The 56,825-nt window shown below is 73.4% G+C and carries 47 protein-coding genes, 1 tRNA gene, 1 rRNA gene and 1 pseudogene (1 of these 50 running past the window's edge); 26 read left to right on the top strand and 24 right to left on the bottom strand.

The features are described from left to right. A 5S ribosomal RNA gene (gene rrf / locus AB0E19_RS32995) occupies positions 1-93 on the top strand; the annotation flags it as partial. A 5-nt stretch (positions 94-98) separates the two neighbouring features. Further along, positions 99-171, top strand: a tRNA-Thr gene (locus AB0E19_RS33000). A gap of 88 nt (positions 172-259) precedes the next feature. Here AB0E19_RS33000 and AB0E19_RS33005 read toward each other — a convergent pair. Further along, complete coding sequence (locus AB0E19_RS33005) at positions 260-2,902, bottom strand: SpoIIE family protein phosphatase (RefSeq protein ID WP_362186844.1); 2,643 nt, start codon at positions 2,900-2,902, stop codon at positions 260-262. Positions 2,903-3,169: 267 nt separating this feature from the next. Between AB0E19_RS33005 and AB0E19_RS33010 the strand changes: the two genes are divergently transcribed. From AB0E19_RS33010 to AB0E19_RS33055, 10 genes are all read left to right on the top strand, one after another. Further along, entirely contained in the window at positions 3,170-8,677 is a 5,508-nt protein-coding gene (locus tag AB0E19_RS33010; RefSeq protein WP_362186847.1) for a HAMP domain-containing protein, read from the top strand. A 321-nt stretch (positions 8,678-8,998) separates the two neighbouring features. Then, positions 8,999-9,673 carry a response regulator gene (locus tag AB0E19_RS33015; protein ID WP_169094221.1) on the top strand — a complete coding sequence of 225 codons (675 nt, stop codon included), beginning with the start codon at positions 8,999-9,001 and terminating at the stop codon, positions 9,671-9,673. 115 nt (positions 9,674-9,788) lie between these two features. Next, on the top strand, positions 9,789-12,638 hold the full coding sequence (locus tag AB0E19_RS33020; RefSeq protein WP_362186851.1) for a DNA translocase FtsK: 2,850 nt from the start codon (positions 9,789-9,791) through the stop codon (positions 12,636-12,638). Positions 12,639-12,905: 267 nt separating this feature from the next. Next, positions 12,906-13,727, top strand: a complete 822-nt coding sequence (locus AB0E19_RS33025; protein ID WP_362186854.1) for a RodZ domain-containing protein — start codon at positions 12,906-12,908, stop codon at positions 13,725-13,727. Positions 13,728-13,811: 84 nt separating this feature from the next. Next, entirely contained in the window at positions 13,812-15,299 is a 1,488-nt protein-coding gene (gene rimO / locus AB0E19_RS33030; protein WP_362186857.1) for a 30S ribosomal protein S12 methylthiotransferase RimO, read from the top strand. Beyond that, a complete protein-coding gene (gene pgsA, locus AB0E19_RS33035) occupies positions 15,296-15,979 on the top strand; it encodes a CDP-diacylglycerol--glycerol-3-phosphate 3-phosphatidyltransferase (RefSeq protein ID WP_362186860.1) in 684 nt (227 codons plus the stop codon). The genes rimO and pgsA overlap by 4 nt, the downstream gene beginning before the upstream one ends. Continuing rightward, on the top strand, positions 15,976-16,500 hold the full coding sequence (locus tag AB0E19_RS33040) for a CinA family protein (protein WP_360611542.1): 525 nt from the start codon (positions 15,976-15,978) through the stop codon (positions 16,498-16,500). The genes pgsA and AB0E19_RS33040 overlap by 4 nt, the downstream gene beginning before the upstream one ends. 109 nt (positions 16,501-16,609) lie before the next feature. After that, positions 16,610-16,993 (top strand): helix-turn-helix transcriptional regulator, encoded by a 384-nt coding sequence (locus AB0E19_RS33045; protein WP_169094215.1) that lies wholly within the window; start codon positions 16,610-16,612, stop codon positions 16,991-16,993. A 180-nt stretch (positions 16,994-17,173) separates the two neighbouring features. Then, on the top strand, positions 17,174-17,644 hold the full coding sequence (locus tag AB0E19_RS33050) for a DNA starvation/stationary phase protection protein (protein ID WP_362186865.1): 471 nt from the start codon (positions 17,174-17,176) through the stop codon (positions 17,642-17,644). Between the two features lie 213 nt (positions 17,645-17,857). Beyond that, positions 17,858-18,112, top strand: coding sequence for a hypothetical protein (locus AB0E19_RS33055; protein WP_362186868.1), 255 nt, complete (start codon positions 17,858-17,860; stop codon positions 18,110-18,112). Here AB0E19_RS33055 and AB0E19_RS33060 read toward each other — a convergent pair. The 3 genes from AB0E19_RS33060 to AB0E19_RS33070 form a co-directional block, all read right to left on the bottom strand. Next, complete coding sequence (locus AB0E19_RS33060; protein WP_362186871.1) at positions 18,060-18,824, bottom strand: SDR family NAD(P)-dependent oxidoreductase; 765 nt, start codon at positions 18,822-18,824, stop codon at positions 18,060-18,062. The genes AB0E19_RS33055 and AB0E19_RS33060 overlap by 53 nt on opposite strands. Positions 18,825-18,880: 56 nt before the next feature. Beyond that, positions 18,881-19,675: a DNA-formamidopyrimidine glycosylase family protein gene (locus tag AB0E19_RS33065; protein ID WP_362186874.1), complete on the bottom strand. Its 795-nt coding sequence runs from the start codon at positions 19,673-19,675 to the stop codon at positions 18,881-18,883. Positions 19,676-19,858: 183 nt separating this feature from the next. Further along, on the bottom strand, positions 19,859-24,505 hold the full coding sequence (locus AB0E19_RS33070; protein WP_362186877.1) for a DEAD/DEAH box helicase: 4,647 nt from the start codon (positions 24,503-24,505) through the stop codon (positions 19,859-19,861). A gap of 136 nt (positions 24,506-24,641) precedes the next feature. On the opposite strand from AB0E19_RS33070, the gene AB0E19_RS33075 reads away from it, so the two are divergent. From AB0E19_RS33075 to AB0E19_RS33085, 3 genes are read left to right on the top strand one after another with little or no spacing between them, the layout of a single operon-like run. Then, positions 24,642-25,517 carry an AraC family transcriptional regulator gene (locus tag AB0E19_RS33075; protein WP_362186880.1) on the top strand — a complete coding sequence of 292 codons (876 nt, stop codon included), beginning with the start codon at positions 24,642-24,644 and terminating at the stop codon, positions 25,515-25,517. 46 nt (positions 25,518-25,563) lie between these two features. Beyond that, complete coding sequence (locus AB0E19_RS33080; RefSeq protein WP_362186973.1) at positions 25,564-26,289, top strand: AzlC family ABC transporter permease; 726 nt, start codon at positions 25,564-25,566, stop codon at positions 26,287-26,289. Beyond that, the gene (locus AB0E19_RS33085; protein WP_169094208.1) at positions 26,286-26,603 is read left to right on the top strand and encodes an AzlD domain-containing protein; all 318 of its coding nucleotides are present in this window, start codon (positions 26,286-26,288) and stop codon (positions 26,601-26,603) included. The genes AB0E19_RS33080 and AB0E19_RS33085 overlap by 4 nt, the downstream gene beginning before the upstream one ends. A 53-nt stretch (positions 26,604-26,656) precedes the next feature. Here AB0E19_RS33085 and AB0E19_RS33090 read toward each other — a convergent pair whose 3' ends face one another. After that, complete coding sequence (locus tag AB0E19_RS33090; protein WP_362186884.1) at positions 26,657-27,607, bottom strand: hypothetical protein; 951 nt, start codon at positions 27,605-27,607, stop codon at positions 26,657-26,659. A gap of 79 nt (positions 27,608-27,686) precedes the next feature. Between AB0E19_RS33090 and AB0E19_RS33095 the strand changes: the two genes are divergently transcribed. Both AB0E19_RS33095 and AB0E19_RS33100 read left to right on the top strand, forming a co-directional pair. Then, entirely contained in the window at positions 27,687-27,881 is a 195-nt protein-coding gene (locus AB0E19_RS33095) for a DUF3046 domain-containing protein (RefSeq protein WP_189952904.1), read from the top strand. Positions 27,882-27,948: 67 nt separating this feature from the next. Continuing rightward, positions 27,949-29,280, top strand: coding sequence for an AI-2E family transporter (locus AB0E19_RS33100; RefSeq protein ID WP_362186888.1), 1,332 nt, complete (start codon positions 27,949-27,951; stop codon positions 29,278-29,280). A gap of 19 nt (positions 29,281-29,299) precedes the next feature. Here the strand turns inward: AB0E19_RS33100 and AB0E19_RS33105 are convergent, their stop codons facing one another. The 4 genes from AB0E19_RS33105 to AB0E19_RS33120 form a co-directional block, all read right to left on the bottom strand. Beyond that, positions 29,300-30,079, bottom strand: a complete 780-nt coding sequence (locus AB0E19_RS33105) for a cytochrome d ubiquinol oxidase subunit II (protein WP_362186891.1) — start codon at positions 30,077-30,079, stop codon at positions 29,300-29,302. 91 nt (positions 30,080-30,170) lie between these two features. Continuing rightward, positions 30,171-31,430 (bottom strand): cytochrome ubiquinol oxidase subunit I, encoded by a 1,260-nt coding sequence (locus AB0E19_RS33110; protein WP_362186894.1) that lies wholly within the window; start codon positions 31,428-31,430, stop codon positions 30,171-30,173. 175 nt (positions 31,431-31,605) lie between these two features. Then, positions 31,606-32,280, bottom strand: a complete 675-nt coding sequence (locus tag AB0E19_RS33115; RefSeq protein WP_362186897.1) for a response regulator transcription factor — start codon at positions 32,278-32,280, stop codon at positions 31,606-31,608. Then, positions 32,277-33,521 (bottom strand): histidine kinase, encoded by a 1,245-nt coding sequence (locus AB0E19_RS33120; protein ID WP_362186900.1) that lies wholly within the window; start codon positions 33,519-33,521, stop codon positions 32,277-32,279. Before AB0E19_RS33120 ends, AB0E19_RS33115 begins: the two co-directional genes overlap by 4 nt. A gap of 105 nt (positions 33,522-33,626) precedes the next feature. On the opposite strand from AB0E19_RS33120, the gene AB0E19_RS33125 reads away from it, so the two are divergent. The 4 genes from AB0E19_RS33125 to recX all read left to right on the top strand — a co-directional run bounded on the left by AB0E19_RS33125 (position 33,627) and on the right by recX (position 37,083). Next, positions 33,627-34,412, top strand: coding sequence for an SGNH/GDSL hydrolase family protein (locus tag AB0E19_RS33125; protein WP_362186903.1), 786 nt, complete (start codon positions 33,627-33,629; stop codon positions 34,410-34,412). Between the two features lie 156 nt (positions 34,413-34,568). Beyond that, a complete protein-coding gene (locus tag AB0E19_RS33130) occupies positions 34,569-35,147 on the top strand; it encodes a hypothetical protein (RefSeq protein ID WP_362186906.1) in 579 nt (192 codons plus the stop codon). 228 nt (positions 35,148-35,375) lie between these two features. After that, entirely contained in the window at positions 35,376-36,512 is a 1,137-nt protein-coding gene (gene recA, locus AB0E19_RS33135) for a recombinase RecA (RefSeq protein WP_362186909.1), read from the top strand. A 4-nt stretch (positions 36,513-36,516) separates the two neighbouring features. Further along, positions 36,517-37,083, top strand: coding sequence for a recombination regulator RecX (gene recX / locus AB0E19_RS33140; protein WP_360608315.1), 567 nt, complete (start codon positions 36,517-36,519; stop codon positions 37,081-37,083). A 333-nt stretch (positions 37,084-37,416) separates the two neighbouring features. On the opposite strand, the pseudogene AB0E19_RS33145 reads toward recX, so the two are convergent. The 8 genes and pseudogenes from AB0E19_RS33145 to AB0E19_RS33180 form a co-directional block, all read right to left on the bottom strand. After that, positions 37,417-37,800 (bottom strand): annotated as a pseudogene (locus AB0E19_RS33145) (rhodanese-like domain-containing protein); the annotation flags it as partial. After that, positions 37,797-38,270: a cysteine dioxygenase gene (locus AB0E19_RS33150; protein WP_362186975.1), complete on the bottom strand. Its 474-nt coding sequence runs from the start codon at positions 38,268-38,270 to the stop codon at positions 37,797-37,799. The pseudogene AB0E19_RS33145 and the gene AB0E19_RS33150, both read right to left, overlap by 4 nt. A gap of 239 nt (positions 38,271-38,509) precedes the next feature. After that, complete coding sequence (locus AB0E19_RS33155) at positions 38,510-38,596, bottom strand: putative leader peptide (protein WP_346768519.1); 87 nt, start codon at positions 38,594-38,596, stop codon at positions 38,510-38,512. 32 nt (positions 38,597-38,628) lie between these two features. Continuing rightward, positions 38,629-40,365 carry an FAD-dependent monooxygenase gene (locus AB0E19_RS33160; RefSeq protein ID WP_362186913.1) on the bottom strand — a complete coding sequence of 579 codons (1,737 nt, stop codon included), beginning with the start codon at positions 40,363-40,365 and terminating at the stop codon, positions 38,629-38,631. Positions 40,366-40,700: 335 nt separating this feature from the next. Then, positions 40,701-41,591: an amino acid ABC transporter permease gene (locus AB0E19_RS33165; RefSeq protein WP_362186916.1), complete on the bottom strand. Its 891-nt coding sequence runs from the start codon at positions 41,589-41,591 to the stop codon at positions 40,701-40,703. Next, positions 41,588-42,262 (bottom strand): amino acid ABC transporter permease, encoded by a 675-nt coding sequence (locus tag AB0E19_RS33170; protein ID WP_362186919.1) that lies wholly within the window; start codon positions 42,260-42,262, stop codon positions 41,588-41,590. Before AB0E19_RS33170 ends, AB0E19_RS33165 begins: the two co-directional genes overlap by 4 nt. A gap of 114 nt (positions 42,263-42,376) precedes the next feature. Further along, positions 42,377-43,198, bottom strand: coding sequence for a glutamate ABC transporter substrate-binding protein (locus tag AB0E19_RS33175; protein WP_362186922.1), 822 nt, complete (start codon positions 43,196-43,198; stop codon positions 42,377-42,379). Between the two features lie 54 nt (positions 43,199-43,252). Then, positions 43,253-43,981 (bottom strand): amino acid ABC transporter ATP-binding protein, encoded by a 729-nt coding sequence (locus tag AB0E19_RS33180; RefSeq protein WP_206325684.1) that lies wholly within the window; start codon positions 43,979-43,981, stop codon positions 43,253-43,255. 321 nt (positions 43,982-44,302) lie between these two features. Here AB0E19_RS33180 and AB0E19_RS33185 point away from each other — a divergent pair, with 321 nt between their 5' ends. Together AB0E19_RS33185 and AB0E19_RS33190 are read left to right on the top strand one after the other, a co-directional pair. Then, positions 44,303-45,028, top strand: a complete 726-nt coding sequence (locus AB0E19_RS33185) for a response regulator transcription factor (RefSeq protein WP_362186925.1) — start codon at positions 44,303-44,305, stop codon at positions 45,026-45,028. Between the two features lie 18 nt (positions 45,029-45,046). Then, positions 45,047-46,444: a HAMP domain-containing sensor histidine kinase gene (locus tag AB0E19_RS33190; RefSeq protein WP_362186928.1), complete on the top strand. Its 1,398-nt coding sequence runs from the start codon at positions 45,047-45,049 to the stop codon at positions 46,442-46,444. A gap of 186 nt (positions 46,445-46,630) precedes the next feature. On the opposite strand, the gene AB0E19_RS33195 is transcribed toward AB0E19_RS33190, so the two are convergent. After that, positions 46,631-47,629, bottom strand: coding sequence for a TAXI family TRAP transporter solute-binding subunit (locus AB0E19_RS33195; RefSeq protein WP_362186931.1), 999 nt, complete (start codon positions 47,627-47,629; stop codon positions 46,631-46,633). Between the two features lie 588 nt (positions 47,630-48,217). Here AB0E19_RS33195 and AB0E19_RS33200 point away from each other — a divergent pair. After that, on the top strand, positions 48,218-49,420 hold the full coding sequence (locus AB0E19_RS33200; RefSeq protein WP_362186934.1) for a four-carbon acid sugar kinase family protein: 1,203 nt from the start codon (positions 48,218-48,220) through the stop codon (positions 49,418-49,420). 183 nt (positions 49,421-49,603) lie between these two features. Here AB0E19_RS33200 and AB0E19_RS33205 read toward each other — a convergent pair whose 3' ends face one another. From AB0E19_RS33205 to AB0E19_RS33225, 5 genes are all read right to left on the bottom strand, one after another. Further along, positions 49,604-50,248 (bottom strand): response regulator transcription factor, encoded by a 645-nt coding sequence (locus tag AB0E19_RS33205; protein WP_362186937.1) that lies wholly within the window; start codon positions 50,246-50,248, stop codon positions 49,604-49,606. After that, entirely contained in the window at positions 50,239-51,351 is a 1,113-nt protein-coding gene (locus AB0E19_RS33210; RefSeq protein ID WP_362186980.1) for a histidine kinase, read from the bottom strand. Before AB0E19_RS33210 ends, AB0E19_RS33205 begins: the two co-directional genes overlap by 10 nt. Positions 51,352-51,429: 78 nt before the next feature. Beyond that, complete coding sequence (locus AB0E19_RS33215; RefSeq protein ID WP_362186940.1) at positions 51,430-52,140, bottom strand: DedA family protein; 711 nt, start codon at positions 52,138-52,140, stop codon at positions 51,430-51,432. Between the two features lie 170 nt (positions 52,141-52,310). Beyond that, positions 52,311-52,931 (bottom strand): cysteine hydrolase family protein, encoded by a 621-nt coding sequence (locus tag AB0E19_RS33220; RefSeq protein WP_360608341.1) that lies wholly within the window; start codon positions 52,929-52,931, stop codon positions 52,311-52,313. A gap of 119 nt (positions 52,932-53,050) precedes the next feature. Continuing rightward, positions 53,051-54,151: a GlxA family transcriptional regulator gene (locus tag AB0E19_RS33225; RefSeq protein WP_362186945.1), complete on the bottom strand. Its 1,101-nt coding sequence runs from the start codon at positions 54,149-54,151 to the stop codon at positions 53,051-53,053. Positions 54,152-54,289: 138 nt separating this feature from the next. Here AB0E19_RS33225 and miaB point away from each other — a divergent pair, with 138 nt between their 5' ends. Together miaB and AB0E19_RS33235 are read left to right on the top strand one after the other, a co-directional pair. Next, complete coding sequence (miaB, locus tag AB0E19_RS33230) at positions 54,290-55,819, top strand: tRNA (N6-isopentenyl adenosine(37)-C2)-methylthiotransferase MiaB (RefSeq protein WP_362186948.1); 1,530 nt, start codon at positions 54,290-54,292, stop codon at positions 55,817-55,819. Between the two features lie 39 nt (positions 55,820-55,858). Beyond that, positions 55,859-56,566: a class III extradiol dioxygenase subunit B-like domain-containing protein gene (locus tag AB0E19_RS33235; RefSeq protein ID WP_362186951.1), complete on the top strand. Its 708-nt coding sequence runs from the start codon at positions 55,859-55,861 to the stop codon at positions 56,564-56,566. An 85-nt stretch (positions 56,567-56,651) separates the two neighbouring features. Here the strand turns inward: AB0E19_RS33235 and AB0E19_RS33240 are convergent, their stop codons facing one another. Beyond that, positions 56,652-56,825, bottom strand: partial view of an antitoxin gene (locus AB0E19_RS33240; RefSeq protein WP_362186954.1) — the 3' portion only. The gene runs 120 nt beyond the window's last position; only the last 174 of its 294 coding nucleotides appear in the window; its start codon lies off the right edge, out of view — the gene reads right to left on this strand; the stop codon is at positions 56,652-56,654.

Here is a 56,825-nt window from a genome sequence, read left to right on the forward strand (position 1 = left end):
ACGCCCGGTTACATTCCGAACCCGGAAGCTAAGCCTTTCAGCGCCGATGGTACTGCAGGGGGGACCCTGTGGGAGAGTAGGACGCCGCCGAACAACCCGCCCTTTTAGCTCAGTCGGCAGAGCGTCTCCATGGTAAGGAGAAGGTCAACGGTTCGATTCCGTTAAAGGGCTCAGAGAAAAGGCCCCCGCCTCTTGGCGGGGGCCTTTTTGCGTTGTCCGCGGAAGGGCGGGAGAGGGGCCTCCGAGGAGGCCGCTTCTCCTACTTCTCGGGTTCCTGGAGGCGCAGGGTCAGGATGGCCATGTCGTCCGAGGCGGGGGCCTGGGCGAAGCGTTCGACCGTGCGGAGGATACGGCCGCCGACCGCGCCGGCCGTCAGGCCCGTACACGTCCTCAGGGCGTCGGCGAGGCCGTCGTCGCCGAGCATGCGGGTGCCCTCGCGGCGCTCGGTGACGCCGTCCGTGACGCACAGGAGGACGTCGCCGGGGTCGAGCGTGAACGTCTGCTCGTACAGCTCCAGATCCTCCATCACGCCCAGGAGCGGCTGGGGTTCGGCGGCCGGGATGACCGTGCCGTCGGGGCGGAGGCGGAGCGGGAGCGGGTGGCCGGCGCAGACGACCTTCAGGACCGCCGAACCGTCGGACTGCGGGCGGAGTTCGCCGTACAGGAGGGTCAGGAAGCGGCTGCGGGCGCCCTCGTCGAGGATGGCCGCGTTCAGCCGCTCCAGGACCGCCGGGCCGCCGAAGCCCTCGCGGGCCAGGAGGCGCAGGGCGTGCCGGGCCAGGCCCGTGACGGCCGCGGCCTCGGGGCCCGTACCGCAGACGTCGCCGATGGCGAAGCCGTAGACGTCCTCCCTGATGGGGAAGACGTCGTAGAAGTCGCCGCCGACCTCGTTGCCCTCGCCGGCCGCGCGGTAGATGACGTCCACCTCGACGCCGGGGATCTTGGGGAGCTCCGGAGGGAGGAGGCTGCGCTGGAGGGACTGGCTGATGGCGTTGCGCTCCGAGTAGAGGCGCGCGTTGTCCAGGGCCAGGGCGGCTCGGCGGGAGAGGTCCTCGGCGAGCTCCAGGATCTCCTGGCGGAAGTGGTCCTCGGCCGGGCGGCCCAGGGTCAGCATGCCGATCACGCGGTTGCGGGCGACCAGCGGCAGGACGACCGTCTCGCCGGCGACCGCGCCGGCTGTGGCCAGGGCGGTGTCGATGCCGGAGGAGAGCGGACTGCCGAGGTGTTCGAGCTCGCGGGCCGAGGCGGCGAGCGCGGCCCGGTGGGCGGCGTCGCCGGGGGCCGTCCAGAGCCGGGCGCCGGGGGTCGGCACCGGGTCGGGCGGGGCGATGGAGCCGAGGAGCGCCTTCAGGCCGTCGATGCGGTCCTCGTCCTCGTGGAGCACGTACGAGAGGTAGGGGTCGGAGGCCGGGTCGGCGATCGTGTAGACGGCGCACCAGGTGGCCAGGGTGGGGACCGTCATCTGGGCCATGAGGGCCAGGGTCTGGTCGCGGTCGAGGGTGCCGGCCAGCAGGTCGGAGGCCTCGACGAGGAAGCTGAGGGAGCCGCGGCGGAGCCGTTCGAGCTCGCCCAGACGGGCGGACTCGACGGCGAGGGCGATGCGGTCGGCGGCGAACTGGAGACGGAGGGCCTCCTCGTTCGAATAGCGGTTCGCGGCCTCGGCGGCGACGCCGAGCGAGCCGGTGAGACGGCCCTCGACCTTGAGGGGGACCGTGACGACCGAGCGCATGCCGGTGCCTTCGAGGAGGGGGACGGCGCCGGGGACGGCGGCCAGGTCCTCGTGGACGGCGGGCATGCGGGCGGAGCCGTAGCGGCTGGCGCCGGTCTCCACCGGGACGCGGGCGAAGCGCTGGCGCGCTGCGGGGAGGCCGGTCGTCGCCCGTACCTCCAGCTCCGTCTCGTCGTCGGTGGCCAGGAGGAGGAAGGCGGAGTCGCCGTCGAGCATGTCCCGGGCCCGCTCGACCGTGCGCTGGAGCAGGCCGTCCAGGTCGTCGGGGGCGGGGGAGCCGATGAAGACCTCGAAGGGGTCCGTGGCGCGGCTCTCCGCGGTCGGGTCGGCGGCGGGGCGCTGCGGGGTCTGGAGGACGGCGCGCTCGTCCTCCCGCACCAGCAGGCAGACGGTGGAGGGCTCGCCCTCGGCGTCGCGTACCCGCAGGTGGGAGGCGTAGACGGGGATGACGCGGCCGTCGGCGCGGCGGAGCCCGTAACTGCCCTCCCAGCGGGAGAGGCGGAGGGCCTCGGCGAGGCCGGTGCCGATGCCGGGGGTGTGCGGCCAGGCGGCCAGGTCGCCCAGGGGCTTGCCGGTGACCTGCTCGGGGGCGTACCCGAAGAGGTCCTCGGCGTCCTCGTTCCAGGAGGTGATGGCGCCGCCCTGGTCGATCTGGACGACGGCGACGCGGACGCGGCTGTCGGCGACCGGGAGGAGGGCGTCGGGGAGGACCGGGCCGGCGGAGCGGGTGCCGACGGGGCGCTGCGGGAGGGAGAGGTGGAACCAGACGTGCTTGCGGGTGGGGGAGTAGTCGACGCCCCAGCGGTCGGCGAGGGCGGCGCACAGGAGCAGGCCCCGGCCGTTCTCCCGGTCGGGGCCGGCGAGGGTGCGGCCGCTCTGGACGGGGATCTCGCGCTCCGGGTAGCGGTCGGCGACCTCGACGCGGATGCTGTCCTCGGAGCGCAGGCACAGGACGTCGGCGGCGGTGCCGGCGTGCACCACGGCGTTGGTGACCAGCTCGCTGGTGAGGACGACGGCGTCGTCGACCAGCTCGGGGTGGCCCCAGCCCTGGAGGGTGTCCCGGACGAAGGCCCGGGCGGCGGCGACGGACCGTCCGACGGGCTCGAAGGTGGCAGTCGCCCGCGCGGTGATCACAGCACTCCTCGTACGCGTCTCGACGCCCGGCTCTGCCATGATCGGTCTGCCCCTCCCGCTGCCCGGTGGTCGTACGCGCCACACCGCCCCCGCCGGGCGGACCGGGGCGGCTGGACAGCCGGATGCCAGGTTACTTACCTTCGGCGTCCCCGCGGAGGCCGGTCTCCGCTGTTTCCGCCCTGCGGGGGTGGGGACCTTGTGCGAAGCTGCCGAACTGTTATCGCCTGGTTCGGTCGCGGTGAAACACTGGGAATGCTTCGGCGGGAGCCGGAGCGGAACGGTCGAACCCCTTTCGGGAGGGACACGGTGGAGTCTGGCACGGCGGCGCGGCGTGGCGGCGGCAGTGGTACGCGCGCGAGGGGCGGGCGTTCCCGTGGGGGGACGGTGCAGGTGGACGCGGCCGCGCTGGAGCGGTTGCTGTCCGCGCTGGTGTCGATGCGCGACGGGAATCTGCGGAGGCGGCTGACCGTCTCCGGCGACGGGGTGATGGCGGAGATCGCGGCCGTCTTCAACGAGGTCGCGGACCGGCAGATGCACGTGACCGGGGAGCTTTCGCGGGTGCGGCGGGTCGTCGGGCGCGAGGGCAAGCTGTCCGAGCGCCTGGAGGCGGGGGCGACCGAAGGTGCCTGGGCGGCGGCGATCGAGGCGGCGAACGCCCTGGTCGACGATCTGGCGCGGCCGGTGTCCGAGGTGAGCCGGGTGCTGACGGCGGTCGCCGAGGGCGACCTCGAACAGCGGATGGACTTGCGTTCGGAGGGTTCCGACGGGACGGTGCGGCCGCTGCGCGGCGAGTTCCTGAAGGTCGCGCGGACCGTCAACCACCTCGTGGACCAGCTGTCGGTCTTCGCGTCCGAGGTGACGCGGGTGGCCGTCGAGGTGGGCACCGAGGGCATCCTCGGCGGTCAGGCGCACGTACGGGGTGTGTCCGGGTCCTGGAAGGACCTCACGGACTCCGTCAACACGATGGCGAATCAGCTGACGGCGCAGGTGCGGGACATCGCCCTGGTGACGACGGCGGTCGCGAACGGCGACCTGTCGCAGAAGGTCACGGCGAACGTGGCCGGCGAGATGCTGTCGCTGAAGAACACCGTGAACACGATGGTGGACCAGCTGTCGTCGTTCTCCTCCGAGGTGACCCGGGTCGCCCGCGAGGTGGGTACGGAGGGCGAGCTCGGCGGTCAGGCCGAGGTGGCCGGGGTCGCGGGCGTGTGGAAGGACCTCACCGATTCCGTCAACACGATGGCGGGCAACCTCACCAATCAGGTGAGGGGGATCGCGGAGGTGACGACGGCGGTCGCGAACGGCGACCTGTCGCAGAAGGTCACCGTGAGCGCGCGCGGCGAGATCGCCCAACTCGCCGACACCATCAACCAGATGACGGACACGCTGCGGACCTTCGCGGGCGAGGTGACCCGGGTGTCCGGCGAGGTCGGCGCGGAGGGTCTGCTCGGCGGTCAGGCGCAGGTGCCGGGCGCGGCGGGCACCTGGAAGGACCTCACCGACTCGGTCAACACGATGGCGAACCAGCTGACGGCGCAGGTGCGGGACATCGCCCTGGTGACGACGGCGGTGGCCAACGGCGATCTGTCGCAGAAGGTCACGGTGGACGTGGCGGGCGAGATGCTGTCGCTGAAGAACACCGTGAACACGATGGTGGACCAGCTGTCGTCGTTCTCGTCCGAGGTGACCCGGGTCGCCCGGGAGGTCGGCGTCGAGGGCCGGCTCGGCGGGCAGGCGCAGGTGCAGGGCGCGGCCGGCACGTGGAAGGACCTCACCGACTCGGTGAACACGGCCTTCCACAACCTCACCGGGCAGGTGCGGGACATCGCGCAGGTGACGACGGCGGTCGCGAACGGCGATCTGTCGCAGAAGGTCACGGTGGACGTGGCCGGCGAGATGCTGGAGCTGAAGAACACCGTCAACACGATGGTGTCGCAGCTGTCGTCCTTCGCCGACCAGGTCACGCGGATGGCCCGGGACGTGGGCACCGAGGGCCGGCTTGGCGGTCAGGCGCGGGTGGACGGGGTCTCCGGCCGCTGGCGCGAGCTGACCGACTCGGTGAACTTCATGGCCGGGAACCTCACGTCGCAGGTGCGGCAGATCGCGCAGGTGACGACGGCCGTGGCGCGCGGCGACCTGTCGCAGAAGATCGACGTGGACGCGCGCGGCGAGATCCTGGAGCTGAAGAACACCATCAACACGATGGTCGACCAGCTCTCGGCCTTCGCCGACCAGGTGACCCGGGTGGCCCGCGAGGTGGGTACCGAGGGCCGGCTGGGCGGTCAGGCGCAGGTGCCGGGCGTCGCCGGAGTGTGGCGGGACCTCACCGACTCGGTGAACAGCATGGCCGGGAACCTCACGGCCCAGGTGCGCAACATCGCGCAGGTCGCCACCGCGGTCGCCCGCGGCGACCTGTCGCAGACCATCGACGTGGACGCCCGGGGCGAGATCCTGGAGCTGAAGAACACCCTCAACACGATGGTGGACCAGCTGTCGTCCTTCGCCGACCAGGTGACCCGGGTGGCCCGCGAGGTGGGTACCGAGGGCATCCTCGGCGGCCAGGCCGAGGTGCAGGGGGTCTCCGGCACCTGGAAGGACCTGACCCAGTCGGTGAACTTCATGGCGAACAACCTGACCTTCCAGGTCCGGAACATCGCCGAGGTCACCACCGCCGTCGCCCGCGGCGACCTGTCGAAGAAGATCACTGTCGACGCCAAGGGCGAGATCCTGGAGCTCGTCACCACCGTCAACACCATGGTGGACCAGCTGTCGAACTTCGCCGACGAGGTGACCCGGGTGGCCCGTGAGGTGGGCACGGAGGGCATCCTCGGCGGTCAGGCCCGGGTGCGCGGGGTCACCGGCATCTGGAAGGACCTGAGCGACAACGTCAACCTGATGGCCAACAACCTGACCAGCCAGGTGCGGAACATCGCCCGGGTCTCCTCGGCGGTCGCCAACGGCGACCTCACGAAGAAGGTGACGGTCGAGGCGCGCGGCGAGGTCGCCGAGCTCGCCGAGACCGTCAACACGATGGTGACGACCCTGTCCTCGTTCGCCGACGAGGTGACCCGGGTGGCCCGCGAGGTGGGCACCGACGGCATCCTCGGCGGCCAGGCACGGGTGCCCGGCGGCTCCGGCACCTGGAAGGACCTCACCGACTCGGTGAACAGCATGGCCGACAACCTCACCGGCCAGGTGCGGCAGATCGCCGCGGTCACCACCGCCATCGCCAAGGGCGACCTCACCAAGAAGATCGACATCGAGGCGCGGGGCGAGATCCAGGAGCTGAAGAACACCATCAACACGATGGTCGACCAGCTGTCGAACTTCGCCGAGGAGGTGACCCGGGTGGCCCGCGAGGTGGGCACCGACGGGCAGCTCGGCGGCCAGGCGCGGGTTCGGGACGTCGAGGGCACCTGGAGCGACCTCACGCTCTCCGTGAACGAGATGGCCGGGAACCTCACCCGGCAGGTGCGCGCCATCGCGGCCGTCGCCACCGCGGTCACCCGCGGCGACCTCAACGTCAAGATCGACGGTGTGGACGCGGCCGGCGAGATCCAGGCGCTCCAGGAGAACATCAACACGATGATCGCCAACCTGCGCGACACCACGCTCGCCAACGACGAGCAGGACTGGCTGAAGTCCAACCTCGCCCGCATCTCCGGCCTCATGCAGGGCCGGCGGGACCTCGACGACGTGGCCTCGCTCATCATGAGCGAGCTGACGCCGGTGGTCTCCGCCCAGCACGGCGCCTTCTTCGTGGCCACGCCGACCGGTTCCGCCAACCACGACACCGAACTCGTCGGCGAGGGCAGCGGCTCGTACGAGCTGCGCATGCGCGGGAGTTACGGCTACTCCGCCGGGTCCATGCCGACCTCCTTCCGCCCCGGCGAGACGCTCATCGGGACGGCGGCGGAGGAGAAGCGGACCATCCAGGTCAACGTGCCGCCGGGCTACCTGAAGATCTCGTCCGGGCTCGGCGAGGCCTCGCCCGCGCACGTGATCGTGCTTCCGGTGCTCTTCGAGGGCAAGGTCCTCGGCGTGATCGAGCTGGCGTCCTTCCAGCCCTTCACCCAGATCCAGCGGGACTTCCTCAACCAGATCGCCGAGCTCATCGCGACCACGGTCAACACCATCAGCGTCAACACCAAGACCGAGGTGCTGCTCAAGCAGTCCCAGGAGCTCACCGAGCAGCTCAAGGAGCGGTCGGCCGAGCTGGAGCACCGGCAGAAGGAGCTCCAGAACTCCAACGCCGAACTGGAGGACAAGGCCGAGCTGCTGGCCCGCCAGAACCGCGACATCGAGGTCAAGAACACCGAGATCGAGGAAGCCCGGCAGGTCCTGGAGGAGCGTGCCGAACAGCTCGCCGTCTCCATGCGCTACAAGTCCGAGTTCCTCGCCAACATGTCGCACGAGCTGCGCACCCCGCTCAACTCGCTGCTCATCCTGGCCAAGCTGCTCGCGGACAACGCGGACACCAACCTCACCCCGAAGCAGGTCGAGTTCGCCGAGACCATCCACGGCGCCGGCTCCGACCTGCTCCAGCTCATCAACGACATCCTCGACCTGTCGAAGGTCGAGGCGGGCAAGATGGACGTCTCCCCGACGCGGATCGCGCTCGTGCAGCTCGTCGACTACGTGGAGGCGACCTTCCGGCCGCTCACCGCGGAGAAGGGACTGGACTTCTCGGTCCGGGTCTCGCCCGAGCTTCCCGCCACGCTCCACACCGACGAACAGCGGCTCCTGCAGGTGCTGCGCAACCTGCTGTCGAACGCGGTGAAGTTCACCGACTCCGGCGCGGTGGAGCTGGTGATCCGGCCGGCCGGCGCGGACGTGCCGCAGTCCATCAGGGAGCAGCTCCTGGAGGCCGGTTCGCTGCGCGAAGCCGACGGCGACCTGATCGCGTTCTCGGTGACGGACACCGGCATCGGCATCGCGGCCAGCAAGATGCGGGTCATCTTCGAGGCGTTCAAGCAGGCCGACGGCACCACCAGCCGCAAGTACGGCGGTACGGGCCTCGGGCTGTCGATCAGCCGGGAGATCGCCCGGCTGCTCGGCGGCGAGATCTTCGCGGCGAGCGAGCCGGGCCGCGGCTCCACCTTCACCCTCTACCTGCCGCTCAACCCGACCGAGGTGCCGCCGCACGGGTACGGGCAGGGCGAGGCGGACGAGCCGGGCACGGAGGTCGAGGACGGCCGGTCCGGCCACACCTTCCCGCACTTCCCGCCCGCGCCCGTACGGAGCGAGGCGCGGTCGGGCGCCGGCGCGCTCTTCCGGCACCGGCGGAAGGCCGAGGCCGCGGCGGAGACGCCCGCGGGGGCGGTCCCGGGCGAGGTCCGGGGCGCGGTCCCCGGGCAGCAGGGTCCGGAGGACGCCCTCGGGGAGACCACCGGAGCGCAGCCGGAGCGCGGCGCGGAGCCGCGCCGCACCTTCTCCTTCGCCGGCGAGAAGGTCCTCATCGTCGACGACGACATCCGCAACGTCTTCGCCCTCACCAGCGTGCTCGAACAGCACGGGCTCGCGGTGCTGTACGCGGAGAACGGGCGGGAGGGCATCGAGGTCCTGGAGCAGAACGACGACGTGACGGTCGTTCTGATGGACATCATGATGCCGGAGATGGACGGGTACGCGACGACGACCGCGATCCGGCGGATGCCGCAGTTCGCGGGGCTGCCGATCATCGCGCTCACCGCGAAGGCGATGAAGGGCGACCGGGAGAAGGCGATCGAGTCGGGGGCCTCCGACTACGTCACCAAGCCGGTCGACCCGGACTACCTGCTGTCCGTCATGGAGCAGTGGATGCGGGGCGAGTGAGGCCCCGCCGCCGGGTGCCGGGCCCCCGCGGGACCGGCACCCGGCGGCGTACCCCCGGGGAAGCGCGGCGTACTGTCGCCGTCGGCGTGTGAGGGCGCCGGATCCGGGGAACCTTCTCGACCCGCGCCCCGTTTCCGCACTGTGCACAGTGACATCACGGTGACAGGGTGTGGCGACAGGCGGGGTGCGGCTACGATGACCGGCACAAGGACGGACGGCACCAGGAAGCCGTCCTCCGGGGCGGCGCCCGGTGCTTCTCCCGGTTCCGGCAGTGGTTCCGGAAGCCGGGTCGAGCCGTTGCCGGGACGAGGAGGACGGGGCATGGTGCAGAAGGCCAAGATCCTCCTGGTCGATGACCGGCCGGAGAATCTGCTGGCGCTGGAGGCCATTCTCTCCGCGCTCGATCAGACGCTGGTGCGGGCATCGTCCGGGGAGGAAGCGCTCAAGGCGCTGCTGACGGACGACTTCGCGGTCATCCTGCTCGACGTCCAGATGCCCGGCATGGACGGCTTCGAGACCGCCGCGCACATCAAGCGCCGCGAGCGGACCCGGGACATCCCGATCATCTTCCTCACCGCGATCAACCACGGCCCGCACCACACCTTCCGGGGGTACGCGGCCGGCGCGGTCGACTACATCTCGAAGCCGTTCGACCCGTGGGTGCTGCGCGCCAAGGTCTCCGTCTTCGTCGAGCTGTACATGAAGAACTGCAAGCTGCGCGAGCAGGCGGCGCTGCTGCGGCTGCAGTTGGAGGGCGGCGGCGAGGGCGGCCAGGGCAAGGAGGCCGCCGGGCTGCTCGCCGAGCTCTCCGCCCGGCTCGCCGCCGTCGAGGAGCAGGCCGAGGCGCTCTCCAAGCAGCTCGACGACGAGTCGGCCGACGCGGCGGCGGTCGCCACCGCCGCGCATCTGGAGCGCAAGCTCACCGGTCTGCGGCGGGCGCTTGACGCGCTGGAGCCCGGCACCGGAGGCGTCCCCCCGCTGCCCGCGCAGAGCTGAGCCTCCGTCACCCGGGGCCGGTCCGTGGTGACCGGCCGTCAGCTTCGTGCCGGGGCAGGGACGACACGTTCGGGTGAGGCGGACAGCCCGGCCGCTCACCGGTAACCTCGACATCATGGCTTCACGTACGTCCGGCAAGGGCTCACAGGGCACCGCACCATCGCGCGCCGGACGGACCACGGGCGCCGCGAAGAAGACCGCCGCCAAGGCCGCGAAGTCCACCGCGGCCTCCGCGAAGTCCCCGGGCAAGGCGCCCGCGAAGAAGGCGCCGGCCAGGAAGGCCGCGCCCGCCAAGCGCGCGCCCGCGAAGAAGACCGCGGCGAAGCGGCCGGCGCCCCGGCCCGCGCCGTCCCCGACCGGGGGCGTGTACAAGGTGGCGCGGGGTGCCGCGCACGGTGTCGGCGCCATGTTCCGGGGGATAGGGCGCGGCGCGAAGGGGCTCGACCCGGCCCACCGCAAGGACGGGCTCGCGCTGCTGCTGCTCGGCGGCGCGCTGATCGTCGCCGCCGGCACCTGGTCCCATCTGGACAACCCGGTGGGCGACCTCGTCGAGATGCTGGTCACCGGCGCCTTCGGCCGGCTCGACCTGCTCGTCCCGCTGCTCCTCGGCGCGATCTCCTTCCGGCTCTTCTGCTACCCGGAGCGGCCCGAGGCCAACGGCCGGATCGTCATCGGGCTCTCCGCCCTGGTCATCGGCGTCCTCGGGCAGGTCCACATCGCCTGCGGCTCGCCGGGCCGGGACTCCGGGGCGGAGGCCATGCAGGACGCGGGCGGGCTGATCGGCTGGGCGTCCTCCCAGCCGCTGGTCTTCATGACGGGGGAGGCACTCGCCGTCCCCCTGCTCGTGCTGCTCACCCTCTTCGGACTGCTGGTCGTCACGGCCACCCCGGTCAACGCGATCCCGCAGCGGCTGCGCGCGCTCGGCGTCCGGCTCGGACTGGTCGAGCCCGCGTACGAGGAGACCGCCGAGGAGTACGCGGGGCACGACGACGACGCGTACGAGCCGTACGACGACCCGCGGGAGGCGCCCCGCGCCGCCCGGCCGGTCAGGCGCCGCGGCGGGTCCGCCGATCCGTACGACGTGGACCGTGCCGAGGCGGAGGCCCTGGAGCGCCGCGGCCGCACCACCCGGCCCCGCACGAGCGCCCCCGACCCCGACCTGGGCCTGGACCCGGTCGACGTGGCCGCCGCCGCGGCCGCCGCGCTCGACGGCGCGGTGCTCAACGGGATGCCGCCGTCGCCGCTGGTCGCCGGCCTGACCCGGGACGTGACCGCGGAGCGGGCCGCCGCCCTGGCCGAGGGGGCCGAGGAAGCGACGGACGAGGCCACCGGGCCCGTACCGCCGAGGCCGAAGGCACCGCCGAACGTGCCGACCGCGCGGGGCGGGCAGAAGCGGCCGGCCGGGGGCGGTCCCGTACCGGATCTGACCAAGCCGGCACCGGAGCCGACGGACCTGCCCCCGCGGGCCGAGCAGCTCCAGCTCGCCGGCGACATCACGTACTCGCTGCCCTCGCTCGACCTGCTGGAGCGGGGCGGGCCGGGCAAGACCCGCAGCGCCGCGAACGACGCCGTCGTCGACGCGCTGTCGAACGTCTTCACCGAGTTCAAGGTGGACGCGGCCGTCACCGGCTTCACCCGGGGGCCGACGGTCACCCGGTACGAGGTCGAGCTCGGGCCCGCGGTGAAGGTCGAGAAGATCACCGCCCTGACGAAGAACATCGCCTACGCGGTGGCCTCGCCCGACGTGCGGATCATCTCGCCGATCCCCGGCAAGTCCGCGGTCGGCATCGAGATCCCGAACAGCGACCGCGAGATGGTGAACCTCGGGGACGTGCTGCGGCTCGCGGACGCGGCCGGGGACGAGCACCCGATGCTGGTCGCACTCGGCAAGGACGTCGAGGGCGGCTACGTGATGGCCAACCTCGCGAAGATGCCGCACGTGCTGGTCGCCGGCGCCACCGGCTCCGGCAAGTCCTCGTGCATCAACTGCCTGATCACCTCGGTGATGATAAGGGCGACCCCGGAGGACGTCCGGATGGTGCTCGTCGACCCCAAGCGGGTCGAGCTCACCGCCTACGAGGGCATCCCGCACCTGATCACCCCGATCATCACCAACCCCAAGCGGGCCGCCGAGGCCCTCCAGTGGGTGGTGCGCGAGATGGACCTGCGCTACGACGACCTGGCCGCCTTCGGCTTCCGGCACATCGACGACTTCAACCAGGCGATCCGCGACGGCAAGGTGCAGCTGCCTCCCGGCAGCGAGCGCGAGCTCAAGACCTACCCGTACCTGCTCGTCATCGTCGACGAGCTCGCCGACCTGATGATGGTCGCGCCCCGCGACGTCGAGGACGCCATCGTCCGCATCACCCAGCTGGCCCGCGCGGCCGGCATCCACCTGGTGCTCGCCACCCAGCGGCCCTCGGTGGACGTCGTCACCGGTCTGATCAAGGCGAACGTGCCGTCCCGGCTCGCCTTCGCCACCTCCTCGCTCGCCGACAGCCGGGTCATCCTCGACCAGCCGGGCGCCGAGAAGCTCATCGGCAAGGGCGACGGCCTCTTCCTGCCGATGGGCGCGAACAAGCCGACCCGCATGCAGGGCGCCTTCGTCACCGAGGCCGAGGTCGCGGCCGTCGTGCAGCACTGCAAGGACCAGATGACGCCGGTCTTCCGGGAGGACGTCACCGTCGGCACCAAGCAGAAGAAGGAGATCGACGAGGAGATCGGCGACGACCTCGACCTGCTGTGCCAGGCGGCCGAGCTGGTCGTCTCGACCCAGTTCGGTTCCACGTCGATGCTCCAGCGGAAGCTGCGGGTGGGCTTCGCCAAGGCCGGTCGGCTGATGGACCTGATGGAGTCGCGGAACATCGTGGGCCCCAGCGAGGGCTCCAAGGCACGCGACGTGCTCGTCAAGCCGGACGAGCTGGACGGGGTGCTCGCGGTGATCCGCGGGGAGTCGGAGGAGTGACCGGACGGCGCGTGTGCGCCGACCGGGGCGGGGTACGCGTTCGAGACCTGGCCGAGACTCACTCGTAAGGGAACAGAGGGCAACCGTTTCCCCTCGTCGTACGTCAAGTTGGACGGAGGGGAAGAGGATGTCCCTCCAGGGGATGTCTCCCCGCCGGGAAGTACAACCTCATGGCGTACAAACCGCACCCGCCCGGTTGCCCCACCCTTTCGTACCACCCATAGACTGAACGTCCAGCAGGTGGCTACACGCTCGAAAGGCGCTCTCGTGTCCATCGGCAACTCCCCCGAAGACGACCGGACGTTCCCGTCAGACGACCGGGAACCGATCGGTCGCACCCTCCAGCAGGCCCGCATCGCCGCCGGCCTCAGCGTCGAAGAGGTCAGCGCCTCCACCCGTGTCCGGATCCCGATCGTGCACGGCATCGAGGAGGACGACTTCTCGCGCTGCGGCGGCGACGTCTACGCGCGCGGTCACATCCGCACGCTCGCGCGCGCCGTCGGGCTCGATCCGTCGCCGCTGATCGAGCAGTACGACGCCGAGCACGGTGGCCGTCCCTCGCCCACCCCCGCCGCACCGCTGTTCGAGGCGGAACGCATCCGCCCCGAGCCCCGCCGGCCCAACTGGACCGCGGCCATGGTCGCGGCGATCGTCGCCGTCGTCGGCTTCGTCGGCTTCACGATGTTCAACGGAACCGACGGGCCGAAGGGGACCACGGCCGCCGAGGGCGGCCCCGCCCCGGCCCCGGAGAAGGCGTCCTCCCCGGCCAAGCCGAAGCCCGTCAAGCCCGCCCCCAAGCCGACCGGCAGCGCCATCGCCGCCGTCCCGGCCGACAAGGTCACCGTCAAGCTCACCGCCGACGGCAAGAGCTGGATCTCGGCCAAGGCCTCCGACGGCAAGATGCTCTTCGACGGCTTCCTCCAGGAAGGCGACACCAAGACCTTCCAGGACGACGAGCAGGTCGATCTCGTCCTCGGCAACGCCGGCGCGATCGAGCTCTACGTGAACGGCAAGAAGGTCTCCGGAAAGTTCGAGGACGGCCAGGTGGAGCGCCTCAGCTACACCAAGGGCGACCCCGAGGCCGGCTGACCCGGGCGGGAGCGGTGTGACCTCCGTCGCGCAGGTGAACCCTGGGCGACGGGGTCACGTCCGGGACGAAGTAGTCTTGAGTCCATGCCCGAACGCCGTACCGTCGCCCTTGTCACTCTCGGCTGCGCCCGTAACGAGGTGGACTCGGAGGAGCTCGCAGGCCGCTTGGCAGCGGACGGCTGGGAGCTCGTCGAGAACGCCGAGGACGCAGACGTCGCCGTCGTCAACACCTGTGGCTTCGTCGAAGCCGCCAAGAAGGACTCCGTCGACGCCCTCCTCGAAGCCAATGATCTGAAGGATCACGGCAAGACCCAGGCCGTCGTCGCCGTCGGCTGCATGGCCGAGCGCTACGGCAAGGAGCTGGCCGAAGCCCTCCCCGAGGCCGACGGCGTGCTCGGCTTCGACGACTACGCCGACATCTCCAACCGCCTCCAGACCATCCTCAGCGGTGGCAGTGTCGAGGCCCACACCCCGCGTGACCGGCGCAAGCTCCTCCCGCTCTCCCCGGTCGACCGCCAGCAGGCCGCCGCCGACGTCGCCCTCCCGGGCCACGGAGCCGCCGAGGAGCCCCAGAACGTCCCGGGCGACCTGCCCGAGGGCCTCGCGCCCGCCTCGGGCCCGCGCGCCCCGCTCCGCCGCCGTCTCGACCGCAGCCCCGTCGCCTCCGTGAAGCTCGCCTCCGGCTGCGACCGCCGCTGCTCCTTCTGCGCCATCCCGTCCTTCCGCGGCAGCTTCGTCTCCCGCCGCCCCTCGGACGTGCTGAACGAGACGCGCTGGCTCGCCGAGCAGGGCGTCAAGGAGATCATGCTGGTCTCCGAGAACAACACCTCGTACGGCAAGGACCTCGGCGACATCCGCCTCCTGGAGGGCCTGCTGCCCGAGCTCGCGGCCGTCGACGGCATCGAGCGCGTCCGGGTCAGCTACCTCCAGCCGGCCGAGATGCGCCCCGGCCTCATCGACGTGCTGACCTCCACCGACAAGGTCGTGCCCTACTTCGACCTGTCGTTCCAGCACAGCGCCCCCGACGTGCTGCGCGCCATGCGCCGCTTCGGTGACACCGACCGCTTCCTCGACCTGCTCGCGACGATCCGCGAGAAGGCCCCGACGGCCGGCGCCCGGTCCAACTTCATCGTCGGCTTCCCCGGCGAGACCGAGGCCGACTTCGCCGAGCTGGAGCGCTTCATCACCCACGCCCGGCTCGACGCCATCGGCGTCTTCGGCTACTCCGACGAGGACGGCACCGAGGCCGCCACCTACGAGCACAAGCTCGACCAGGACGTCGTCGACGCCCGCCTCGCCCACCTCTCCCGCCTCGCCGAGGAGCTCACCGCGCAGCGCGCGGAGGAGCGGATCGGGGAGATGCTGGAGGTACTGGTGGAGACCGAGGACGAGGAGGACGGCTGGATCGGCCGCGCCGCCCACCAGGCCCCGGAGACGGACGGGCAGGTGATCCTCACCGACGGTGGTGGCGCGGGCCTCGACCTGGCCCCGGGCCGTATGGTCAGGGCGAAGGTCGTGGCCAGCGAAGGCGTCGACCTCGTGGCGGAGTGTGTCGAGGAGGTGGGCAGATGACCGGAGTCCCGGCATCCGCGACGGGCGGGACCGGCAGGCCGGCGCCCCGCGGCAAGCTGGGCTCGGCGGCCGTGAACCCCGTCAGCGTCTGGAACATCGCCAACATCCTCACCATGATCCGGCTCGTCCTCGTGCCGGCCTTCGTGGTGCTGCTCCTTCAGGACGGCGGGCACGACCCCGTCTGGCGTGCCTGGGCCTGGGCGGCGTTCGCCGTCGCCATGATCACGGACGTCTTCGACGGACATCTCGCCCGCACGTACAACCTGGTCACCGACTTCGGGAAGATCGCCGACCCGATCGCCGACAAGGCGATCATGGCCGCCGGACTGATCTGCCTGTCGGCACTCGGCGATCTGCCGTGGTGGGTGACGGGGGTGATCCTCGCGCGCGAGCTGGGGATCACGCTGATGCGCTTCTGGGTGATCCGGCACGGAGTCATCCCGGCCAGCCGCGGCGGCAAGATGAAGACGCTCGCCCAGGGCACGGCCGTGGGCATGTACGTGCTCATGCTGACCGGCCCGCTGGCGACGCTGCGCTTCTGGGTGATGGCGGTGGCGGTCGTGCTGACCGTCGTCACCGGACTGGATTATGTGCGACAGGCGGTCGTGCTGAGGCGCAAGGGGCTGGCGGCCGAGCGGGCCGCGGCCCGCTCGGAGGCGACGGAGACCTCGGCGCGATGAGCGCGGTGGCCGCCCGCGTCCTCGGTCTGCTCGTGGAGCGCGGCCAGACGCTGGCCGCCGCCGAATCACTCACCGGCGGACTCGTGGCCGCCGAGCTGACCGGGACGCCCGGGGCGTCCCGGGCCTTCCGGGGCTCCGTCACCGCGTACGCGACCCCCCTCAAGCACGAGCTCCTGGGAGTGGACGCCGGCCTGCTGCGGGAGCGCGGGGCGGTGGATCCCGAGGTCGCGGTGCAGATGGCACGGGGTGTGCGCGAGCGGCTCGGCGCCGACTGGGGGATGGCGACGACCGGGGTCGCGGGGCCCGATCCGCAGGACGGACAGCCCGTGGGGACCGTCTACGTGGCGGTCGCCGGACCCGCCACGACAGGCGCGGCGGCCGGGAAAGTGGTGTCGTTGAGATTGAACGGCGATCGCGCGGACATCCGTAGAGAGAGCGTGCGGAGCGTGCTGGAACTGCTCCACGCGGAACTCTCGGGAAATGCGCGGGCACAGGATACGGAACAGAACGGGGGGAATTGATGTTTGCAGCCCTGAGTGAACACGACATCGCTCCCCGCACGGCCGCGGCGCGAGGCGGTACGGTGGGGCGTGAAGGATGCGGCTACGCGGTCCGAGGAGGGAGCCACCGATGATTCTGCTCCGTCGCCTGTTGGGTGACGTGCTGCGTCGGCAGCGCCAGCGCCAGGGCCGTACTCTGCGCGAAGTCTCCTCGTCCGCCCGAGTCTCGCTCGGCTATCTCTCCGAGGTGGAGCGGGGGCAGAAGGAGGCTTCCTCCGAGCTGCTCTCCGCGATCTGCGACGCGCTGGACGTACGGATGTCCGAGCTCATGCGGGAAGTGAGCGACGAGCTGTCACTGGCCGAACTGGCCGCGTCGGCGGCTTCGAGCGAACCGGTGCCTGCGCCGGTCCGTCCGATGCTCAATTCGGTGTCGGTGACGTCGGTGGCCGGTGTGCCCACCGAGCGGGTGACCATCAAGGCGCCCGCGGAGGCCGTGGACGTCGTCGCCGCCTGAACCCCCGAACGGGTCGAAGCCCCGGTCGGTGCCCCTTGACGGGGGCATCGGCCGGGGCTTCGACGTGATGTTCTTTCGCTTCGAAGCTTTTGGTCAAGCTTCTGCGGTTTTGTTTGAGATGTCGGATTCCGGACAGGCGTGCCATGGTGGGGGAGACGTTCGACTGGTTGGAGACTCCGCATGTCTGTCGTGAAGAGCCCGCTGTCCGAGACCGACCTCAAGACGGTCGGCACCGCCCTCCAGGGCGCGCTGGTCGATCTCGTCGATCTGGCGCTGGTCGCCAAGCAGGTGCACTGGAACGTCGTCGGGCCCCGGTTCCGCTCCGTCCACCTCCAGCTGGACGAGGTGGTGGACACCGCACGGCTCCACTCCGACACCGTGGCCGAGCGTGCCGCGGCGCTCGGGGTCAACCCGGACGGGCGGGCGGCGACGGTGGCCACCGGCAGTGCCGTCGGCTCGGTGCCGGAGGGCTGGATCAAGGACGCGGACGCCGTGCGGATCCTGGTGACCTCGCTCGGCGCCGTCATCACCCGGATGCGGGAACGGGTGGAGGTCACAGGTGATCCCGACCCCGTCAGCCAGGACATCCTCATCGGCCTCACGGCGGACCTGGAGAAGCATTCCTGGATGTTCCAGGCCGAGAGCGCGTAGGCGGCCGGCATGGCGATACGTGACGTGGGCGCTGCCGCGTCGGGTGTGCGGTGCGCCGCGCGCGGGAGTGTGCGGTGTGCCGCGGTGGGCGTGAGCTGTGCCGGGCGCGGGGGCGTCCGCCGGATCGCGCGCGGGGTGTGCGCCGGGGCTGACACCGGTGCGCCCTCCCGCAGGGTGATCCTGCCGGTCTAGCGTCGAGCGCAGGAGGCGGCCATGGTACGGCGACGGGTTCCGCTGGTGACGCTCACGCTGATCGCGGTCGGGCTGGTGGTCGGGGGGTTCTGGTGGTGGGCGGTGCTGCGCCTGCTGCTGGTTCCGGGGGACTCCGGACCGGTCGAGGGGGCGGTGGCCGCGGGCGGCTGGGGGCTGAGCCTGCTGCCGGTGCACGTGGCCGCCTCCTCACGGCCTACACGCCTCACCAGGGCATGGCGACGCCGCCGTTCGGGCGCAGGATCTGTCCCGTCGTGAACGAGGAGGCGTCGCAGGCGAGATGGAGGACCGCGTGGGCGATGTCCTCGGGCTCGCCGACCCGCCGCAGGGGCGCGTGACGGACCATCGCGGCCTCGGCCTGCTCCTGGGCGGCCGGTTCGTGACGGTCCGTCATGGGGGTGCGGATCCATCCCGGCGCGACCGCGTTGGCCCTGATGCCGTGCGGGCCGACCTCGACCGCGAGCGTCTTGGTGAGCTGGACGACGGCCGCCTTGGCGACGCTGTAGCAGAGCAGGCCGGGGCTCGCGGTGTCCATCGCGCCCGAGGCCATCGTGACGATCGAGCCCCGGGTGCCGGAGGCGATCATCGAGCGGGCCGCCTCCTGGCAGGCGTGGAGCACGCCCTTGAAGTTCACGGCGAGGACGCGGTCGAGGTCCTCCTCGCGGGTCTCCAGGACCGTGCTCGTGTGCATGATCCCGGCGACCGCCACCATCACGTGCAGCGGTTCCGCCGCGTCGACGGCGGCGGCGAGCGCGGGCCGGTCGGTGACGTCGAGGAGGTGGGTGTGCGCGGTCCCGCCCTCGCGGGCGATCAGGGCGGCCGTCTCCTTCAGGCCCGGCTCGTCGCGGTCCGCGAGGTGGAGGGTCGCGCCCGCGCGGGCGAGGAGGACGGCGCTGGCGCGGCCGATGCCGCTCGCGGCGCCCGTCACGAACGCGGTGCGGCCGGTGAGGTCGTACGCCGAGAGGTCCATGCCGGGACCGTACGACTGGATCTGACGGATCGTCAATTATGTGGCGGGGTGCGGATTCAGGGAGTTCCTTCCGGGCCGTGCTGGCAGTCCGGGCACCAGTAGGTGACGCGGTCGCCCAGCTCCGCCTTGCGGACGGGGGCGCCGCAGCGGAGGCAGGGACGGCCCTCGCGGCCGTAGACGTGGAGCGGGGTGCCGGGGCGGCGGGTCGTCGTGGTGCGCCGGTCGGGACGGTCCTTGTTCGCCTCCAGGAGGCGGTGGGCCGTCGCCACCAGGCGGGGCGGGACGCCGGGGCCGAGCTCGCCGACCGGGAGCCACGGGGTGACGGCGGCCAGGAAGGCCAGCTCCGACTTGTAGACGTTCCCGATGCCGGCGAGATTGCGCTGGTCGAGCAGGGCCTCGCCGAGGGGGCGGGACGGGTCGGCGAGGAGACGGCGCACCGCCTCCTCCGGATCCCAGTCCGGGCCGAGCAGGTCGGGGCCGAGATGGCCGACCACCCGGGCCTCCTCGGCGGTACGGACCAGCTCCAGGACCGGGAGGCGGTAGCCGTACGCGGTGTGCTCCTCGTTCCCGAGCACCGCGCGGATCTGGTGCTCGGGGCCGCCGCGCGGGCGCTCCCCGGTCGGGTACACCTTCCACGCGCCGTCCATCCGCAGGTGCGAGTGGAGGGTGAGCCCGCCGTCGATGCGGGTCAGGAGGTGCTTGCCGCGCGGGGTGACGTCCAGGACCGCGCGGCCGGTGAGGTCGGCGGTCGCGAAGCGGGGCACCCGCAGGTCGGCACGGGTCAGCACCCGCCCGGCGAGCGCGGTGTGCAGCCGGTGGGCGGCCTGCCAGACGGTGTCTCCTTCGGGCAAGGGGGTCGGTCCTCCGGGGGTGTCGTCGTCGGGGAGGGACTGGGGAAGGCGTGGGGCGGGCTTCGGGGCGTAGGGAAGGCGTGGGGAGGGCTTCGGGGCGTGGGGAAAGCGTGGGGAGGGCTTCGGGGCGTCGGGTCTTCGGTCTTCGGGCCTCGTGCTTCGTGCTTCGTGCTTCGGGCTTCGTCAGGGTCTGAGGCGGAGGCCTCGGGGGGTGGCCAGGAAGCCGGCGGCCTCCAGGGGGCGGGCCAGGGGTGAGGTCAGGGCCGTCGCGCCGTTGATCCGCTCGACCGTGACCGTGCCCAGGGCGCCCGCCCGGGCGGCCTCGGCCAGGGCGCCGGCCGCCGCGGCCAGGGTCGGGGCGTCCGGCTCCGTCGGCCAGGACAGCACCGTCTTGCCGCCGCGCTCCACGTACAGGGTCAGCTCGCCGTCCACCAGGACCACCAAGGCTCCCGCCTTCCGGCCGGGTTTGTGGCCCGCGCCGGTCGGGGGCTCCGGCCACGGCAGGGCCGCCCCGTACGCGTTCGCCGGGTCGGCGGCGGCCAGCACCACGGCCCGCGGGCCCGCGGCCGCCTCGGCGCCCCGGTCCCGGGCGGTCGCCGCCGCCCGCAGCCGGTCCACGGCCCCGTCCATCGCGAACTGGGCCGCGCCCAGCCCCTCCACGACATAGCCGCGCCGGGCCTGGCCGCTGTCCTCGAAGGCGGACAGGATCCGGTAGACCGCGGAGAAGCCGCCCTCGACGCCCTCGGCGGCGACGGCGCCGCGGGTCACCACCCCGTGCCGGTCCAGGAGGGTGCGGGCCAGCGCGTGGGCCCGGTGCGTCGGCTCGGGCTCGGCGGGCGGCAGCAGCGCCCAGCGGCCGGAGACCGTCGGCGGGCCCGAGCGGGAGGCCGGACGGGTGGCGCCCAGCGTGCCGTACCGCCCGCGCGGCACCGTGCGCCGGGCCCGGTGGGCGGTCGAACCGGCGGTGCGGCCCGAGCCGAGGAGGGAGCGCAGCGGCGCCAGCGTGTCGTTGGTGAGCCGGCCCGACCAGGCCAGGTCCCACAGGGCGTCGGCGATCTGGGGGTCGGTGGCGTCCGGATGGGTGGTGATCCGGACCTGGTCGGCGATCTGGCGGAAGAAGAGGCCGTAACCGCCGGTCAGGGCCGTGAGGACCGACTCGTGGAGCGCGGTGGGCTCCAGCGGGTGCGGCGGGGGCAGCAGCAGCGGGGCGGCGTCGGCGAGGTAGAGCGAGACCCAGCCGTCCTTGCCGGGCAGGGAGCCCGCCCCGGCCCAGACCACCTCGCCGGTGGTGGTCAGCTCGTCGAGCATCGCCGGAGAGTAGTCCCTGACCCGGGACGGCAGGACCAGCTTCTCCAGGGCCGACGCGGGCACGGGCGCGCCCTGGAGCTGCTCGATCGCCCGGGCCAGGCCGTCGATCCCGCGCAGGCCTCCGCCGCCCAGGTGCTGCCACTGGGGCAGGAAGGTCGCCAGGGCGGCCGGGGGCACCGGCTCCAGCTCGTGCCGCAGCGCCGCGAGGGAGCGACGGCGCAGCCGGCGCAGGACGGTGGCGTCGCACCACTCCTGGCCGATGCCCGAGGGATGGAACTCGCCCTGGACGACCCGTCCGGACGCGGCGAGCCGCTGGAGGGCGCCGTCGGTGACGGCGGCGCCGAGGCCGAAGCGGGCGGCGGCCTGGGAGGAGGTGAAGGGGCCGTGGGTGCGCGCGTACCGGGCGAGGAGGTCGCCGAGCGGGTCCTTGACCGGCTCGGTGAAGGCCTCGGGGACGCCGACCGGCAGCGCGGTGCCGAGGGCGTCCCGCAGCCGGCCTGCGTCCTCGATCGCCGCCCAGTGCTCGGTGCCCGCGATCCGCACCGCGATCGCGCGCCGGGAGTGGGCCAGCTCCCGCGCCCAGCCCTCCTCGGCGCCGCGCGCGGCCAGCTCGGCGTCGGTCAGCGGGCCGAGGACCCGCAGCAGGTCCGCCACGCCCTCGACGTCCTTGATCCGCCGGTCCTCGGTGAGCCACTGGAGCTCCCGCTCCAGCTCGGTGAGCACCTCCGGGTCGAGCAGCTCGCGCAGCTCCGCCTGGCCGAGGAGCTCCGCGAGGAGCCGCGAGTCCAGGGAGAGCGCGGCCGCCCGGCGCTCGGCGAGCGGGGAGTCGCCCTCGTACAGGAACTGCGCCACGTAGCCGAAGAGCAGGGAGCGGGCGAAGGGGGACGGCTCGGGGGTGGTGACCTCGACGAGGCGGACCCGGCGGGCCTCGATGTCGCCCATCAGCTCGGTGAGGCCGGGGACGTCGAAGACGTCCTGGAGGCATTCGCGGACGGCCTCCAGGACGATCGGGAAGGAGCCGAACTCGCTTGCCACCTGGAGCAGTTGGGCGGCCCGCTGGCGCTGCTGCCAGAGCGGGGTGCGCTTCCCCGGATTCCGCTTCGGCAGCAGCAGGGCGCGGGCGGCGCACTCCCGGAAGCGGGAGGCGAAGAGGGCGGAGCCGCCCACCTGGTCGGTGACGATCTGCGCCACTTCGCCCTTGTCGAAGACGGCGTCCGCCGCGCCCACCGGCGCCTGGTCCGCGTCGTACACCGTGTCCAGGTGGCGGCCGGGGTCGACCGGCTCGTGGTCCAGCAGGTCGAGCCCCATGTCGAGGCCCATCAGATCGGCGTCGGGCAGGCGCAGCACGATGCCGTCGTCCGCGTGCATCACCTGCGCGTCCATGCCGTACCGCTCGGCGAGCCGGGCGCCGAGTGCCAGCGCCCACGGCGCGTGCACCTGCGCCCCGAAGGGGGAGTGGACCACGACCCGCCAGTCGCCCAGCTCGTCCCGGAAGCGCTCCACCAGGATCGTGCGGTCGTCCGGGACGTGGCCGCAGGCCTCGCGCTGCTCCTTCAGATACGCCAGGACGTTCTCCGCCGCCCAGGAGTCCAGGCCCGCCGCGATCAGCCGGAGCCGGGCGTCCTCCTCGCCGAGCGCGCCCAGCTCGCGCAGGAACGCGCCGACCGCGCGTCCCAGTTCGAGCGGGCGGCCCAGCTGGTCGCCCTTCCAGAACGGCAGCCGCCCCGGCACGCCCGGCGCGGGCGAGACCAGGACCCGGTCGCGGGTGATGTCCTCGATCCGCCAGGAGGTGGTGCCCAGGGTGAAGACGTCTCCGACCCGCGACTCGTACACCATCTCCTCGTCGAGCTCGCCGACGCGGCCGCCGCCCTTCTTCGGGTCCGACCCGGCGAGGAACACCCCGAACAGGCCCCGGTCCGGGATGGTGCCGCCGGAGGTGACCGCGAGCCGCTGGGCTCCCGGGCGGCCGGTGACGGTCCCCGCCACCCGGTCCCACACCACGCGCGGGCGGAGTTCGGCGAAGGCGTCCGAGGGATAGCGGCCGGCGAGCATGTCCAGCACGCCGGTGAAGGCCGATTCCGGAAGGGAGGCGAAGGGGGCGGCCCGGCGGACCACCGTGAGCAGGTCGTCCACCTGCCAGGTGTCGAGGGCGACCATCGCGACCAGCTGCTGGGCGAGCACGTCCAGAGGGTTGGCCGGGATCCGCAGCGACTCGATGGAGCCCGAGCGCATCCGCTCGGTGACCACGGCCGCCTGCACCAGGTCGCCGCGGTACTTGGGGAACACCACGCCCGTGGAGACCGCGCCGACCTGGTGGCCCGCGCGGCCCACGCGCTGGAGGCCGGAGGCCACCGAGGGCGGCGACTCGACCTGGACGACGAGGTCGACCGCGCCCATGTCGATGCCGAGCTCCAGGCTGGAGGTGGCGACCACGGCGGGCAGCCGGCCCGCCTTCAGGTCCTCCTCGACCTGGGCACGCTGTTCCTTGGAGACCGAGCCGTGGTGGGCGCGGGCGAGCAGCGGCGGCGCGCCCCGCGCGGCGCCCGACTGGGCCATGATCTCGGCGGGCGGGGCGCCCTCGGGGGCGGGCAGGCCGGTGGCCCGCTCGTAGGCGATCTCGTTGAGGCGGTTGCAGAGGCGCTCGGCGAGGCGCCGGGAGTTGGCGAAGACGATCGTGGAGCGGTGGGCCTGGACGAGGTCGGCGATCCGCTCCTCGACGTGCGGCCAGATCGACGGCTTGTCGCCGCCGTCCTTGCCCTCGGAGGCGGGGGAGCCGCCCAGCTCGCCCATGTCCTCCACGGGCACGACGACGGAGAGGTCGAACTCCTTGCCCGACGGGGGCTGCACGATCTCCACCTGGCGGCCGGGGGAGAGGAAGCGCGCGACCTCGTCGACCGGGCGGACCGTGGCCGAGAGGCCGATCCGGCGGGCGGGGCGGGGCAGCAGCTCGTCGAGCCGCTCCAGGGTGAGGGCCAGATGCGCGCCGCGCTTGGTGCCGGCGACCGCGTGGACCTCGTCCAGGATGACCGTCTCCACCCCGGAGAGCGCTTCCCGGGTGGCCGAGGTCAGCATGAGGAAGAGGGACTCGGGGGTGGTGATCAGGATGTCCGGCGGCCTGGTGGCGAGCGCGCGGCGCTCGGCGGCCGGGGTGTCGCCGGACCGGATGCCGACCCGCACGTCCGGCTCGGGCAGCCCGAGGCGCACGGCCTCCTGGCGGATGCCCGTCAGGGGCGAGCGGAGATTGCGCTCCACGTCGACGGCGAGCGCCTTCAGCGGGGACACGTACAGCACCCGGCAGCGCTTCTTCGGTTCGGCCGGGGCGGGCACGGACGCCAGCCGGTCCAGGGAGGCGAGGAAGGCGGCGAGCGTCTTGCCCGAGCCGGTCGGGGCCACGACGAGCACGTCCGAGCCCGCGCCGATGGCCCGCCAGGCCCCCTCCTGGGCGGCCGTGGGCGCGGTGAACGCCCCGGTGAACCACCCGCGGGTGGCCGGGGAGAAGTCTTCGAGCGCGGACGTGACCATGCCCCCCATCGTGCACCCGACCGCCGACAAGCGCCGTGACCTGTGGAAAACCCGGCCCGGCCCGTGCACGCCCTCACCCCGGCGGGTGGCGCGGCCCCGGTCGTCGCCCCGGCCGGCGCGAGCGCAGAATGGAGCCATGGCGAGGGGCGAGCGGGCACGGTACTGGCAGTACGCCGAGCTGCCGGGGGTCGATCTGCTGCACGCCCACTACATCCAGAAGACCTTCTCCCGCCACACCCACGAGACCTTCGTCTACGCCGCGATCACCGAGGGCGTCGAGTCCTTCCACTCCGGGAACGAGCTCGTCCACGCGGGTCCCGGGCAGATCGCCCTGGTGAACCCGGACACCCCGCACACCGGGTACGCGGGCGTCCCCGAGGGCTGGACCTACCGCACGATCTACCCGGACGCGGAGCTCATCGGCTCCATCGCCGCCGACGCCCTGGGCGTCCGCGCCCCGGTCGGCTTCACCCGGCCCGTCGTCGACGACCCCTACGCCGCCCAGCTCGTCATCGGCGTGCACCGGGCCGCGGAGGAGGGCAACGCGCTCGCCGCCGACAGCCTGCTCCGCCTGGTCACCGCCCGGCTGCTGCGCAGCCATGGCGGCCGGCTGAGCCCTCGGACGCCCCGTGGCGCGGGGGCCGGGGACGCGACGCGAGCGCGGGAGGTCCTGGAGGAGCGGATGGCGGAGCCGCCCACCCTGGAGCGTCTCGCCGCCGACCTCGGCACCAGCCCCTTCGCGCTGCTGCGGGCCTTCCGCGCCGAGTACGGCATGCCGCCGCACACCTGGCTCACGGACGCCCGCGTCCGGCGGGCCCGGCGGCTCCTCGACGCCGGGACGCCGCCGGCCGAGGCGGCCGTCGCCGTCGGCTTCACGGACCAGCCCCACCTCAACCGGCACTTCACCCGCAGCGTCGGCGTCCCGCCGGGTGCCTACCAGCGCTCCCGGGGCGTGGACCTCCGCCGTGTCGGGCGCAAGAACGTACAAGACGGGTCGCGGGCGGGCTCGTAACGTCTCCGACGTGGCAGAACAGACAGCACACCCCGCCACGGGGCACATACGTGACACCTCACCCGCCGGTACGGCCGGTGGCGCGGGCAAACCGGACTCCGCCGTCGTCAGGGACGCGCTCGGCGTCGGCGTCGCCGTCGGACTCTCCGGTTTCGCCTTCGGAGTGACCTCGGCGGGCGCCGGGCTCACCCTCCTCCAGACCTGCGCGCTCAGCCTGCTCGTCTTCACGGGCGCCTCGCAGTTCGCCCTCGTCGGCGCCCTCGCCGGCGGCGGGAACCCGTTCACGGCCGCCGCCGGGGCCTTCTTCCTCGGCACCCGCAACGCCTTCTACGGGCTGCGACTCTCCCAGCTCCTCGCCCTGCCGAGGTCCGCGAAGCCGTTCGCCGCGCAGTGGGTCATCGACGAGACCACCGCCGTCGCCCTCGCCCAGCCGGACCGCAGGTCCGCCCGGATCGGCTTCACCGTCACCGGGCTCACCCTCTACGTCCTGTGGAACCTCACCACCCTGCTCGGCGCGCTCGGCGCCGAGGCCATCGGCGACACCGCCGCCTGGGGCCTGGACGCCGCCGGTCCCGCCGTCTTCCTCGCGCTGCTCGCCCCGATGCTGAGGACCGCGACCGAGCGGGCCACCGCCGGGATCGCCGTCGTCCTCGGCCTGGGCCTGCTGCCCGTGCTCCCGGCCGGCGTCCCCGTGCTGGTGTCGGCGCTCGCCGCCCCGGCCGTCCTCTGGCTCCAGGGCCGGCGGACGCGGAACAAGGAGGCCGCCCGATGAACGGCACCCACGTCTGGATCGCGATCGGACTCACCGTCGCCGGCTGCTACCTGGTCAAGCTGGTCGGCCTGCTCGTCCCGGCGCAGACCCTGGAACGCCCGCTCGTCCAGCGGCTCGCCGCCCTGCTGCCCGTCGCCCTGCTCGCGGCGCTCACCGCACAGCAGACCTTCGCCACGGGCACGGAGCCGGTCCTGGACGCCCGTGTCGCCGGCGTCGCCGCCGCGGCGCTCGCGCTCGTCCTGCGCGCTCCCTTCCTGGTCGTCGTGGGCGCCGCCGTCGTCGTGACGGCGGGGGTGCGGGCCCTGGGCGGCTGAGGCCGGAGCCGTACGGAATCCGGTCCGGGCCCCACGCGCGCGTGGTGCCCGGATCAGTCCTCCAGCGGACGCCCGTAGGCACGGAGGGTGCGCAGGGCGTCGATCGTCACGATCGGCCGCCACTCCAGGGCCGAGCCCGGCGCCCAGGCCCGCCACCGGATCGGCCAGCCGCCGTCCTCGCCCTGCTCCGCGGCGAGGAAGTCCAGCGAGCGGGACAGCTCCTCGTCGGTGAACCAGCCACGGGCGAGCGAGTCCGGCACGCGCGCGTAGTCGTGCGGAAAGTGGTGCTCGCCGGGCGCGTACCCGTCGGCCACCGGGAACTCCTCCGGGCGCTCCGGGTCGAGGACGGCGAGCCGCTGGTCGCGCACCAGGCGTCCGAGCCGGTCGGCCGCGGCCTCGGCCCGCGGCCGGTCCGGTGCCGAGTCGAGGAAGGCGACCGCCGCCTGCACCTCGTACGGATGGGACTTCTCCAGCGACTCCACCGCCGTCCAGCAGAACTCGGTGGCCCGGAACAGCCAGGCGTGCCAGACCTGGTTGCGGTGGAGCGCGCCCACCACGGGGCCCGTCGACAGCAGCTCGCCCGGCGGGTCGTCGACGACCGGGACGAACGGCGCCGACGGGTAGTCGCGCTGGGAGGGGTGGATCGCCGGCAGCGCCCCCTCCTGCGTGGAGACCGCCGTCAGATAGCGGCAGATCCGCTCCACCCGCAGTCCGCCGCAGCGCCCGATGGAGTCCAGGACCCGCAGCGCGTGCGCGGTGTGCAGCGGCTGGCTGACCGGGCCGCGCAGGTCCGGTTCGAGCCCGTGGCCGTAACCGCCGTCCTCGTCGAGGTACGCGGTCAGGGCCGCCTCCACCTGGTCCGCGCCGCCGCGCAGGAAGTGGTAGGCGAATCGGCGCTGTTCGAGCACCCGGGCCGTCAGCCAGACGAACCGTTCGGCGCGGGCCAGCGGCGACCCGGGGGCCGCCGTGGGGGAGGGCGGGGAGGAGAGGGGTTTTTCGGCCATGTTCAGACCGTAGGGCGGAACCGCGCGGTGACAAGCCCCAGCGGGCGGGCTGCACTCTTGGGAGCGGGATACTGGGGTCATGCGGTTGACGATTTTCTGGGAACGGATGGCCGATCACTTCGGCGCCGGGTACGCCGACTCCTTCGCGCGCGACCACGTCCTGTCCGAACTGGGCGGCCGGACCGTCCACGAGGCGCTGGACGCCGGCTGGGAGGCGAAGGACGTGTGGCGGGTGGTCTGCGGCGCCATGGACGTCCCCGCCGAGAAGCGCTGAAGGGCGTCTTGCGAGGATCCGCACCGAGCCCGGGCGGATTGTCCGCCGGGTGCGCGAGACTTGCGGGGTGGCCCCGACTGACGAGACCGAGATGACCGCCCGGAAGACACCCACGAAGCCCACGAACCCCCCGGCACCCGTGACACCCGCCGTCGCCGCGGGCGGGCCGCCCGACGCGAGCGCGTCACCGGGCGTGCCCGCGGCCGACTCGGGAGGGCAGCCGCCCGCCGAGGCCCCCGCCACGGCCGCGGGGTCCGGCGCGCGCATGCCCCGCTGGCTGCCCCGCGCGATGGTCCTGGCGCTCGCCCTCTACGCCTGCTTCCTGCTCGGCGACTGGGCCTTCCACCAACTCGTCGGCCTGCTCGTCAACATCCTGCTCGCCTTCTTCCTCGCGCTCGCCATCGAGCCGGCCGTCGGCCGCATGGCGGCCCGCGGGATGCGCAGGGGACTCGCCACCTTCCTCGTCTTCTTCGGCGTCCTCGCCGTGGGCATCGGCTTCGTCGTCCTGCTCGGCTCGATGCTCGCCGGCCAGATCGTCGACATGGTCGAGAACTTCCCCAAGTACCTCGACTCGCTCATCAACTGGATCAACGAGACCTTCCACACCGAGCTCTCCCGGGTCGAGGTCCAGGACAGCGTGCTCAAGTCGGACTGGCTGCAGAAGTACGTGCAGAACAGCGCCACGGGTGTCCTCGACGTCTCCGCCACCGTGCTCGGCGGGCTCTTCCGGCTGCTGACGATCTTCCTCTTCGCCTTCTACTTCGCCGCCGACGGACCCCGCTTCCGCCGCGCGCTCTGCTCCGTCCTGCCGCCCGCCCGGCAGGCCGAGGTGCTGCGCGCCTGGGAGATCGCGGTCGACAAGACCGGCGGCTACCTCTACTCGCGCGGCCTGATGGCCCTCATCTCGGGCGTCGCGCACTTCGTGCTCTTCGAGATCCTGGACGTGCCCTACGCCCCCGCACTCGCGGTCTGGGTCGGCCTGGTCTCGCAGTTCATCCCCACCATCGGCACCTACCTGGCCGGTGCCCTGCCGATGCTCATCGCCTTCACCGTGAACCCCTGGTACGCGCTGTGGGTGCTCGGCTTCGTCGTGGTCTACCAGCAGTTCGAGAACTACGTCCTCCAGCCGAAGCTCACCTCCAAGACGGTCGACATCCACCCGGCCGTGGCCTTCGGCTCGGTGATCGCGGGCACCGCGCTGCTCGGCGCCGTCGGCGCGCTGATCGCCATCCCGGCCGTGGCCACCCTCCAGGCCTTCCTCGGGGCGTACGTGAAGCGGTACGACGTCACGGACGACCCGCGGGTGCACGGCCACCGGCGGTACGGCGAGGCCGTCGTGGCCCGGCTCCAGAAGGCCCTCCAGCACAAGAAGGAGAACCAGGGCGCCGAGGACGCCTGACGGACGCGCGTACCGCGCCTCACAAGTACGAGGGGCCGGTGACGCGGCCCCGGAAGGCGTACCAGACCCAGGCCTGGACCGCGGCGAGCAACGGGGTCACCACGGCCAGCGCCGGGACGAGCAGGGCCAGCGTCCCCGGCGCCGCGGCCCGCTCGGCCAGCGGCAGCGAGGCACCCGCCCAGAGCGGCAGCCCGGCCAGCGGGACGGCGGTGAGGGCGAGCGGATGCCAGGGTCTTCCGGCCCGCCCGACCAGCCGCCGGGCGCGCTGGTACGGGGCGCCGGTGAGCCGCAGCGAGGCGAAGCCGAGGCCGTGCGCGGCGAACAGGGCGGCGACCGCCGGGGCGGCCACGAGGGCGACGGGGCCGTCGGCGGGCTCGTACGGCCTGCCGGTGAGGAGGGCCACGAGCAGCAGACCCCAGGACAGGGCGACCGTCCAGCTGCCGGCCGTCACGGCGGCGTCGCAGGCCGCGCGCCAGCGGGGGCCCGGGCCGCGACCGCGCGACCACAGGGCGGCGTCCCGCACGATCCACCCGGCCAGGAGGGCCACGAGGACCGGCGCCTGGGCGCTCAGCAGCTCGCCCTCCAGCGCGGGGAAGCAGCCGACGAGGACGCCGGCGGTGGCGACCAGCCACACCTCGTTCCCCAGGAAGAAGGGGGCGAAGGAGGCGAGGACGAGTCTGCGTTCGGCGTCCCCGCGGCCCAGCCAGGGCAGCAGCATGCCGCTGCCGATGTCCGTGCCGGCGAGCACGGACCAGCCGACGGCACAGCAGGCGAGCAGGGCGACGGCGAGCGTGTCCACGGTGCTCCTAGGGGCGAGGACGGGGAGGGGGAGGGGAGAGGAGAGGGAGGGGAGGGGGAGGGGAGGGACGGAAGGTTCGGCGGCGGAATGCCTAGTAGTGGGGCGGGGGCGCGGCCGGCAGGGGCTCCCCTCGCGTCCGCTCGTCCCGGCCGAGGCCCGTGTCGGCCGGGCCCCGGCGGGCGTGCCGGGCGAGCAGCCAGGCGTTGAGGACGGCCAGCAGCAGGAAGAGCGTGGCGAACACGGCCAGCGAGAGCCGCATCGTGCCGGGGGAGAGATCGGAGACCGCGTCCTCCGTCCTCAGCAGCCCGTACACCACCCAGGGCTGGCGGCCCGACTCGCGGAAGACCCAGCCGCCGATCATGGCGAGGTACGGCAGGGGGACGGACGCCATCAGGACCAGGTGCCAGAGCCGGAACCGCAGGACGGCCTTCCGGAACGCGGCCAGGATCACACCGGCGAGGCAGAGGTAGGCCATCAGGCCGAAGGCGATCAGCATCACGAGGCCGCCGCCCCGGGTCCAGCCCTCGGAGGGCATGTAGTCGCCGGGGCCGAAGCGGGCCGCCAACTCGGCCTGCACCCGGGCGATCTCGGCCACCTGCCCCTGGAAGACCGCCGCCTTCATCGGCTGGAAGGAGGCGAGGGCGCCGAACTGGAGCCCGCCGCTGACCGCCGCCGCCATCAGGGCCGGCGCCGCGACGAAGACCCCGGTCCGCAGGCTCCGGCGGAAGAAGTCCGCCTCCGCGGTCCGCCGGAACAGGTGGTGGGCGCTGACGCCCGCCATGAAGAACCCCGCCGTGAGCAGCGCTCCCGCCAGGACGTGGGCGAGCGGGAGCAGCGCGGCCGGGTCGGTCAGGACCAGCTCGCCGCCCTCGGTGCCGTACCCCACCGGGTGGTTGAGGAAGCCGTTGGAGACGAGGATCCAGTACGCGGAGAGGTAGGCGGTCAGGACGACGACCCAGATCGTCGCCAGGTGGGCCCAGCGGCCGAGCCGGTGCCAGCCGAAGATCCACAGGCCGAGGAAGGTGGACTCGACGAAGAACGCGACGAGCGTCTCCACGGCCAGGGAGGCGCCGAGTATGTTGCCGGCTTCGTGGGTGAGGCCGCTCCACGCCATGCCGAACTGGAACTCCATGACGAGGCCGGTGACGATGCCGACCGCGTAGTTGATCACGTACAGCTGGCCCCAGAAGCGGACCTGGCGGGCGTCCTCCGGGCGCCGGGAGAGCGTGGCGCGGGTCTGGAGGACGGCCACGATCGTTCCGAGACCCAGCGTGAGGGCGACGAAGAGGAAGTGGCCCGCGGCGGTGAGGCCGAACTGCAGCCGCGCGAGATCGAGTACGTCCTGATGCACTCGTCAAGCGTGCTCCGCCGGCCTCCCGCGGCGCATCTGACCTGGGGCGACAGTCGCGGTCCGGTGGTGTACACCTTCGGATGCACGACACGGTCCCGCGCGTACCACGAAAGTTGATCGGGGTGGGCGCGCGCCCTTAGGGGGCGACCCCGGGACGGGCGGGCGTCACGGGCCGTCAGGCCAGCCAGCCGGGGGTGATCATCCCTGACTCGTAGGCGAGGACGACGAGTTGCGCCCGGTCCCTGACCTCCAGCTTGGTCATGATCCGGCTGACGTGGGTCTTGGCGGTGGCGGGGGAGAGGACGAGCCGGCCCGCGATCTCGTCGTTGGACAGGCCTGCCCCGACCAGGCCGAGGACCTCCCGTTCGCGATCGGTGAGGGCGTCCAGGCGGGGCGCCGGGTCGGGGCGGCCGGACGGGTCGGCGCGGCCGGCGAACTCGGCGATCAGCCGGCGGGTCACCGCGGGGGCGATGAGGGCGTCGCCGCGGGCGACGACCCGTACCGCGTGCAGCAGTTCCATCGGCTCGGTGTCCTTGACGAGGAAGCCGGACGCGCCGCCGCGCAGCGCCCCGTACACGTGCTCGTCCTCGTCGAAGGTGGTCAGGATGACGACCTTCACGCCGTCGAGGCGGGGGTCGGCGGTGATCCGGCGGGTGGCCTCCAGGCCGTCGAGTACGGGCATCCGGATGTCCATGAGGACGACGTCCGGGCGGAGTTCGGCGGCGAGCGCGACGGCCGTCGCGCCGTCCCCCGCCTCGCCGGCGACCTCGATGTCCTCCTCGTCGGAGAGGATCGACCGGAATCCGGCCCGGACGAGGGTCTGGTCGTCGGCGAGCACGACGCGGATCATGAGGGCGTCCCTTCCTGCGGGGTGAGGGTCGTGGGGAGGCGGGCGTCGACGACGAAGCCGCCGCCGGACGGTCCGGCGCCGAGCGTGCCGCCGAGGGCGCGGGCCCGCTCGGCCATGCCGCGGATGCCGGTCCCGCCGCTGCCGGTGTCACCGCTTCCGGTGCCTCCGGGCCCGCCCGGGGCGGCCGTGGCCGTCGTGCCGGGGGGCGTCCCGCCGTCGTCCGCGATCCGGAGCCGTACCGTGCCGGTCACCGGTTCCCAGTCCAGGGAGACGGTGACGGTCGTGGCGGCGGAGTGGCGGGTCACGTTCGTCAGCGACTCCTGCACGATGCGGTACGCGGCGAGGTCCACGGGCGGCGGCAGCGGGACGGGCGTGCCGGTGACGCGGGTGCGCACGTCGAGCCCGGCGGCGCGGGCCCGGGCGGTGAGGTCGCCCAGGAGGGCCAGACCGGAGGCGGGCGGCGCGGTCGGCGCGGCCTCGTCGGCGCCGCGCAGCACCCCGAGGGTGGCGCGGAGCTCCCGCAGGGCGTCCTTGCTGGTGGTGCGGACCGCGGTGAGGGCCTCGGTGGCGGTGGTGAGCGCGGTCTCGGGGTCGGGGCGCTTGGCGAGCCGGTGGAGGGCGGCGCCGGACTGCACGTTGATGAGCGAGACGGTGTGGCCGAGGACGTCGTGGAGGTCGCGGGCGATCCGCAGCCGCTCCTCGGTGGCGCTCTGCCGGGCGCGGGCCTCCTGCTCGCGCTCGGCGGCGAGGGCCCGCTGCTCCACCTCGTGGAGGTACGCGTTCCGGGTGCGCTGGGCCCGGCCGACCGCGACCAGGCTGATCAGCCAGCCGGCGAGCATCGCGAGCGCGGTCCCGTCGATCTGGCGGTGGCCCGGCGCCTGGCGGGCCTCGCCGAGGCCCACCGCGAGGAGCGTGACGGCGGCGAGCGCGACGGCGGCGGCGAAGCGGCCCTCGGCGGCCGTGGTGTACAGCGCGAGGGCGAAGGCGATCATGAGCGGCCCGTCCTGCGCGGAGAGCGGGTAGTAGGCCACGCACGCGAGGAGGGTGACGACGGCGACGGCCACGGGCCGGCGGCGCCGGAGGACGAGGGCGCCGCAGCCGACGAGCACGAGCGCCCAGCCGAGTGCGGCGCGCGGGGCGGACTCGTCCGTGTGCCACCCCGAGATCAGCGTCCAGACCGTCACCAGGAGGAGCACGAGGCCGGCGATCAGGGCGTCGGCGGTCCGGGGCGGGAGGCGCATGGGTCGAAGGATAGGCGGGGTGCGGGCCCGGGGCCGCCCGGCCGCCCTATACTAAAAAAGTTGAATAGGTTCGGTGGGTGCGGCGGAGAAGAGGGTGGCCGACGGATGGGTGCGCACGGGTATCTGCGGTACGTGGCCCTCGGTGACAGCCAGACCGAGGGCGTCGGCGACGGGGACGACCTCACCGGGCTGCGCGGCTGGGCCGACCGGCTCGCCGAGCACCTCGCCCGGACCGGCCCCGGGGTCCGGTACGCCAACCTCGCCGTACGGGGACGCCTGGCCGGGGAGGTGCGGGCCGGACAGCTCCCGGCCGCCCTCGCGCTCCGCCCCGACCTCGCCACCGTCGTCGCCGGGGTGAACGACCTGCTGCGGCCCGGCTTCGACGCCGACGAGACGGCCGGACACCTGGAGGCCGTCTTCGCCGCCCTGACCGCCCAGGGCGCCCGCGTGGCCACCCTCACCTTCCCCGACGTCGGCCGCATCACCCCGCTGGCCCGGCCGCTCGTGCCGCGCGTCCACGCCCTCAACGACCGGATCCGGCAGGCCGCCCGGCGGCACGGCGTGACCGTCGCCGAGACCGCGCACCACGAGGTGGTCACCGACCCCCGGCTGTGGAGCGCCGACCGGCTGCACGCCTCCCCGCTCGGGCACGCGCGCATCGCGGCCGCCGTCGCCGACGCCCTCGCCCTGCCGGACAGCGACGACGGCTGGACCCGGCCGCTGCCGCCGCGCCCCGTCCCCTCGTGCCTGGGCGCCGCCGCCGGCGAACTCGCCTGGGCCGGATCCTTCCTCGGGCCCTGGATCGCGCGCCGGGTGCGCGGCCGGTCCTCCGGGGACGGCCGGGTCGCCAAACGCCCCGGACTCCTGCCCGTGGAACGGCGCGGAGCGTAGTCCGGCGGCCCTGTCGCGGGGGTGCCCGGCCGGTCAACGCGCGGGATCCGGTTCAGTCGTCTGAAGGGCGTTTCCGGCGAACCGCCGGAGGCCGTCCGGTGAGCCTCCTACCGTACGGACTGACCGTGCCGACGCGGTCCTACGAGGAGGAAGCCCGTGCCATCGCCCTGCGACCCCCGCTACGCCCCCGCCGGTGACGTGGACGGGGCACTCATGGTGATCGACTCCCGGCTCAAGGCCGTCCACGACGGCAAGACCGGGCCCGACCCCGAGCAGCAGAAGCTGCTCGACCAGCTCACGGCGTCCCTGGACCTGGAGGGGGTCAACGAACTCCTGGACGGCGCGTGCACGCTCGTCTTCATCTTCATGAAGTGGCTGCGGCAGGTCCACGAGGAGCACGACCGGGACGTCATCGAGTACGTGGTCCCCAGCCTCGTGGCCACGCTGCGCATGATGCCCCGGAGCGTGCGCCCCGAGGCGATCCCCACCATGGCCGGCCTCGCGATCGCGGCCGGCACCGGCCTGAGCCCCAGCCTGTGGCGCCGGCAGTACGGGGAGTGGACCAAGGAGGAGATGACGGCCCTGGAGGCCACCGCCCTCCTGCTGGCCGAGCACATCAACCGGATCGCCGGCGACCGCGACTACGCCACCCGCATGATCGGCGAGACCCTCTCCCGCGCCGACCGCGAGGCGGGGGCGGACTTCGACCGGGAGTGGGGCGAGAGGGGCGAGTAGGCGCGGGAGCGGGGGTGCGGCAGGCGGGTCGGGCGTTGTCCACAGGGCGGGCGTGGCGCGCTTGACACGAAAATCGAACATCTATTCTCATGAAGGTTCCGGCCCTTGGAATCGCGGACATCTCGGCGAGTTGTCCACAGGTCGGAGAGACGCGGGAGCCCATTGTCAGTGGCAGGGGTTAGCGTCTTTCACATGAAGCGATCGACTCAAGCACCCCGGGTGGAACCCATGGCAGGAACCGACCGCGAGAAGGCGCTCGACGCCGCGCTCGCACAGATTGAACGCCAATTCGGCAAGGGCGCCGTGATGCGCATGGGCGACCGTACCCAGGAGCCGATCGAGGTGATCCCCACCGGTTCGACCGCCCTCGACGTCGCCCTCGGCGTCGGCGGTCTGCCGCGTGGCCGTGTCGTGGAGATCTACGGCCCGGAGTCCTCCGGTAAGACGACCCTCACCCTGCACGCCGTGGCCAACGCGCAGAAGGCCGGCGGACAGGTCGCCTTCGTCGACGCCGAGCACGCCCTCGACCCCGAGTACGCCCGCAAGCTGGGCGTCGACATCGACAACCTCATCCTGTCCCAGCCGGACAACGGCGAGCAGGCCCTCGAGATCGTCGACATGCTGGTTCGCTCCGGCGCCCTCGACCTCATCGTCATCGACTCCGTCGCGGCGCTCGTCCCGCGCGCGGAGATCGAGGGCGAGATGGGCGACTCCCACGTGGGTCTCCAGGCCCGACTGATGAGCCAGGCCCTCCGGAAGATCACCAGCGCCCTCAACCAGTCCAAGACCACCGCGATCTTCATCAACCAGCTCCGCGAGAAGATCGGTGTGATGTTCGGCTCGCCGGAGACCACGACCGGTGGCCGCGCGCTCAAGTTCTACGCCTCGGTGCGCATCGACATCCGCCGCATCGAGACCCTCAAGGACGGCACGGAGGCGGTCGGCAACCGCACCCGCTGCAAGGTCGTGAAGAACAAGGTCGCGCCCCCGTTCAAGCAGGCCGAGTTCGACATCCTCTACGGCCAGGGCATCAGCCGCGAGGGCGGCCTGATCGACATGGGCGTGGAGCACGGCTTCGTCCGCAAGGCCGGTGCCTGGTACACGTACGAGGGCGACCAGCTCGGCCAGGGCAAGGAGAACGCCCGCAACTTCCTGAAGGACAACCCCGACCTCGCCAACGAGATCGAGCGGAAGATCAAGGAGAAGCTGGGCGTCGGCGTCCGTCCCGACGCCGCGAAGGCCGAGCCGGCCACCACCGACGCGGCGGACGCGGCGGACCCGGCGGCCGCGGACGACGCCAAGGCGGCCCCGGCCACCGCGGCCAAGACCGTCAAGGCGACCAAGGCCACCGCGGCCAAGAGCTGAACCGGTGACCGGTCGCACCGAATGGCCGGGTGACAGCCCCGACTCGTCGAGGGCCGAGAAGGAGCTGTCACCCCAGGATCCGGCTGAGCGGGCGCGGGCGATCTGTCTGCGCCTGCTCACCGGAACCCCCCGCACGCGCAGACAGCTGGCCGATGCCCTGCGCAAGCGGGAGATCCCCGACGACATCGCCGAGGAGGTCCTCGCCCGCTTCGAGGACGTCGGCCTCATCGACGACGCCGCCTTCGCGGACGCCTGGGTGGAGTCCCGCCACCACGGGCGGGGCCTCGCCCGCAGGGCCCTCGCACGCGAGCTGCGCACCAAGGGCATCGACCCCGGCCTCGTGCAGGAGGCCGTCGGGCAGCTGGACTCCGAGCAGGAGGAGGCCACCGCGCGCGAGCTGGTGGCGCGCAAGCTCCGCGCCACCCGCGGTCTCGACCGCGACCGCCGGCTCAGACGCCTCGCCGGCATGCTCGCCCGCAAGGGCTACCCCGAGGGCATGGCCCTGAGGGTGGTCCGCCAGGCCCTGGAAGCGGAGGGCGAGTCCACCGACGGCCTGGAGGAGGGCTACTAGAGCCCTCCGGGGGGACCAGGCCGCCCGTGGTGCGGCGCTCGCAGCCGCCGGACCCGATGCCGAGCCCGGTAGGTGACGAGCCGGGTGACGAGCAGGACGCCGAGTCGGGTGCGAGCGGGGTGCCGAACCGGACACCGAGCTGGGCGCCGCGTGTGGTGCTGGCTGGGCGCGGGCCGGGAGTCGCCGGGGCCATGGCGCGGCCGTCGGACGTGGGCCCGGGCCCAGGGGCGGGGACGGGGGCTACGAGGGGGGCGTCGGGTGCGGGCTGGGGAGGTGGGACTCCGAGGCGGGCGTCGGGTCCCCGGCAGGGGGCTGTTCTCCTGGCGGGAGGAGGACCGGGAGGCCGGCCGCCTTCCAGGCCTGGAAGCCGCCGATCAGGTCGGTCGCCCGGTGGAGGCCCAGGCGGCGGAGGGATTCCGCCGCCAGCGAGGAGGCGTAGCCCTCGTTGCAGAAGACCACCACCCGCAGGTCGTGACCGGTGGCCTGCGGCGAGCGGTGGCTGCCCAGGGGGTCGAGCCGCCACTCCAGCTCGTTGCGCTCCACGACCAGCGCGCCCGGGACCAGGCCGTCCCGTTCGCGCAGGGCCGCGTAGCGGGTGTCGACCAGGAGCGCGGCGCCCGACGCGTACTCCTCGTACGCGGTGCGGGCGTCGATCCGGTCGAGACCGGACCGGACTCGTTCCAGAAGCTCGTCGATGCCGATGCGGTCGTCGCTCACTGCCAGTCCTCCGGGCGCTCGACCTGCTCCAGGCGGAGCACGGGGCCCGTCCTGCTGAAGCGCCGGATCAGCGGGAGGGGCGGGTAGTAGGCGTGGACCGAGATCGCGTGGGCGTCGGGGGAGGCGTTCAGCACCTCGTGCAGGTGGTCGCGGCCGAAGGCGCGGCCGTCGCCCGCGTCGAGCCGGCGGGAGCGGTCGAGGTCCTCGGCCAGCTCCAGGGTCTTCCAGCCGCCCGCCGGGAGCCGGACCGCGAGCGCGTGCTCGGTCAGGCTGCCACGGGCGGTGGCGAAGGCGCCGACGGACTCGGCGTGGTCGTGCCAGCCGGTGCCGGTGCCGGGCGGCCAGCCGATGAGCCAGGCCTCGCTGCCACCGGGGCCGTCCAGGCGCACCCAGGTGCGGCCTTCCGGGTCGAGCGGCAGGGAGTCGACGAGGGCCTGGTCGGCGGCGGTGCGGAGGACGAAGTCGAGCAGTTCGGCCGCGGTCGGGCGACCGGCGGCCGCCGGAGCGGGGGAGGCGGGGGAGGGGGAAGAGGTGACAGAAGACGCGGGCACGGGTGACCGTCCTGGAGTCGCTGGGGTGCGCGCCACGAAGGGAGAACGGCGGGTTCGCCGAGGCAGCCGAACCGAGGACGCCCACGGGACGGAGATCCGGGAGACGGAGGTCCGGGGCGGGGCGGGTCGGGCGGACGCGCGGGGAAAGGGAAGCGAGTTCAGAAGGACGGGCGACACACGCAGCCCGCATAGCGGATCAGGTCCATGTGGACCCTCCGCCACAGGCGTACATCGGTGTCGGTCACGCTCCGGAGTACACCACGCGCGCCCGCGCGAATCAATGGACTTCCACCGTCCGGTCGTGTGCGGGCGACGCTTCGGCCGGGGCCGGGACCTCGATCGAGAGCGCCTCCTCGGCCGTCGCGGGAAGGGCCCGAGGCTCCTCCTCCGCGGGGTCGGCGGGTTCCTCGGGGGCGCTGCCGCGGGCGGCCTCGGCCGCCGCGTGGAGTTCCTCGGGGTGCACGCCCGCGAAGGCGGCGACCAGATGGCCGTCGGGGCGGACGAGCAGGACGGCGTGGGCGGGCGCGCCCGGGTAGGCGTCGGTCACCAGGACCTCCGCCGCCACCGGGAGGGCCTCGGCGGCCTCCTCCAGGCGGGGCATCAGGCCGGCCGTCCGCCAGTGCCTGCGCTCCCACACCCCGGAGCCGGGGGCGACGAGCAGGACCAGGAAGCGCGCCTGCCCCAGCCGGTCCCGGAGCCGTACCGTCGTGTCGTCGGGGGCGGTCACCCGGACGTCCTCGACGGGCGCGCCGAGCGGAGTGCCCACCGGGACCATGCTCTCGCTGAAGGGCGCGGCGAGCGGCGAGTGCGGATAGGCGGGGGAGGCGCCCAGCGGGCCCCGGCCCAGGTGCCCGTCGGTCAGCAGGGCCTCGTGGCCCCGCATCGCGCCCGGCAGGTAGCTGCGCAGCCCGCCGCCGCCGCGCAGCGCCGGCAGGGCCTGGTCGGCGGCGCGCAGCCGGGCCGCGATCGCCGCGCGGCGCTCGCTCTGGTAGCTGTCGAGCAAGGCGTCGGGGGCCGTCCGGTGCCAGGTGAGGGCGAGTTTCCAGGCGAGGTTGTCGACGTCCCGGAGGCCCTCGTCGAGGCTCTGGGTGCCGATCGCGCCCAGCAGATGGGCCGCGTCCCCGGCGAGCAGCACCCGGTCGACGCGCCAGCGGCGGGCAAGGCGGTGGTGCAGGGTGTGGACGCCGGTGTCGAGGAGCTCGTACGGGGGAGTGCCGCCCTCGCACCAGCCGGCCAGGGTCTCGCGGATCCGGGCCACCAGGGCGTCCGGGGTGACGAGTTCGCCGCGCGGGGGCAGCAGCCAGTCGATCCGCCACACCCCGTCGGGCAGCGGGCGCGCGGTGATCTCCTCGCCGGACCCGCGCCACGGGGGCTGACGGTGCAGCAGGGACTCGCCGGGCCAGGGGAGTTCGGTGCGCAGCGCGGCGACCGCGTGCCGCTCGACCGCGGTGCGGCCGGGGAAGCGGACGCCGAGCAGCTTGCGGACCGTCGAGCGGGCGCCGTCGCAGCCGACGAGGTGGCTGCCGCGCCACCAGGTGCCGTCCGGGCCGCGGGTGTGCGCGGTGACCCCGGTGGGGTCCTGCTCGAGGGTGTCCAGACGGGCGTCGGTGACGAGGCGGACGAGCGGTTCGCGGGAGATGGCCTCGCGCAGCCCGCGGGCGAGCGCGTACTGCGGGATGTGCAGGGGGGCGGCGGGCGCGGCGGGGGAGTCGGGGTCCTCGGACCACTCCTCGGTGCCGCCGAGTCCCAGGTCGAAGGCGACCTCACGGGTCGGCCGGCGGCGCTGCATCCCGCGCCAGCCGACCCAGCGCAGCCCTTCGTCGCGGACGGTGGCGCAGCCCAGCCGCTCGACCAGCGCGGCCATGTCGGCGCGCAGCACGACGGTCCGCGCCGGGCGCGGCTCCTCCTTGCCGGAGGTCTCGTCGAGGACGACGCTGGGCACGCCCTGCGCGGCGAGCGCGAGGGAGAGCGCGAGGCCGACGGGCCCCGCGCCCACGATGATCACCGGGTCCACGGCGCGGCTCCAAAAGGCCGGAAAGTCATGGGGGCAGCACAGCAGAGTGTGGCACGAGCCCGGTGCTTGATCACAGACCGTATGCAACCCAGTCAGGGTGTTTTGCGTCAAGTGACGCGGTGGGCGTGGTGCGGCTGTTGTCAGGTCGGGGCCGATTCCGGCGGCCGGGGGTGCCCCTCGTACCGCTTCCGGTCCCACCAGAACCTCCGGCCCCGCCGGTTCCACCGGAAGCGGATGCTCCGGGGGAGCCGGACGGGGCCGGAAGCGGACGGGCGCGGAGTTGGGGGGAAACCGGGCCGGTCGGGGTGGTGGTCGTGCGGGTCCGTCGCCGGGGGTCAGATGCCGCCGGTGCCCGCCGCGCCCGCCTCGACGTTCACGACCGGGGCCACGTCCTTCACCGCGGCAGCCTTGCTGCCCTGGCGGAGTCGCCTCTCCAGGCGGGCGGCGAGGTAGGTGAGGAGGGCGTTGACCGCGATGTAGATCAGCGCGATGACGGTGAAGGCGGCGATCGTGTTGGCGCCGTAGTTGGCGGTGATCTGGCGGTTCTGGCTGAGCAGTTCGTTGAAGCCGAGCAGCGCGCCGCCGAGCGCGGTGTCCTTCACGATGACGACGAGCTGGCTCACCAGGGCCGGGAGCATGACCGTCACGGCCTGCGGCAGCAGCACGTACAGCATGGTCTGGCCCTTGCGCATGCCGAGCGCGACGGCCGCGTCGCCCTGGCCCCGGGGGAGCGAGAGGACGCCGGCGCGGACGACCTCGGCGATGACGGAGGCGTTGTAGAGCACCAGGCCGGTGACGACCGCGTACAGGGGGCGGAAGTCGGAGCTGACGGGCGTGTAGGCGGTGTACACGGCGCTGGCGAACATCATCAGCAGCAGCACCGGGATGGCGCGGAAGAACTCCACGACCGCGCCGACCGGGACGCGCACCCAGCGGTGGTCGGAGAGCCGGCCGATGCCCAGGGCCGCGCCGAGCGGCAGCGCGATGAGGATGGAGAGCGCGGCGGCCTTCAGCGTCTCGGTCAGGCCGGGGATCAGGTACGTCGTCCACACCTGGGCGTCGGTGACGAACGGGCTCCACTTCTCCGCCGCCAGCTGGTTCTTGTCCGCCATCGCGGAGAGCACCCAGAAGGCCACCAGGCCCAGGACGGCGAGGAAGACGATCGTGTAGAGGGCGTTGCGCCGCTTGGCCCGGGGGCCGGGGACGTCGTAGAGGACGGAGTTCATCGCTTCACCGCCAGTCGCTTGGCCGCCCAGCCGAGGACCAGGCCGGTGGGGAGGGTCAGGACGATGAAGCCGAAGGCGAAGATCCCGAAGACCGCGAAGAGGGCGTCGGCCTCGTTCTCGATCATCTCCTTCATCAGGAACGCGGCCTCGGCGGCGCTGATCGCCGCCGCCACCGTGGTGTTCTTGGTGAGGGCGATGAGCACGTTGGCGAGCGGGGTGATCGCCGCGCGGAACGCCTGGGGGAGGATCACCAGGGTCAGGACCTGGGTGAAGTTCATCCCCAGCGCGCGGGCGGCCTCCGCCTGGCCCGCCGGGACCGTGTTGATGCCGGAGCGCAGCGCCTCGCAGACGAAGGTGCCCGTGTACGCGGTGAGTCCGAGGATCGCGAGGCGGAAGCCGATCTGCTCGAAGTCGTCGCCGCCGAGCGTGACCTGGAGGGTCTGGTTGAGGCCGAAGGAGCAGGCCACGATGACCACGGTCAGCGGCGTGTTGCGGACGAGGTTCACGTACGTGGTGCCGAAGGCGCGCATCAGCGGGACCGGGCTGACTCGCATGGCGACCAGGGCCGTGCCCCAGATCAGCGAGCCGATCGCCGAAAAGAGGGCGAGCTGCGCCGTCACCCAGAAGGCGCCGAGCAGGTCGTACTGCCCGGAATCAAGAAAGTCGAACACGATGCTCCGCGCTCTCCCCTGGTGGTCGGTCGGTGGGACGGCCGGTGCGTCGGCAGCGGCCGGTGGCGCCGTGACGGCCGCCCGGGCGGGCGGCCGTCACGGCAGTGCGCGAGGTCAGCCCGCGATCTTCGGGGCGGGCTCGTTCTTGTAGCCGGACGGGCCGAAGTGCTCCTTCACGAGCTTGTCCCAGGTGCCGTCGGACACCATCTTCTCCAGGGCCTTGTTGATCTTGCCCTTGAGCTCGGAGTCGCCCTTCTTGATGCCGATGCCGTAGTTCTCGTCGCTCATGGAGAGGCCCGCGAGCTTGAACTTGCCCTGGTGCTCCTTCTGCGAGGCGTAGCCCGCGAGGATGGAGGCGTCCGTGGTGAGGGCGTCGACGGCCTTGTTCTCCAGGCCGGTCAGGCACTCGGAGTAGCCGCCGAGCTGCTGGAGGTCGGCCTTCGGGGCCAGCTTCTCCTTGACGTTCTGCGCGGAGGTCGAGCCGGTGACCGAGCAGAGCTTCTTGGAGTTGAGGTCCTCGACCTTGGTGATCGAGGAGTCGTCGGCGCGGACCAGCAGGTCCTGGTGGGTCAGGAAGTACGGGCCGGCGAAGTCGACCTCCTTCAGACGCTTCTCGTTGATCGAGTAGCTCGCGACGACGAACTTCACGTCGCCGTTCTTGATGAGGTTCTCGCGCTCGGCGGAGGGCGCCTGCTTCCAGTTGATCTTGCCCTCGTCGTAGCCGAGCTCCTTGGCGACGTAACGGGCGACGTCGACGTCGAAGCCGGCGTACGAGCCGTCCGGGGTCTTCAGGCCGAGACCCGGCTGGTCGAACTTGATGCCGATGGTGATCTTGTCGCCGTTGCTGCCCGAGTCCGAGCCGGTGCCGCAGGCGGTGGCGGTCAGGGCGAGGACGACGGCGGCCGCGGCGGACGCGGAGACGGTGCGAAGCTTCATGGGTGAACGTCCCTTGGGTAGCGGTGAGTTGCGAAGACTAGGTCGTCGACTCGCTCAGTGGTGCAGGATTTTGGAAAGGAAGTCCTTCGCCCGGTCGCTGCGCGGGTTGCTGAAGAACTCCTCGGGGGTGGCCTGTTCGACGATCCTGCCGTCGGCCATGAAGACGACCCGGTCGGCCGCGGAGCGGGCGAAGCCCATCTCGTGCGTCACGACCACCATCGTCATGCCCTCCCGGGCCAGCTGCTGCATGACCTCCAGGACCTCGTTGATCATCTCCGGGTCCAGGGCCGAGGTGGGCTCGTCGAAGAGCATCACCTTCGGTCCCATGGCGAGCGCGCGGGCGATCGCCACGCGCTGCTGCTGGCCGCCGGAGAGCTGCGCAGGGTACTTCTCGGCCTGCGCGGCCACTCCCACCCGCTCCAGCAGGGCGCGGGCCTTGGTCTCCGCCTCGGCCTTCGCGGTGCCGCGGACCTTGATCTGGCCCAGCATCACGTTCTCCAGCACCGTCTTGTGCGCGAAGAGATTGAAGGACTGGAAGACCATGCCGACGTCCGACCGCAGCCGGGCCAGCTCCCTGCCCTCCGCGGGCAGCGGCTTGCCGTCGATCGTGATCGTGCCCGCGTCGATGGTCTCCAGGCGGTTGATCGTCCGGCACAGCGTCGACTTGCCCGAACCCGACGGCCCGATGACGACGACGACTTCACCGCGGCCGATCGTGAGGTCGATGTCCTGCAGCACGTGCAGCGCGCCGAAGTGCTTGTTCACTCCGGACAGGACGACCAGGTCCTCCGGGGCCCCGGGGGCTTCCTTGTGGTCCTTGGACACTGCCACTCCGCTCATCGGCCTCTTGCTCCGTCCTCCTCGGTTGGGAGGACACTAGAGACCCGTCCGGAGGACCGTCATCACATCTGAGCGGAAATTGAGGATAACGATAGGGCGACAGCCGGACACTCTGGGTGAAGACGGTCCAGGAGGCCGTACCGGGTGGATAACGGAAGCGCGGGCTCCGCCGGGGGACACTTGACTGTGACGTCGGTGATCGGCGTTCATGGGGCGTTCACGTCCCGAAACGTGGCACACCCCGGCGAACGAGAGGAGAAGACCATGCGACTGCTGCTCGTCGAGGACGACGACCACGTCGCCGCGGCCCTCTCCGCGATCCTCGCCAAGCACGGCTTCGCCGTCACCCACGCCCGCAACGGCGAGGAGGCCCTCCAGGCCGTCCTCCCCACCGCACAGGGCGAGCGCCCCTCGTACGGCGTGATCCTGCTCGACCTCGGCCTCCCGGACCAGGACGGCTACCAGGTCTGCGCGCGCATCCGGAAGCTCACCACCACCCCGGTGATCATGGTGACCGCCCGTGCCGACGTGCGCTCCCGGATCCACGGTCTGAATCTCGGCGCCGACGACTACGTCGTCAAGCCCTACGACACCGGCGAACTGCTCGCCCGCATCCACGCCGTCTCCCGGCGCACCACCGGGCCAGGCGCCTCCGACGACACCGGCGGCGGTACGGGCTCCGCCGGCGAGGCGACCGTGCTGCGCCTCGGGTCCGTCGCCGTCGAGCTGCCCACCCGGCGCGTCAGCGTCGACGGCGAGCCCGTCGCCCTCACCCGCAAGGAATTCGACCTGCTCGCCCTCCTCGCCCAGCGGCCCGGCGTCGTCTTCCGCCGCGAACAGATCATCTCCGAGGTCTGGCAGACCAGTTGGGAGGGGACCGGCCGCACCCTGGAGGTGCACGTCGCCTCGCTCCGCTCCAAGCTGCGGATGCCGGCCCTGATCGAGACCGTGCGGGGCGTCGGCTACCGCCTGGTCGCCCCGGCCGCGTAACCCCCGGCCGCCCCGCCCGTGCGCACCCGACTCCTCCCCCTGCTCATCGTCCTGATGGCGGGGGTCCTGCTCGCCCTCGGCTTCCCGCTCGCCGCCAGCCTCGCCGCCGCCCAGCAGCAGCGGGTCGTCGTCGACCGCCTCGACGACGCCGCCCGCTTCGCCGCCCTCGGGCAGTTCGTCCGCGACCCCAGCACCGTCAGTGACGAGCGCCGCACGACCCTCAGCGGCGAGCTCGCCAGCTACCACGACGTGTACGGCATCCGGGCCGGCATCTTCTACCGCGACAACCGTGCCATGGCCGCCGCCCCCGAGGACTGGGTCGTACCGTACGAGGGCGAGGGCCGCCGCGCCTTCAACGAGGCCCTGCTCGGCCGCCGCAGCCACGACCCGCCGCAGGTCTGGCCCTGGCAGCCGCACGCCCGCCTCACCATCGCCTCGCCCGTCGTCCGCGACGGGGACGTCGTCGCCGTCGTCGTCACCGACTCGCCCACCGGCGAGCTCCGCGCCCGCATCCTGCGCGGCTGGCTGGTGATCTTCGCCGGCGAGGCCGCCGCGATGCTGCTCGCCGTCGGCGCCGCCGTACGCCTCACCGGCTGGGTGCTGCGCCCGGTGCGGGTGCTCGACGGCGTCACCCACGACATCGCCACCGGCCGGATGAACTCCCGGGTCGCCGAGGCCGGCGGCCCGCCCGAACTGCGCCGCCTGGCCCGCTCGTTCAACGAGATGGCCGACCACGTCGAGGAATCCCTCGAACAGCAGCGGGCGTTCGTCGCCGACGCCTCCCACCAGCTGCGCAACCCGCTCGCCGCGCTGCTGCTCCGCATCGAGCTGCTCGCCCTCGAACTCCCCGAGGGAAACGAGGAGATCGCCTCCGTGCGCACCGAGGGCAAGCGGCTCGCACAGGTCCTCGACGACCTCCTCGACCTGGCCCTCGCCGAGCACGCCGCCGCCGACCTGCGGCTCACCGACGTCGGCGCGCTCACCGCCGAGCGGATCGCCTCCTGGCGGCCGGTCGCCGACGACAAGGGCGTCGTCCTGGTGGGGGAGTGCGGGGCGGCGACCGGCTGGGCGGACCCGGTGGCCCTGTCCAGCGCGCTCGACGCGGTCGTCGACAACGCGCTGAAGTTCACGCCCGAGGGCGAGCGGGTCACGGTGCGGGTGCTGCCCGGCAAGGACGAGGTGGAGGTCGTCGTCACCGACCTGGGACCCGGCCTCACCGAGGAGGAGCTGACCCGCGTCGGCGACCGCTTCTGGCGCTCCGGACGCCATCAGAACGTCAAGGGCTCGGGCCTCGGCCTGTCCATCGCCCGCGTCCTGCTGACCGCCACCGGCGGCGGCATCGCCTTCGCCCCGAACGAGCCGCACGGCCTGAGGGTGACGGTCACGGTGCCGCGGCACGAGCCGACGGAGCGGTGAGGCGCCCGCCTGTCGGGTGAGGCGCCCGCCTGTCGGGTGAGGTGCGGCCCGGGGGTGAGGTGCGGCCCGGGGGTGAGGTGCGGTTTGGGGGTGATGCCCCGCCCGCGGGTGATGCGCCGCCCGCCGCCGAGGGCGGTGGGGCGGGGGCGGTCGGATGCCGATCGGCCGGGGCGGGGCCCGTACGGCTCAGGGCTTGACCGAGCGGTAGTAGCGGCGGGCGCCGTCGTGGAGGGGGAGGGGCTCGGTGTAGACGGCCGTCCGCAGGTCCACCAGCTGGGCCGGGTGCACCTGGCCGCCGATGGCGTCCCGGCTGTCGATCACCGACCGGGTGACCCCCTCCACCAGGTCCGGATCGGCCTCCACCGTCGTCACCATCAGGTTCGCCACGGCCAGCGTCTCCACCGGCTGCCCGTTCTGCGCGGCCGCGTACGCGTCGGCCGGGATGACCGCCGAGCGGTAGTGCCGGGTCGAATCCCCGACGTCCCGCAGCGCCTCGACCAGCGGCGCGTCCATCGGGATCAGCCGGATCGAGGTCCGCTCCGACAGCGACTGCACGGCGTGGGTCGGCAGCCCGCCGGACCAGAAGAAGGCGTCGAGCCTGCCCTTCTCCAGCATCTCAGGCATCGAGTTGATCCCGACCGGCACCGCGGTCACGTCCCGTGACGTGGTGAGCCCGGCAGCCGCGAGGACCCGGTCCGCTATCAGCCGCACGCCGGAGCCGTCCTGCCCGACGCCGACGCGCCGTCCGCGCAGGTCGGAGACGCTCTGGACGGTCGAGCCCTGGCGCACGACGAGCTGTACGTAGTCGTCGTAGAGCCGGGCGCAGCCGCGCAGCCGCTCGAAGCCGGGCCGGCGGTCGCGGATGTACTGCGCCACGGCGTCGGCCGTCGCGACCGTGAAGTCGGCCTCCCCGGAGGCGACCCGCGCCAGGTTCTGCTGCGAGCCCTCGCTGTCCGTGAGCGTGACCGAGACCTCGGGGAGGTCCGTCGCCATGGCCTGCTTGAGCAGTGCGCCGTACCGCTGGTACACGCCGGTGGGGACCCCGGTGCTGAAGGTGATCGACCCGCTGGGCGTCGAGGCGCCGAACGGCGCCACCCACCACAGCAGCACCCCGCAGACCACGGCCAGCGCGGCCGCGAGCGCGAGGACGCGGCGGCGGGCGGCACGGGTGAGGGAGGCGAGCATGCCATCGATCCTGCCAGGTGGCCGAGGCCCCTGGCCAGGACGGAGGAGTACGAGCGTCTGTGATGTCCGTTGCGCCGGCCGTACGTGCTGCGCCGGCCGTACGCGTTGCGTCGTCCGTGTGCGTTGCGTCGTCCGTGTGCGCTGCGCCGGCCGTACGCGCTGCGCCGGCCGTACGCGCTGCGTCGTCCGTGTGCGCTGCGTCGTCCGTGCGCGCTGCGCCGAAGCGGTGAGCGGTTCCCGGTGGCGCGCTCCCGCCGTGTGTCCTGTCGTGGTGCCGAGGTCCGTGCGGTTAGCGTCGGGAGGCGCCCGGTGATCTTGAGGGCAGTCCCCTCTGCCCGCCCCTGGCCCCCTTCGCCGGGCGCTCGGCTCACCCCTGCCCCCTGCCGCCCGCCCCCCTGTCCCGATGTCCCGATGTCCCGAGGGAGTTTTCGCATGCTCATGATCCCAATGCCCGTTCTCGCCCTTCCCGCCGTCGTCCGGTTTCCGCTGGACTGAGCGGGACGCGCGGGCGAGGGTAGGGCGGTGCGCGTCCCCGGGGCCCGGAGGTACGTGCCCCGCCCGAGCCCGTACGACCCGAGGGAGCCGTCGATGCACTCCGCCCCGCCCGTCACCCCGCCCCGCGTCGCCGTCCTCGCCGACGACCTGACCAGCGCGGGGGACGGGGCGGCGCCGTTCCGCCGGGGCGGCCACTCCGCCCGGGTCCTCCTCTCCGGCAGCCCGCTCGCCGGGCACGGGCAGGAGGGCGGTGTGCTCGCCGTCGACCTCGGCAGCCGGCTCCTCGACGAGGCGGGGGCCGAGGCCCGCACCCGTGAGGCGGCCCGCGCCCTGTCCGGGGCGGGGCTGCTGCTCAAGACCGTCGACTCGACCCTCCGGGGCCACGTGGCCGCCGAGATCCGCGCCGCGCGGGAGGGCTCGGGGCGGCGCGCCGTCATCGTGGCGCCCGCGTTCCCCGCCGAGGGGCGGACCACCCGTGACGGCGTCCAGTACGTCCGCGAAGTCCGGGTGGACGAGAGCGAGTTCGCCCGCGACCCCGCCCATCCCGTCCGCACGGCCGACCTCGCCCGGCTCCTCCCGGACGCCGTCCGGGTCGACGCCGCCCGGCCGGAGCCCCTCGCCGAACTCGTCTCCTCCGGCGGGCTGTTCGTCTGCTCCGCCGCGACCGACGTCGACCTCGACCGGATCGTCGCGGCCGTCCCCGACCACCGGTCCGTGCTGTGGGTCGGCTCCCCGGGGCTCGCCGCCGCCCTCGCCCGTCACCACGCGCTGCCCGGAGGCGGCATGGACGCGGCGGAACTCCCGCTCGCCGCCAGCCCGTTGGTCGCCGTCGGCAGCGCCAACCCCGCCACCCGCAGGCAGCTCGCGCTGCTGGCCGGCGAACCCGGCGCGGTGGCGGCCGTCGCCGCCGAGCCGCTGAGGACGGCCGCCGGTGCCCTCGTACGGATCATCCATACGCCGCACGAACGACGTGCGGATCCGGCGGAGTTGACCCGGGAGCTCGCCGCCTCCGTGGCGGCGCTCGCCGCCCGCGCGCCCTTCGACGGGCTCGTGCTCACCGGCGGGGAGACCGCCGAGGCGGTGCTGCGCGCGCTCGGCGCCCACGGCATCGACCTCCACGACGAACCCGAGCCCGGCATCGCCCGCGGCACCCTGGCCGGGCCGGCCGGAGTGCCCCGCGTCCCCGTGGTCATCAAGGCGGGCGGCTTCGGCGACGACCGGACCCTGCTGCGCCTCCACGCCCTCCTGACCGGGAGCCCGGCCGACGGCCGCGCGGCCGCTGGGGGCCTCGCCTGACCGTCGCGGGCCTCGCCTGACCGTCGGGGCCCGGCCTGACCAGGCGCGCTGCCTGATCGCGAGCCCTGCCGGGCCAGCGCTCCGGCCCGGCCAGCGCTCCGGCCTGGCAGGCGCTCCGGCCTGGCAGGCGCTCCGGCCGGGCCGGCACTCCGGGCCCGGCCGGCACTCCGCCTCCCCGACCGCTCACGCCTCCAGATAGCGCAGGACCGCCAGGATCCGAGGGCTGTGGCCCTCCGTCCCGCGCAGTTCCAGCTTGTCGAAGACCGCGTTGAGGTGTTTCTCCACCGCGCTCAGCGACAGGTGCAGCCGCCGCGCGATCGCCGTGTTCGTGTACCCCTCCGCGAGCACCTGCAGCACCTCGCGCTCGCGCGGGGTGAGCCGGGCCAGCGGATCGGCGTGCGCGCTGCGGACCACCAGCTGCCGTACGACCTCCGGGTCGATCGCCGCTCCGCCCGCGTGGACCCGCTCCAGTGCGTCGAGGAACTCCTCGACCTGGGCGACCCGGTCCTTCAGCAGATAGCCGACCCGCTCCGCGCCGGCGGCGAGCAGCCGGGCCGCGTAGCTGCGCTCGACGTGCTGGGAGAGGACCAGGACGCCCGTCCCCGGCAGCCGCTCGCGGATGGCGACGGCCGCCCGCAGCCCCTCGTCGGTGTGGGTCGGGGGCATCCGGATGTCCACGACGACCACGTCGGGCCGGAGCACCTCCGTCTCGGCGACCAGCGTCACCGCGTCGCCGAACGCCCCGACGACCTCGTGCCCCTCCTCCGCGAGCAGGCGGGCGAGGCCCTCCCGCAACAGGGTCGAGTCCTCGGCCAGGATCACACGCACGGCAGCTCCGCGACGATGGTGGTGGGTCCCCCCAGGGGGCTGTCGATCCGCAGGACGCCGTCGAGCGCGGCGACCCGCCCGCGCAGCCCGGTCAGGCCGCCGCCCGCCGGATCCGCGCCGCCCCGGCCGTCGTCCTCGACCCGCACCGTCAGCGGGCCGCCGGGCATCCCCGCGACCCGCACCGAGACGGCAGAGGCGGCCGAGTGCTTGGCCGCGTTGGTGACGGCCTCGGAGACGACGAAGTACGCCGCCGTCTCCACCGGGCGGGGGAGCGGGCCCGCCACGTCGTACGCGATCCGCAGCGGCAGCGCGCACCGCTGCGCGACGCCGCCGAGCGCCTCCTCCAGGCCGAGGCTGTCCAACGCCGACGGGTACACCCGCCAGGCCACCTCACGGAGTTCGGCCAGCACCTCCTGGGCCTCCCGGTGCGCCTGGCCGAGCAGCCCGGCCGCCCGCTCGGGGTCCCGCCCGCCGCTCCTGCGGGCCCGCCCGATCAGCATGGCGAGCGCCACCAGCCGCTGCTGGACCCCGTCGTGGAGGTCCCGCTCGATCCGCCGCCGCTCCGCGTCCACGGCCCCCACGACGGCGGCCCGGCTCAGCGACAGCTCCTCGATCCGGCGGCGCAGCAGCTCGCGCTCCGAGGGCCCGAAGCACTCCCGGGCCAGCCGGGCGTCGAGCGCGTCGAGCGCGAACAGCCCCTGGAGGCCCAGGAACAGCAGGACGCCCCCGAGGACCAGCTGCGTCAGCAGCTCCGCCGCCCCGATCGTCCCGCGCGCCACACCGCCGGCCAGCAGTACCGCCAGCACCACGCCGAACCCGAGCAGGGCGAGCACCACCGCGCACACGAGCCCCGTCGCGGACCGGACGGCCAGATACCGCAGGGCGCCGCCCTCACCCTCGTACGCCTCCGGGAACCGGTCGCCGAAGAAGCGCTCCCGCCGCCTCCGCTCGAACCCCACGAGCCGCCCGGCCCCGGAATCGAGCACCCCCAGGGCGTACGCCCGCGTCCGCGGCCACGGCAGGAGGGCGCCGAGCACGACCCCGCCGACCAGGAAGTACAGCAGCCCGAGTGGCGCCGTCAGACACCCGGCCGCCACCCCCACGGCCCACCGCGCCCCGAACCGCCCCCCGCCACCGCCCCGTTCCGCCTCCACCTCGACGTCCACGTCCACGCGCCCAGCCTAGGCGCGGCGGTGCCGGGGCTCCGTGCCCCGTCCCCGGACCCGGACGACGAGCCAGGTCGCGGCGGCGGCGAGGACCAGGACGAGGACGGCCTTGGAGGCCACGCCCACGTACGCCTCGACCAGCTCCCAGCGGTCGCCCAGGGCGTACCCGGCGAGGACCAGGACGCTGTTCCAGGCAAGGCTGCCGACGGTGGTCAGCAGGAGGAAGAGGGGGACCGGCATCCGCTCCACCCCGGCCGGCACCGAGATCAGGCTGCGGAAGATCGGCACCATCCGGCCGAGGAGGACGGCCTTCGTGCCGTGCCGCCGGAACCACTCCTCGGTCCGCTCCAGGTCCGAGACCTTCACCAGCGGCAGCCGCGCCCACAACGCGTGCATCCGCTCCCGGCCGAACAGCGCGCCGATCCCGTAGAGGGCGAGCGCGCCCACCACCGAGCCCAGCGTCGTCCAGAACAGTGCGGAGGCGAGGCTCAGCACGCCCTGCCCGGCGGCGAATCCCGTCAGCGGGAGGATCACCTCGCTCGGCAGCGGCGGGAAGAGGTTCTCCAGCGCGATGGCGACCCCGGCGCCCGGCCCGCCGAGGGTCTCGACGAGACCGGCGGCCCAGCCGGCGATGCCGCCGGCCGGGCCGCCGGCGGGTTCCTGGGCGAGAACGGTCGTGAACTGTGTCGTGAGCTGTGTCGTGCGCGGTGTCATGAGCGGTGTCATGAGTCCTCCATGGTTCGGGGATCCTCCCCCGCGGGTCCCCCGGGGAGGACTCCCCGGAAGGTCCCCCGGCCGATCCGCCGGGGACCCTTCCCACGCTAGAAAGCCCAGCTCGGAGCCGGTATGCGCGTTCCCGCCCAGCGCCCCTGCGGAAAACCGCAGGGGCGTCCGGCTCAGGCCCGCAGGTCCGCCGCCGTCGGCACCACGACCGCGAAGACGTCCGTCAGCCCGGTCAGCGCGGCCCGCTTCAGCTCGGCCGCGGGCACGACCGTCCCGTCCGGGGCGGCGAGGGCGCGGGTCGCGGTCGCCTCGGCGACGACGGTCGGCCGGTAGCCGAGGTTGAAGGCGGCCTGGGCGGTGTAGTTGACACACATGTGCGTCATGAAGCCGGCGAGCACCAGCTCCTTCCCGTCGCCCGCCGCGAAGCCGAGGTCCGTCAGGACCTTCTCCAGGTCGGTGGCGTGGAAGGCGTTCGGGAAGTTCTTCACCACGACCGGCTCGCCCTCGACCGGGGCCACCTCGTCGCAGATCGCGCCGACCGGCGCCGTGAGGTCGTACGGGGACCCCTCGCCGCTGTCGTGCTGGATGTGGACGACCGGGGTGCCGGCCGCCCGGGCCCGGGCCAGGAGCCGCGCCGCCTCGGCGACGGCCTCCTCGGCGCCTTCGAGAGCCATGACGCCGGAGCGGTAGGTGTTCTGGACGTCGATGAGGACGAGCGCCGCCTCGGAGAGCCGGGCCGGCTCGTCGCTCAGACCGGAGAGGGAACGGAGGGGAGTGGACGGAGTGCTGCTCATTTCGTGGACCTTTCTGGGCGTACGGGGAAAATCGATGCGATGTGGGCGTGCTGAAGCGGCCCACGATGGAAGTGGAAGTGGAAGGAGAGGGGTGGGGCGGGGCGGGGCGGAAGACGCCGTCAGCCGGCGCCCGTGCGGAACCGCCTCCGGTACGCCGCCGGCGTCGTCGCGAGCTGCCGGCGGAAGGCCCGGTGCAGGGTCTCCACCGAACCGAGCCCAGCCCGCGCCGCCACCTCGGCGAGCGGCGCGTCCGAGGTCTCCAGGTGGCGCCGGGCCACCTCGATCCGGGCCGCCTCCACGTAGGCGGCGGGGCTCGACCCCGTCTCCTGCGCGAAGACCCGGGCGAAGTGCCGCTCGCTCAGGCACATCCGGCCGGCGAGCCGCTCCGCGGACAGGTCCTCGTCGAGGTGGTCCGCGATCCAGAGCCGCAGCTCGTCGATGTCCCGCCGGCCGGCCGCCGGACGGCTCAGCGGCACCGAGAACTGGCTCTGGCCGCCCTGCCGCTTCAGGTACATGACGAGCTGCCGGGCCACCGCGAGCGCGGTCTCCTCGCCCAGGTCCTCCGCCACCAGGGCGAGGGACAGGTCGAGGCAGGCGCTGATCCCGGCCCCGGTCCACAGCCGCCCCCGGTCCGTCCGTACGAAGATCGGATCGGGGTCGACGGTGACCTCCGGGTGGTCGGCCGCCAGCTGCGCGGCCGTCGACCAGTGGGTCGTCGCGGACTTCCCGTCGAGCAGGCCGGCCGCGGCGAGCACGTGCGCGCCGACGCAGACCGAGGCCACCCGCCGGGCGTGCGGCGCGGTCTCCCGCACCCAGCGCACGACCTCCGGGTCCAGCCGGGCGACGACCCCGCCGTTCTCGCCCGGGTCCACCGCCCCCGGCACCAGCAGGGTGTCGACGTCCGCGCCGACCTCGTCGAAACCGAGGTCCGCGAGCAGCCGCACCCCCGCCGAGGTCCGCACCTCCCCGGCACCGCCGGGCGCGGCCAGCCGCACCCGGTAGCGCTCGCCGCCCGACTCCCGGTTGGCCAGCGCGAAGACCTCGGCGGGCCCGGTGACGTCGAGGAGGTCCACGTCGGGGAAGACCGCGACGACGACCCGGTGCGCGGGACGCGCCCCGGTGGCCGTGGCGTCGGCCGTCCCGGGGGCCGTGGCGCCGGCCGTCCCGGTGGCCGTGGCGCCGGCCGTTCCGGGGGCCGTGGCGGAGGTGGTCTCGGACATGACCCCACCTTCGCCCGCCCCGGGCCGTGACGGCAATGACGATTCCCTGTCACATCCGGACACCGGCCCGGGCTCCGGCATCCGGCCCGGACCCCGCGGCGGACCGCCTACTCTTGAAGACTCCATACCCTTGAAAACATGACCAGCAGCAGCGACCGGAGTCTCACAGTGGGCATCGAAGGACCGAAGACCTACGACATTCGCACCTACGGGTGTCAGATGAACGTCCACGACTCCGAACGGCTCTCCGGTCTGCTGGAGGAGGCGGGCTACGTCCGCGCCCCCAAGGAAGCCGACGGCGCCGACGTCGTCGTCTTCAACACCTGCGCGGTCCGCGAGAACGCCGACAACAAGCTGTACGGCAACCTCGGCCACCTGGCCCCGATGAAGACCGCGCGCCCCGGCATGCAGATCGCCGTCGGCGGCTGCCTGGCGCAGAAGGACCGCGACACCATCGTCAAGCGGGCCCCGTGGGTCGACGTGGTCTTCGGCACCCACAACATCGGCAAGCTGCCGGTCCTCCTGGAGCGCGCCCGCGTGCAGCAGGAGGCCCAGGTCGAGATCGCCGAGTCCCTGGAGGCCTTCCCCTCCACCCTGCCGACCCGCCGCGAGTCGGCGTACGCGGCCTGGGTCTCGATCTCGGTCGGCTGCAACAACACGTGCACCTTCTGCATCGTCCCCGCCCTGCGCGGCAAGGAGGAGGACCGCCGCCCCGGCGACATCCTCGCCGAGATCGAGGCGCTCGTCGCCGAGGGCGTCTCCGAGATCACCCTGCTCGGCCAGAACGTGAACGCGTACGGCTCCGACCTCGGCGACCGCGAGGCCTTCAGCAAGCTGCTGCGTGCCTGCGGCGCCGTCGAGGGCCTGGAGCGGGTCCGCTTCACCTCCCCGCACCCGCGCGACTTCACCGACGACGTCATCGCCGCCATGGCCGAGACGCCCAACGTGATGCCGCAGCTGCACATGCCGCTCCAGTCCGGCTCCGACACCGTGCTCAAGGCCATGCGCCGCTCGTACCGCCAGGAGCGCTTCCTCGGCATCATCGAGAAGGTCCGCGCCGCGATCCCGCACGCCGCCATCTCCACCGACATCATCGTCGGCTTCCCCGGCGAGACCGAGGAGGACTTCGAGCAGACCATGCACGTGGTCCGCGAGGCCCGCTTCGCCAACGCCTTCACCTTCCAGTACTCCAAGCGCCCCGGGACCCCGGCCGCCGAGATGGAGGGGCAGATCCCCAAGGAGGTCGTGCAGGCCCGCTACGAGCGCCTGGTCGCCCTCCAGGAGGAGATCTCCTGGGACGAGAACAAGAAGCAGGTCGGCCGCACCCTCGACGTCATGGTCGCCGAGGGCGAGGGCCGCAAGGACGGCGCCACCCACCGCCTCTCCGGCCGCGCCCCCGACAACCGGCTGGTCCACTTCACCAAGCCCGACGAGGACGTCCGCCCCGGCGACGTGGTGACCGTCGAGATCACCTACGCCGCCCCGCACCACCTCCTCGCCGAGGGCCCCACCACGGCCGTCCGCCGCACCCGCGCGGGCGACGCCTGGGAGAAGCGCACCGCCGCGGCCGCCGCCAAGCCGGCCGGCGTCCTGCTCGGCCTGCCGAAGATCGGCGTCCCGGACCCGCTCCCGGTGGCCGACGCCCCGGCCTGCGGCGTCGGCCACTGACACCGCGGGAGGCGAGGGCGGGGCAGTAGGCTGCGGATCATGCTTGTCGCCGCCTCCGTGTGCCCCTGCCCGCCGCTGCTCGTGCCCGAGGTCGCGAGCGGCGCCGCCCCCGAGCTGGACACCGCGCGGGCCCACTGCGCGGACGCCCTCGGGGTGCTGGCCGCCGCCCGCCCCGACCGGCTGTACGTCGTCGGTGCGGCGCCCGAGGACGCCCTGGGCGCCTTCCCGGCCGGTTCCGCCGGCTCCTTCGCCGGATTCGGCGTCGACCTCGCCGTGCGCCTCGGCGAGGGCCCCGGGGGCGACCGCCCGCTGCCGGCCCCGCTCGCCGTGGGCGCCTGGCTCCTCTCCCGTACCGGTGCGTCCGGCGCGGCCGTGGAGGGGCTCGGAGTCGACGAGCGGGCCACCGCGGAGGAGTGCGCGGAGACCGGACGGCGGCTCGCCGCCTCGGCCGAGCGGGTCGCCCTGCTCGTCCTCGGTGACGGCAGCGCCTGCCGCACCGTGAAGGCCCCCGGCTACTTCGACGAGCGCGCCGCAGGCTTCGACGCCGAGGCCGCCCGTGTCCTGGGCTCCGCCGACGTGCCCGGGGTCCTCGCGCTCGACGCCGGCCTCGCCCGGGAGCTGAAGGCCGCCGGGCGCGCCCCCTGGCAGGTCCTCGCGGGCGCCGCCGAGGGCGCGGGCCTGGCCGGCCGCCTGCTCCACGAGGACGCGCCGTACGGCGTCGAGTACCTGGTCGCCGTCTGGTCCTGAGCGGGGGACCGCCACCCACGACGGACGCGGCTCGCGGAGCACGTACTGCTGCTCCGCGGGCCGCGTCCGTCGTACGGTCGGGTGCCTAGGCGGCCGGCGGCGGGGGCGTGCCGTCGGTGCCGGGCGTGCCCGGGGTGCCCGGGGTGCCGTCCGTGCCGCCGGTGCCGCCGTCCTTGTGCCCCATCCGGTCGATGGCGTCCTTGGCCTTGCCCGTGCCGGACTGGATCTTGTCGCTGTACTTGCCCTTGGTCTTCTCGTC

Origin of the sequence: Streptomyces sp. NPDC047974, assembly GCF_040653375.1 — a bacterium.
GTDB lineage: Bacteria > Actinomycetota > Actinomycetes > Streptomycetales > Streptomycetaceae > Streptomyces.

What these genes read in the sequence shown, in the direction of transcription:
- AB0E19_RS33195 (WP_362186931.1), bottom strand. Translation starts at nt 47,629, where the DNA reads ATGCTCGCCTCCCTCACCCGTGCCGCCCGCCGCCGCGTCCTCGCGCTC.
- AB0E19_RS33215 (WP_362186940.1), bottom strand. Translation starts at nt 52,140, where the DNA reads ATGACACCGCTCATGACACCGCGCACGACACAGCTCACGACACAGTTC.
- AB0E19_RS33165 (WP_362186916.1), bottom strand. Translation starts at nt 41,591, where the DNA reads ATGAACTCCGTCCTCTACGACGTCCCCGGCCCCCGGGCCAAGCGGCGC.
- AB0E19_RS33040 (WP_360611542.1), top strand. Translation starts at nt 15,976, where the DNA reads ATGAGCGCGGTGGCCGCCCGCGTCCTCGGTCTGCTCGTGGAGCGCGGC.
- AB0E19_RS33095 (WP_189952904.1), top strand. Translation starts at nt 27,687, where the DNA reads ATGCGGTTGACGATTTTCTGGGAACGGATGGCCGATCACTTCGGCGCC.
- AB0E19_RS33070 (WP_362186877.1), bottom strand. Translation starts at nt 24,505, where the DNA reads ATGGTCACGTCCGCGCTCGAAGACTTCTCCCCGGCCACCCGCGGGTGG.
- AB0E19_RS33085 (WP_169094208.1), top strand. Translation starts at nt 26,286, where the DNA reads ATGAACGGCACCCACGTCTGGATCGCGATCGGACTCACCGTCGCCGGC.
- AB0E19_RS33220 (WP_360608341.1), bottom strand. Translation starts at nt 52,931, where the DNA reads ATGAGCAGCACTCCGTCCACTCCCCTCCGTTCCCTCTCCGGTCTGAGC.
- miaB (WP_362186948.1), top strand. Translation starts at nt 54,290, where the DNA reads ATGACCAGCAGCAGCGACCGGAGTCTCACAGTGGGCATCGAAGGACCG.
- AB0E19_RS33120 (WP_362186900.1), bottom strand. Translation starts at nt 33,521, where the DNA reads ATGCGCCTCCCGCCCCGGACCGCCGACGCCCTGATCGCCGGCCTCGTG.
- AB0E19_RS33015 (WP_169094221.1), top strand. Translation starts at nt 8,999, where the DNA reads ATGGTGCAGAAGGCCAAGATCCTCCTGGTCGATGACCGGCCGGAGAAT.
- AB0E19_RS33075 (WP_362186880.1), top strand. Translation starts at nt 24,642, where the DNA reads ATGGCGAGGGGCGAGCGGGCACGGTACTGGCAGTACGCCGAGCTGCCG.
- AB0E19_RS33060 (WP_362186871.1), bottom strand. Translation starts at nt 18,824, where the DNA reads ATGGACCTCTCGGCGTACGACCTCACCGGCCGCACCGCGTTCGTGACG.
- AB0E19_RS33125 (WP_362186903.1), top strand. Translation starts at nt 33,627, where the DNA reads ATGGGTGCGCACGGGTATCTGCGGTACGTGGCCCTCGGTGACAGCCAG.
- pgsA (WP_362186860.1), top strand. Translation starts at nt 15,296, where the DNA reads ATGACCGGAGTCCCGGCATCCGCGACGGGCGGGACCGGCAGGCCGGCG.
- AB0E19_RS33090 (WP_362186884.1), bottom strand. Translation starts at nt 27,607, where the DNA reads ATGGCCGAAAAACCCCTCTCCTCCCCGCCCTCCCCCACGGCGGCCCCC.
- AB0E19_RS33185 (WP_362186925.1), top strand. Translation starts at nt 44,303, where the DNA reads ATGCGACTGCTGCTCGTCGAGGACGACGACCACGTCGCCGCGGCCCTC.
- AB0E19_RS33045 (WP_169094215.1), top strand. Translation starts at nt 16,610, where the DNA reads ATGATTCTGCTCCGTCGCCTGTTGGGTGACGTGCTGCGTCGGCAGCGC.
- AB0E19_RS33200 (WP_362186934.1), top strand. Translation starts at nt 48,218, where the DNA reads ATGCACTCCGCCCCGCCCGTCACCCCGCCCCGCGTCGCCGTCCTCGCC.
- AB0E19_RS33225 (WP_362186945.1), bottom strand. Translation starts at nt 54,151, where the DNA reads ATGTCCGAGACCACCTCCGCCACGGCCCCCGGAACGGCCGGCGCCACG.
- AB0E19_RS33055 (WP_362186868.1), top strand. Translation starts at nt 17,858, where the DNA reads ATGGTACGGCGACGGGTTCCGCTGGTGACGCTCACGCTGATCGCGGTC.
- AB0E19_RS33235 (WP_362186951.1), top strand. Translation starts at nt 55,859, where the DNA reads ATGCTTGTCGCCGCCTCCGTGTGCCCCTGCCCGCCGCTGCTCGTGCCC.
- AB0E19_RS33115 (WP_362186897.1), bottom strand. Translation starts at nt 32,280, where the DNA reads ATGATCCGCGTCGTGCTCGCCGACGACCAGACCCTCGTCCGGGCCGGA.
- rimO (WP_362186857.1), top strand. Translation starts at nt 13,812, where the DNA reads ATGCCCGAACGCCGTACCGTCGCCCTTGTCACTCTCGGCTGCGCCCGT.
- AB0E19_RS33050 (WP_362186865.1), top strand. Translation starts at nt 17,174, where the DNA reads ATGTCTGTCGTGAAGAGCCCGCTGTCCGAGACCGACCTCAAGACGGTC.
- recA (WP_362186909.1), top strand. Translation starts at nt 35,376, where the DNA reads ATGGCAGGAACCGACCGCGAGAAGGCGCTCGACGCCGCGCTCGCACAG.
- AB0E19_RS33005 (WP_362186844.1), bottom strand. Translation starts at nt 2,902, where the DNA reads ATGGCAGAGCCGGGCGTCGAGACGCGTACGAGGAGTGCTGTGATCACC.
- AB0E19_RS33175 (WP_362186922.1), bottom strand. Translation starts at nt 43,198, where the DNA reads ATGAAGCTTCGCACCGTCTCCGCGTCCGCCGCGGCCGCCGTCGTCCTC.
- AB0E19_RS33020 (WP_362186851.1), top strand. Translation starts at nt 9,789, where the DNA reads ATGGCTTCACGTACGTCCGGCAAGGGCTCACAGGGCACCGCACCATCG.